The organism is Methylocystis sp. NC52PC, from assembly GCF_055698645.1.
Genome location: NZ_CP170125.1, coordinates 57,672 through 113,465, shown reverse-complemented (window position 1 = coordinate 113,465; position 55,794 = coordinate 57,672). Strand labels below are relative to the sequence as shown.

At 64.8% G+C, this 55,794-nt stretch carries 54 protein-coding genes (2 of these 54 running past the window's edge); 29 read left to right on the top strand and 25 right to left on the bottom strand.

The features are described 5' to 3' along the window. The 3 genes from repA to repC all read left to right on the top strand — a co-directional run. Positions 1-1,164, top strand: the 3' portion of a protein-coding gene (gene repA / locus ACETII_RS00555; RefSeq protein ID WP_363352093.1) for a plasmid partitioning protein RepA. The gene continues 51 nt to the left of window position 1, outside the view; only the last 1,164 of its 1,215 coding nucleotides appear in the window; its start codon lies beyond the left edge, outside the window; it ends in the stop codon at positions 1,162-1,164. After that, entirely contained in the window at positions 1,161-2,153 is a 993-nt protein-coding gene (gene repB / locus ACETII_RS00550; protein WP_472785312.1) for a plasmid partitioning protein RepB, read from the top strand. Before repA ends, repB begins: the two co-directional genes overlap by 4 nt. Positions 2,154-2,343: 190 nt before the next feature. Further along, complete coding sequence (gene repC / locus ACETII_RS00545) at positions 2,344-3,663, top strand: plasmid replication protein RepC (RefSeq protein WP_472785311.1); 1,320 nt, start codon at positions 2,344-2,346, stop codon at positions 3,661-3,663. 24 nt (positions 3,664-3,687) lie between these two features. On the opposite strand, the gene ACETII_RS00540 is transcribed toward repC, so the two are convergent. Both ACETII_RS00540 and ACETII_RS00535 read right to left on the bottom strand, forming a co-directional pair. Next, positions 3,688-4,722 (bottom strand): tyrosine-type recombinase/integrase, encoded by a 1,035-nt coding sequence (locus tag ACETII_RS00540; protein ID WP_472785310.1) that lies wholly within the window; start codon positions 4,720-4,722, stop codon positions 3,688-3,690. Positions 4,723-4,987: 265 nt separating this feature from the next. Beyond that, on the bottom strand, positions 4,988-6,196 hold the full coding sequence (locus ACETII_RS00535) for an NnrS family protein (protein WP_472785309.1): 1,209 nt from the start codon (positions 6,194-6,196) through the stop codon (positions 4,988-4,990). Between the two features lie 96 nt (positions 6,197-6,292). On the opposite strand from ACETII_RS00535, the gene ACETII_RS00530 reads away from it, so the two are divergent. Genes ACETII_RS00530 through ACETII_RS00520 form a run of 3 tightly spaced genes read left to right on the top strand, consistent with a single transcriptional unit; the run spans position 6,293 to position 8,721 of the window. Next, positions 6,293-6,580, top strand: coding sequence for a hypothetical protein (locus tag ACETII_RS00530; RefSeq protein WP_472785308.1), 288 nt, complete (start codon positions 6,293-6,295; stop codon positions 6,578-6,580). Further along, a complete protein-coding gene (locus tag ACETII_RS00525) occupies positions 6,570-7,445 on the top strand; it encodes an SMP-30/gluconolactonase/LRE family protein (protein WP_472785307.1) in 876 nt (291 codons plus the stop codon). The genes ACETII_RS00530 and ACETII_RS00525 overlap by 11 nt, the downstream gene beginning before the upstream one ends. Positions 7,446-7,449: 4 nt before the next feature. Further along, entirely contained in the window at positions 7,450-8,721 is a 1,272-nt protein-coding gene (locus ACETII_RS00520) for an alpha-hydroxy acid oxidase (protein WP_472785306.1), read from the top strand. Here ACETII_RS00520 and ACETII_RS00515 read toward each other — a convergent pair. The 6 genes from ACETII_RS00515 to ACETII_RS00490 form a co-directional block, all read right to left on the bottom strand. Continuing rightward, positions 8,696-10,357 (bottom strand): GMC family oxidoreductase, encoded by a 1,662-nt coding sequence (locus tag ACETII_RS00515; protein WP_472785305.1) that lies wholly within the window; start codon positions 10,355-10,357, stop codon positions 8,696-8,698. The two genes, ACETII_RS00520 and ACETII_RS00515, sit on opposite strands and share 26 nt — an antisense overlap. Then, the gene (locus ACETII_RS00510; RefSeq protein ID WP_472785304.1) at positions 10,354-10,977 is read right to left on the bottom strand and encodes a gluconate 2-dehydrogenase subunit 3 family protein; all 624 of its coding nucleotides are present in this window, start codon (positions 10,975-10,977) and stop codon (positions 10,354-10,356) included. Before ACETII_RS00510 ends, ACETII_RS00515 begins: the two co-directional genes overlap by 4 nt. Next, the gene (locus tag ACETII_RS00505; protein WP_472785303.1) at positions 10,952-11,902 is read right to left on the bottom strand and encodes a hypothetical protein; all 951 of its coding nucleotides are present in this window, start codon (positions 11,900-11,902) and stop codon (positions 10,952-10,954) included. The genes ACETII_RS00510 and ACETII_RS00505 overlap by 26 nt, the downstream gene beginning before the upstream one ends. Then, the gene (locus ACETII_RS00500) at positions 11,899-13,689 is read right to left on the bottom strand and encodes a thiamine pyrophosphate-requiring protein (RefSeq protein ID WP_472785302.1); all 1,791 of its coding nucleotides are present in this window, start codon (positions 13,687-13,689) and stop codon (positions 11,899-11,901) included. Before ACETII_RS00500 ends, ACETII_RS00505 begins: the two co-directional genes overlap by 4 nt. Before the next feature lie 245 nt (positions 13,690-13,934). Further along, on the bottom strand, positions 13,935-15,230 hold the full coding sequence (locus tag ACETII_RS00495) for a sensor histidine kinase (RefSeq protein ID WP_472785301.1): 1,296 nt from the start codon (positions 15,228-15,230) through the stop codon (positions 13,935-13,937). 83 nt (positions 15,231-15,313) lie between these two features. Then, positions 15,314-15,991: a response regulator transcription factor gene (locus tag ACETII_RS00490; RefSeq protein ID WP_363352117.1), complete on the bottom strand. Its 678-nt coding sequence runs from the start codon at positions 15,989-15,991 to the stop codon at positions 15,314-15,316. A 189-nt stretch (positions 15,992-16,180) separates the two neighbouring features. Here ACETII_RS00490 and ACETII_RS00485 point away from each other — a divergent pair, with 189 nt between their 5' ends. From ACETII_RS00485 to ACETII_RS00465, 5 genes are all read left to right on the top strand, one after another. Continuing rightward, positions 16,181-16,552: a hypothetical protein gene (locus ACETII_RS00485; protein WP_472785300.1), complete on the top strand. Its 372-nt coding sequence runs from the start codon at positions 16,181-16,183 to the stop codon at positions 16,550-16,552. A gap of 77 nt (positions 16,553-16,629) precedes the next feature. Then, entirely contained in the window at positions 16,630-19,077 is a 2,448-nt protein-coding gene (locus ACETII_RS00480) for a TonB-dependent receptor family protein (RefSeq protein ID WP_472785299.1), read from the top strand. 56 nt (positions 19,078-19,133) lie between these two features. Further along, positions 19,134-19,340, top strand: coding sequence for a heavy-metal-associated domain-containing protein (locus ACETII_RS00475; RefSeq protein ID WP_472785298.1), 207 nt, complete (start codon positions 19,134-19,136; stop codon positions 19,338-19,340). Between the two features lie 69 nt (positions 19,341-19,409). Further along, entirely contained in the window at positions 19,410-20,072 is a 663-nt protein-coding gene (locus ACETII_RS00470; protein ID WP_363352125.1) for a class I SAM-dependent methyltransferase, read from the top strand. 27 nt (positions 20,073-20,099) lie between these two features. After that, positions 20,100-21,983, top strand: coding sequence for an extracellular solute-binding protein (locus ACETII_RS00465; RefSeq protein ID WP_472785297.1), 1,884 nt, complete (start codon positions 20,100-20,102; stop codon positions 21,981-21,983). 85 nt (positions 21,984-22,068) lie between these two features. On the opposite strand, the gene ACETII_RS00460 is transcribed toward ACETII_RS00465, so the two are convergent. Beyond that, on the bottom strand, positions 22,069-22,422 hold the full coding sequence (locus tag ACETII_RS00460) for a septal ring lytic transglycosylase RlpA family protein (RefSeq protein WP_363352129.1): 354 nt from the start codon (positions 22,420-22,422) through the stop codon (positions 22,069-22,071). Between the two features lie 236 nt (positions 22,423-22,658). On the opposite strand from ACETII_RS00460, the gene ACETII_RS00455 reads away from it, so the two are divergent. The 8 genes from ACETII_RS00455 to ACETII_RS00420 all read left to right on the top strand — a co-directional run bounded on the left by ACETII_RS00455 (position 22,659) and on the right by ACETII_RS00420 (position 27,448). Next, on the top strand, positions 22,659-23,012 hold the full coding sequence (locus tag ACETII_RS00455) for an ArsR/SmtB family transcription factor (RefSeq protein ID WP_472785296.1): 354 nt from the start codon (positions 22,659-22,661) through the stop codon (positions 23,010-23,012). After that, complete coding sequence (locus ACETII_RS00450; protein ID WP_472785295.1) at positions 23,005-23,532, top strand: arsenate reductase ArsC; 528 nt, start codon at positions 23,005-23,007, stop codon at positions 23,530-23,532. Before ACETII_RS00455 ends, ACETII_RS00450 begins: the two co-directional genes overlap by 8 nt. A 145-nt stretch (positions 23,533-23,677) precedes the next feature. Then, positions 23,678-24,703 carry an ACR3 family arsenite efflux transporter gene (arsB, locus tag ACETII_RS00445; RefSeq protein WP_472785424.1) on the top strand — a complete coding sequence of 342 codons (1,026 nt, stop codon included), beginning with the start codon at positions 23,678-23,680 and terminating at the stop codon, positions 24,701-24,703. 6 nt (positions 24,704-24,709) lie between these two features. After that, positions 24,710-24,847 carry a hypothetical protein gene (locus ACETII_RS00440; protein WP_472785294.1) on the top strand — a complete coding sequence of 46 codons (138 nt, stop codon included), beginning with the start codon at positions 24,710-24,712 and terminating at the stop codon, positions 24,845-24,847. Between the two features lie 80 nt (positions 24,848-24,927). Next, complete coding sequence (locus tag ACETII_RS00435) at positions 24,928-25,599, top strand: transaldolase family protein (RefSeq protein ID WP_472785293.1); 672 nt, start codon at positions 24,928-24,930, stop codon at positions 25,597-25,599. Positions 25,600-25,679: 80 nt separating this feature from the next. Next, positions 25,680-26,762: an IS630 family transposase gene (locus ACETII_RS00430; RefSeq protein ID WP_472785292.1), complete on the top strand. Its 1,083-nt coding sequence runs from the start codon at positions 25,680-25,682 to the stop codon at positions 26,760-26,762. A gap of 94 nt (positions 26,763-26,856) precedes the next feature. Continuing rightward, positions 26,857-27,099: a hypothetical protein gene (locus tag ACETII_RS00425; protein ID WP_363352135.1), complete on the top strand. Its 243-nt coding sequence runs from the start codon at positions 26,857-26,859 to the stop codon at positions 27,097-27,099. A gap of 172 nt (positions 27,100-27,271) precedes the next feature. Then, positions 27,272-27,448, top strand: a complete 177-nt coding sequence (locus tag ACETII_RS00420; RefSeq protein ID WP_363352137.1) for a hypothetical protein — start codon at positions 27,272-27,274, stop codon at positions 27,446-27,448. Positions 27,449-27,479: 31 nt separating this feature from the next. On the opposite strand, the gene ACETII_RS00415 is transcribed toward ACETII_RS00420, so the two are convergent. The 7 genes from ACETII_RS00415 to ACETII_RS00385 form a co-directional block, all read right to left on the bottom strand. Next, positions 27,480-27,902, bottom strand: a complete 423-nt coding sequence (locus ACETII_RS00415) for a L,D-transpeptidase (protein WP_472785423.1) — start codon at positions 27,900-27,902, stop codon at positions 27,480-27,482. A 348-nt stretch (positions 27,903-28,250) separates the two neighbouring features. Then, the gene (locus ACETII_RS00410; RefSeq protein WP_472785422.1) at positions 28,251-30,257 is read right to left on the bottom strand and encodes a hybrid sensor histidine kinase/response regulator; all 2,007 of its coding nucleotides are present in this window, start codon (positions 30,255-30,257) and stop codon (positions 28,251-28,253) included. A gap of 274 nt (positions 30,258-30,531) precedes the next feature. Next, on the bottom strand, positions 30,532-31,158 hold the full coding sequence (locus ACETII_RS00405; protein WP_472785421.1) for a methyltransferase domain-containing protein: 627 nt from the start codon (positions 31,156-31,158) through the stop codon (positions 30,532-30,534). Positions 31,159-31,232: 74 nt separating this feature from the next. After that, positions 31,233-33,584: a penicillin acylase family protein gene (locus tag ACETII_RS00400; protein ID WP_472785420.1), complete on the bottom strand. Its 2,352-nt coding sequence runs from the start codon at positions 33,582-33,584 to the stop codon at positions 31,233-31,235. A 276-nt stretch (positions 33,585-33,860) separates the two neighbouring features. Continuing rightward, on the bottom strand, positions 33,861-36,059 hold the full coding sequence (locus ACETII_RS00395; protein WP_472785419.1) for a xanthine dehydrogenase family protein molybdopterin-binding subunit: 2,199 nt from the start codon (positions 36,057-36,059) through the stop codon (positions 33,861-33,863). Between the two features lie 11 nt (positions 36,060-36,070). Continuing rightward, the gene (locus tag ACETII_RS00390) at positions 36,071-36,538 is read right to left on the bottom strand and encodes a (2Fe-2S)-binding protein (protein WP_472785418.1); all 468 of its coding nucleotides are present in this window, start codon (positions 36,536-36,538) and stop codon (positions 36,071-36,073) included. A 46-nt stretch (positions 36,539-36,584) separates the two neighbouring features. After that, positions 36,585-38,087, bottom strand: coding sequence for a flavin monoamine oxidase family protein (locus tag ACETII_RS00385; RefSeq protein WP_472785417.1), 1,503 nt, complete (start codon positions 38,085-38,087; stop codon positions 36,585-36,587). A 151-nt stretch (positions 38,088-38,238) separates the two neighbouring features. Between ACETII_RS00385 and ACETII_RS00380 the strand changes: the two genes are divergently transcribed. From ACETII_RS00380 to ACETII_RS00360, 5 genes are all read left to right on the top strand, one after another. Then, on the top strand, positions 38,239-40,167 hold the full coding sequence (locus ACETII_RS00380) for an NAD(P)-binding protein (RefSeq protein WP_472785416.1): 1,929 nt from the start codon (positions 38,239-38,241) through the stop codon (positions 40,165-40,167). A gap of 55 nt (positions 40,168-40,222) precedes the next feature. Continuing rightward, positions 40,223-40,399, top strand: coding sequence for a hypothetical protein (locus ACETII_RS00375; protein WP_472785415.1), 177 nt, complete (start codon positions 40,223-40,225; stop codon positions 40,397-40,399). Between the two features lie 305 nt (positions 40,400-40,704). Continuing rightward, entirely contained in the window at positions 40,705-41,133 is a 429-nt protein-coding gene (locus tag ACETII_RS00370) for a hypothetical protein (protein ID WP_472785414.1), read from the top strand. Between the two features lie 27 nt (positions 41,134-41,160). Next, the gene (gspG, locus tag ACETII_RS00365) at positions 41,161-41,640 is read left to right on the top strand and encodes a type II secretion system major pseudopilin GspG (protein WP_472785413.1); all 480 of its coding nucleotides are present in this window, start codon (positions 41,161-41,163) and stop codon (positions 41,638-41,640) included. A 2-nt stretch (positions 41,641-41,642) separates the two neighbouring features. After that, on the top strand, positions 41,643-42,602 hold the full coding sequence (locus tag ACETII_RS00360) for a type II secretion system protein GspK (RefSeq protein WP_472785412.1): 960 nt from the start codon (positions 41,643-41,645) through the stop codon (positions 42,600-42,602). A 3-nt stretch (positions 42,603-42,605) separates the two neighbouring features. Here the strand turns inward: ACETII_RS00360 and gspD are convergent, their stop codons facing one another. After that, entirely contained in the window at positions 42,606-44,942 is a 2,337-nt protein-coding gene (gspD, locus tag ACETII_RS00355; protein WP_472785411.1) for a type II secretion system secretin GspD, read from the bottom strand. A gap of 282 nt (positions 44,943-45,224) precedes the next feature. Between gspD and ACETII_RS00350 the strand changes: the two genes are divergently transcribed. After that, positions 45,225-45,803: a prepilin peptidase gene (locus ACETII_RS00350; protein ID WP_472785410.1), complete on the top strand. Its 579-nt coding sequence runs from the start codon at positions 45,225-45,227 to the stop codon at positions 45,801-45,803. A 22-nt stretch (positions 45,804-45,825) separates the two neighbouring features. Here the strand turns inward: ACETII_RS00350 and ACETII_RS00345 are convergent, their stop codons facing one another. From ACETII_RS00345 to ACETII_RS00325, 5 genes are read right to left on the bottom strand one after another with little or no spacing between them, the layout of a single operon-like run. Then, complete coding sequence (locus ACETII_RS00345) at positions 45,826-46,443, bottom strand: prepilin-type N-terminal cleavage/methylation domain-containing protein (RefSeq protein ID WP_472785409.1); 618 nt, start codon at positions 46,441-46,443, stop codon at positions 45,826-45,828. Then, positions 46,440-46,850, bottom strand: coding sequence for a type II secretion system protein (locus tag ACETII_RS00340; protein WP_472785408.1), 411 nt, complete (start codon positions 46,848-46,850; stop codon positions 46,440-46,442). Before ACETII_RS00340 ends, ACETII_RS00345 begins: the two co-directional genes overlap by 4 nt. Further along, a complete protein-coding gene (locus tag ACETII_RS00335) occupies positions 46,835-47,296 on the bottom strand; it encodes a GspH/FimT family pseudopilin (protein WP_472785407.1) in 462 nt (153 codons plus the stop codon). The genes ACETII_RS00340 and ACETII_RS00335 overlap by 16 nt, the downstream gene beginning before the upstream one ends. Next, a complete protein-coding gene (locus ACETII_RS00330) occupies positions 47,293-48,507 on the bottom strand; it encodes a type II secretion system F family protein (protein ID WP_472785406.1) in 1,215 nt (404 codons plus the stop codon). Before ACETII_RS00330 ends, ACETII_RS00335 begins: the two co-directional genes overlap by 4 nt. Positions 48,508-48,513: 6 nt before the next feature. After that, on the bottom strand, positions 48,514-50,268 hold the full coding sequence (locus tag ACETII_RS00325; protein WP_472785405.1) for a GspE/PulE family protein: 1,755 nt from the start codon (positions 50,266-50,268) through the stop codon (positions 48,514-48,516). Between the two features lie 254 nt (positions 50,269-50,522). Here ACETII_RS00325 and ACETII_RS00320 point away from each other — a divergent pair, with 254 nt between their 5' ends. The 3 genes from ACETII_RS00320 to ACETII_RS00310 are packed head-to-tail and all read left to right on the top strand — an operon-like array spanning position 50,523 to position 52,857. Next, a complete protein-coding gene (locus ACETII_RS00320) occupies positions 50,523-51,635 on the top strand; it encodes a PilN domain-containing protein (RefSeq protein ID WP_472785404.1) in 1,113 nt (370 codons plus the stop codon). Next, positions 51,632-52,240: a type II secretion system protein GspM gene (gene gspM / locus ACETII_RS00315; protein ID WP_363352179.1), complete on the top strand. Its 609-nt coding sequence runs from the start codon at positions 51,632-51,634 to the stop codon at positions 52,238-52,240. Before ACETII_RS00320 ends, gspM begins: the two co-directional genes overlap by 4 nt. Then, the gene (locus tag ACETII_RS00310; protein WP_472785403.1) at positions 52,237-52,857 is read left to right on the top strand and encodes a hypothetical protein; all 621 of its coding nucleotides are present in this window, start codon (positions 52,237-52,239) and stop codon (positions 52,855-52,857) included. Before gspM ends, ACETII_RS00310 begins: the two co-directional genes overlap by 4 nt. A gap of 145 nt (positions 52,858-53,002) precedes the next feature. On the opposite strand, the gene ACETII_RS00305 is transcribed toward ACETII_RS00310, so the two are convergent. Further along, positions 53,003-53,338 carry a PepSY domain-containing protein gene (locus tag ACETII_RS00305; RefSeq protein ID WP_363352183.1) on the bottom strand — a complete coding sequence of 112 codons (336 nt, stop codon included), beginning with the start codon at positions 53,336-53,338 and terminating at the stop codon, positions 53,003-53,005. 259 nt (positions 53,339-53,597) lie between these two features. On the opposite strand from ACETII_RS00305, the gene ACETII_RS00300 reads away from it, so the two are divergent. Further along, a complete protein-coding gene (locus ACETII_RS00300) occupies positions 53,598-53,987 on the top strand; it encodes a hypothetical protein (protein ID WP_472785402.1) in 390 nt (129 codons plus the stop codon). Between the two features lie 14 nt (positions 53,988-54,001). On the opposite strand, the gene ACETII_RS00295 is transcribed toward ACETII_RS00300, so the two are convergent. Further along, complete coding sequence (locus tag ACETII_RS00295; protein WP_363352187.1) at positions 54,002-55,150, bottom strand: extracellular solute-binding protein; 1,149 nt, start codon at positions 55,148-55,150, stop codon at positions 54,002-54,004. A gap of 44 nt (positions 55,151-55,194) precedes the next feature. After that, positions 55,195-55,794: the 3' portion of a hypothetical protein gene (locus ACETII_RS00290; RefSeq protein ID WP_363352189.1), read on the bottom strand. It continues 270 nt past the right edge of the window; the window shows 600 of its 870 coding nt (coding positions 271-870); the start codon falls outside the window, past its right edge — the gene reads right to left on this strand; it ends in the stop codon at positions 55,195-55,197.

The following is a 55,794-nucleotide window of genomic DNA, read 5'->3' as shown; positions in this document are numbered from 1 at the left end:
TTCACCCATGCGCGGCTCCTCTCCGAACAATTGCAAAGGCTCGGCGCCCGGCTGTTTCCACCCGACAGCCAGAAGGCGCTGCGCTCCTTCTCCTCGGGAGAGGCGGCGAAGCTGCTGCACGTCTCCGACGGCTATCTGCGGCAATTGTCGCTCGACGGCGTCGGTCCGGCGCCGGCGACGACGCCCTCGGGCCGGCGCTCCTACACGCTGTCGCAAATCAATGAATTGCGGCTCCACATCGCCAACGCCAAACCGCGCGACGCACAAAAGATTCTGCCGCAGCGGCGCGCCGGCGAGAAGTTGCAGATCATCGCCTGCGCCAATTTCAAGGGCGGCTCGGCGAAGACGACGACGGCGCTCTATCTGGCGCAATATCTCGCGCTCTCCGGCTTTCGCGTGCTCGCGGTCGATCTCGATCCGCAGGCGTCGCTCTCCGCCATGCTCGGCCTGCAGCCGGAATTCGACCTCGGCGAGGGCGACACGATCTATGGGGCGATCCGCTACGACGACAAGCGCCGGCCCGCGCGCGAAGTGGTGCGCAAGACCTATTTCGACGGGCTCGATCTCGTGCCGGGCAATCTCGAACTCATGGAGTTCGAACATGAGACGCCGCAGGCGCTCGCCCGCGGCCTGCGTCCCGAAGGCGGCATGTTCTTCGAACGGCTCGGCCGCGCCCTCGACGAGATCGGCGCGGATTATGACGTCGTCGTCATCGATTGCCCGCCGCAGCTCGGCTATCTGACGCTCGGCGCGCTCTGCGCCGCGACCGCGCTGCTCGTCACCATTCATCCGCAGATGGTCGACGTCGCCTCCATGTCGCAGTTCCTGCTCATGGCCTCCGACCTCATGGCCGTGGTGCGCAAGGCCGGCGGCGACCTCACCCATGATTTCATCCGTTATGTCGTGACTCGGCACGAGCCGCACGACGGGCCGCAATCGCAGATCGTGGCGCTGCTGCGCGGCCTCTTCGGCGAGGAGGTTCTCGCCGCGACGGTGTGGAAATCGACCGCCATCGCCGACGCTGGCCTGTCCAAGCAGTCGCTTTACGAATTGGAGCGCAGCGCCGTGGGCCGCGCCACCTACGACCGCGCCATCGAGTCGCTCGAGGCCGTGAATAGCGAAATTCTCGGTCTGATCCTTTCCGCCTGGGGGAGGCCGACATGAGCCGCCGCAACCTCTTGACCAATCTTCTCGGGGCCGCCGACGCGTCGCCGGCCTCCGAGTTGGCCGCGGCCAACTCGCCTTTGAACCCCCCTGCCCGTCCCCGCGCGCCGGCCGGGGCGGTTCGGGCGATGAGCCTCACCCTCGACAAGATCGAGGAAGAGTCGCGCGCCCTGCGCACGGCGCTGTCGACCGGGGCCGCGATCGTCGAACTCGATCCCGAGGCGATCGACGCCGCCTTCATCGCGGATCGCCTGCCGGGGCCGGACGACGCCGAATTCGAGGCGCTGAAGCAATCGATCGCCGCCCACGGCCAGACCGTGCCGATCCTGGTGCGGCCGCATCCGACGCAGGCGGGCCGCTATCAGGCGGCTTACGGCCATCGGCGGCTGCGGGCGGCGCGCGCGCTCGGCGCCAAGGTGCGCGCCGTCGTGCGGACGCTCGATGATCACGAACTGGTGCTCGCCCAGGGGATCGAAAATTCGGCGCGGCGCGACCTCTCCTTCATCGAGCGCGCCCTCTTCGCGCTCGCGCTGGAAAAAAGCGGCTATGACCGCCCCGTCATCATGGCAGCGCTCTCGACCGACAAGACCGAACTTTCCAAAATGCTCACCACGGGACGCGCTTTGCCCGAGGCGATCGTGCGCGCCATCGGGCCGGCCCCGCGCGCCGGGCGGCGACGCTGGATGCAGCTCGCCGAACTGCTCAAGAGCCGCGAGGCGGCGCGGCGCGTCGAAATCGAACTCTGCGGGCTCGATCCGCAAACCGATACGGATGCGCGTTTCGTGCGCGCGCTGACGGCCGCCGCGGCGCCGGCGCCCCGCCCTGCCCCGGAAATGATCCGGGGCGCGGATGGCGCGCCGCTGGCGCGGGTCAGGCGCGACGGCGCGGCGACGCTGTTGCGCTTCGACGAGAAGACGGCGCCCGATTTCGCCGATTTCGTCGCGACGCGGCTCGCGGCGCTTTACGAGGAATTCCGCCGGCGCGCCTGACGCGCCGCCGGTGAGTGCTCATCTGAACGAAAAGGAAGGCGCGGCAAAAGAAAAAGGCCCCCGAAACAACGTCCCGGAAGCCCTTCTCTCGATGTAGCAATCAGAGAATCACACTTCCGTCCATCCCTGTCAAGCGTTGGCGCCTGTTTCGGCGAGCGGATTTCTTTTGCCTTGAACGAGGCGAAGAACCATGCGGACACATCTCACGACGCCCTTCGGGCGGCGATCGCTGACGCGCGCCATGGTGGCGAGCCAGACGGCGACGCAGGCCTTCTGCGACAGCGCCGGCGCGTCGGCGGCCGTCGCCCATAAATGGCGGCTGTTTCGCGCGCTCACCGAGGCCAAGGGCGCGCTCGGCGTCACCGACCGGGCGCTCTCCGTGCTGCACGCGCTTTTGAGTTTTCATCAGGAGACGGCTCTGTCCCTGCCCGAAGCGGGCGAGGACGCCGGCGCGGGGATCATCGTCTTTCCGTCGAACCGCGAATTGTCGATCCGCGCCCATGGCATGGCGCCGGCGACGCTGCGCCGGCATCTTGCGAGCCTCGTCGAGGCGGGGCTGATCATCCGACGCGACTCGCCGAACGGCAAGCGCTTCGCCCGGAAAGGGCAGGGGGGCGAGATCACCGACGCCTTCGGCTTCGATCTCACCCCCTTGCTCGCGCGCTCCGAGGAGATCGAGCGCCTCGCCGAAGCCGCCCGCGCCGAGGTCCGCGCCCTGGCGCTCGCGCGCGAGAAGATCACGCTGGCGCGGCGCGACCTGGCGAAAATGATCGAGATGGGGCGCGAGGAGCGCGTTCCGGCCGATTGGGCCGGGCTGCAAGCCGAATGCGCGGCGTTGACGGCGCGCTATGCCCGCAATCTGTCGCGCGCGCAGCTCGAGGGCCTGGCGGCGGATTTTGCCGCGCTCGCCGCCGCGGCGCGCAAGCTTCTGGAAAATCATCTGAAAAGTGAGAAAACAAGCGCCAGTGAGTCTCATTCTGAGCGCCATATACAGAATCAAATTACAAAATTATCGGATCTTGAACCTCGCCTTCGAGAAGGCCGGGCCGAACCGCCCGGGCCAATGGGCGAGATGGGCGCCGCCAATCGGGGAGACGCGGACGAAACCGAGGGTCTCGAGATCAAATCGCAGGTCCGCCCCGCGCCGACGCCGCGGACCTATCCGCTCGGCATGGTGCTGCAGGCCTGTCCCGATATCGTCGATTTCGCCAAGGGCCGGGAGATTTCGTCCTGGCGCGACCTCGCGACGGCGGCCGCGACCCTGCGTTCGGGGCTCGGCGTCTCGCCCGACGCCTGGGCGCAGGCGGTCGACGTCCTGGGGGAACACGACGCCGCAATCGTGATCGCCGCCATCCTCCAGCGCGGAGACGAGATCAAATCCGCCGGCGGCTATCTGCGCGTTCTGACCGCCAAGGCGCGGGCAGGGGAGTTTTCGCTCGGGCCGGTGCTCATGGCGCTGTTGCGCGGCAAGGCCGCAAAAGGGGCGCGCGAGCGGAAGAGGGCAGGGTGAGGACGGGAGCGTTGAAATAACCCCTCACAACCCCGCCGCCTTGGTGAGATTGACCCTGAACCGATCGCGTTTGCGCTGATAGCGGCGGGTCATTTCGGGGGAGGCGTGGCCGAGGTGCCGTTGCACATGGCCTTCCTCGATCTGCGCCGAGGAGGCGAGGCCGGCGCGCAGCGAATGGCCGGAGAAGGCGCGCCTGCGTTCGCCTTCCGGGAGATCGCCGCGAAGGCCGGCGGCGAGCGCCGTCTTCTGCACGAGCCTTGCGACATGCTTGTCGGACAGGCGCGCGGGCGCAACGCCGCCGTTCTTGCGCGCGATGGGCCGAAACACCGGACCGTGATTGATCCGGCCGAGCTGGAGCCAGGTTTCGAGCATGGCGACAGGGCAGGTGAGGGGCGAGGAGCCGCGGCCGATCTCGACCTCGCGCCAGCCGGTCTTGCCGTTGAGGGTCAAGAGCAGGCCGCCGCCGTTCTGGTCGGCGCCGCCGATGATCTCAATCCAGCCGGTCCCGTCCTCCGTCTGCTCCGGCCCGCAATCGAGGCCGACGATCTCGGAGCGGCGCAGGCCGCCGGCGAAGCCGATGGCGAGAATGGCCTTGTCGCGCAGGCCGCGCAGGTCGTTGTCGAGCACGGCGAGCATGGCCAGCAGCTCGTCGGCGTAGATCGCCGCTTTCTGGGCGGGCGGGCGGCCATGGGCGCGGCGAATGCCGGCGAGCACCGTGGCGATATGGGGATCGCTCGTGTCGAGCGGGCGGCCGAGCTGGCGATAGCGCCAGCAGATCCCCGAGAGCCGGCGTTCCAGCGACGCCACGGACAGGGGCGGGCGTCCACTTGCGCCGATGTTTCGAGCGCCGGCAAAGCCGTCGCCTTCCATACAGGCGGCGAGATAGAGGCCGACGGTCTGCGGGTCCGGGGGCAGGGGGTCGAGCCCGGAGCGCCGCAGCCGCGCGGCTGCGCCGCTCGAGCTCAAAAATCCGACGCCTCGGGCGGGGCCGAGGGGTCGAAAAGCGCGCCTTTGGCCCGGAACGGCGGGGGGGTCGCTTCGTGTCCGATAAGCGCACATTATCGGACTTAAAACAAGCAAGACAAGCCCGGCGGATTGGGCGCGAAAGACAGTGACAAAGCGCCGCCGTCCGGTAGGATTCTTCTGATGCGCCTTCTTGAACCGCTCCCCTCGCGTCGCCCGACGGGAGGCGAGTTTGGGGAGCCTCCGGCCGGCTTTCGCCAAGACACCGAACGAAGACGCGCGTCGTGAAAATTGCTCCGCCGCCCGCAGGAGGTGCGCCTCCGTCGGGAGCCTGGATCAACAGCGCAAGAAGGGGAGAGCCTTATCCCTCTCCTTGCAGGCGTGGGCCTGTTAACATCCCAAAATAGAGCAGTGCGAAGAGCCCGTAGGCTAAGCTCCACATCCCGGCGGCGACCGCGAGAGCGACAAAATAGTACTCGCCCGTGAAGGGCGCGGCGATGCGGAGGATAGCTGCGAGCGTTATGGCGACATAGATCGCGACCGTGCCCGGATCTGCGACGAGCGCGCGCCCCGTGTGGCCGCGCGTGGCGCGCGTCATCACTGCGAGGGTCATTGTTCCGATGGCGCCGGCGGTGAGCGCATGCAGAGGCGCTGTAGAATCGGTGACGCTGAGAAGTTCGTTTCCACCCATGAGGAGGAGGCCCAGGGCGACCCAGCCATAGCCCAAATGCAGTACGAAGAGCAGCGGCTCCACCCGCGCGCGGACGCCGCGCCAGCGCATGAGACGCAGAAAAAGCGCGGCGCCGGCGACGATCTGGAGAACTCCGGTCGGCCTCGTGTCGGGGAGCGCCACCCAGGCGACGAGCGCCACGAGCGTCGCTGCGAGCGCAAAGCGGTCGAGCGCGTCGAAAGGGGCCGGCTGGTCTTCAGCCGGCGAGGTTTTCGCCAGCCAGTTACGTGTGAAGCTCGGCGTGATGCGCCCCCCGATGAGCGCGACGAGCATGACAAGCGTCGCGACGCCGATGTGCGCCCCGATCGCGCCCGTCGCAGCAAGGTCCATCGCTTCGAGATGCGTAAGGAGATTCCCGATGAAGAGGAGCGCAAGGGCCGCGACCATGGGCAGGTTGCGCCAATTGCGCCCGGTGGCGATCTCGCGGGCGACGACGAAGATAAAGACGGCGGGAAATGCGAGATCGAGCGCCGCGGCGACAAGCGCAGGCTCGCTTCTCGAGACCAGGACCGCGACGCGGCCGAGAAGCCAGAGCGCGACGAGGCCGGCGAGCGGCGCGCCTTGCAAGGGCATTCGGCCGGTCCAGTTGGGAATCGCCGTCAGCAAGAAGCCCGCGACGACCGCGCCTCCGAAGCCAAACGCCATTTCATGCGCGTGCCAGATAGACGGCGGGAAGCGTGTCGGCAGTTCGGCCGCCGCCTCCAAATAGGCGACCGAGAGCGGCAGCCCGACAGCCGCCCAGAGCGCGGCGGAGAGGAAGAAGGGGCGGAAGCCGGCGGAAAGAAAGACCGCCAGAAGGTTTTGACTTGCCGGGGCGCGATATCGCGGAATTGGAGGCATGACCGACATCTCGCTTGCTCGTGGTGGACAGTATAAGGAGCGCAGCGCCCGCTGCGACGCAATGAGCGGGCGCCCGCCACGTCTCGGCTTGTCGCCATGGTCGCGTTCTCGACGTTCGCCCGCGCGGCGACCTTGCGGGATTATTCAGGCGCCGCGAGGCTGTATGCAACCACGGGCGCCGGCAAGGGGGCGCGTCTCTCATTATCTCTCACGCTATTGCTCGAGCTGGCGGAAGCGAATGGCGCCGCTTCCTTTCAAAAGAGACAAAAACGACGGCCGGGGTTGCCGAAGCACAGAAACATCTCAGTTCTTGCATCGGAAGGCGACCTTTCGGGCCGCGCGCGAAAAGACCATGACGACGAGGGAGTGCGCGTTGCACGTTGATCTTGTGGCCGACGCGCACGCCGCCACGGGAGAAAACCCGGCGTGGAGCGAAAAGGAACAGGCGCTGTACTGGGTCGATATCGAAGAGCCGGCCCTGCACCGCCTGAGCCCCGCCACGGGCCGCGACGAGAGCTGGGAGACGCCGTCCGAGATCGGAGCCTTCGCGCTTTGCCGGAGCGGCGCGGTGATTGTGGCGCTGCGCACGGGACTGGCGAAAATGACGCTCGCGAGCGGCGCCTTCGAATCTCTCTGCGCGCCTTCCTACAATCCGCTGAAATATCGCTTCAACGACGGCAAATGCGATCTTTCGGGACGGTTCTGGGTCGGGACGATGCGCGATCCCCTGCGCGGACAGGAGGCCGGGCCGCCGGCCGCGCAAGCGCTGGGCTACTTCGCCGATCGCACGGGCTTCGTCGAGAAAGGCGCAAGCGCGACGATCGCCAATGGAATAGCCTGGAGCCGGGACGGGCGCACCATGTATTTCACCGACAGCGGGGCGCGAACGATTTGGGCTTACGACTATGATCTCGAGACGGCGACGCTCTCCGCGCAGCGTCTCTTCGCGCAATTCGAAGCCTCGGACGGAACGCCGGATGGCGCGTCGGTCGACGAAGAGGGTTTCTATTGGTGCGCGCTCTATGGCGGCGGACGCGTGCTGCGCCTCTCGCCGGACGGGCGCGTCGTCCAGGAAATCGCGACGCCCGTCAGCCAGCCGACCATGTGCGCCTTCGGGGGCGCGGATTATGCGACGCTCTATATCACCAGCGCCGCGCATGGCGTGGAGACCGAGCCCCTCGCAGGCGGCGTCTTCGCCTGTCGTCCGGGGGTGAGGGGAACGCCGCCCGCGCTTTTTGCGGACGATTGACGAGATGCGCCCCTTCTCACGCCAGCGACCGCGCGAAGAGGCCAAGCCCGTCGAAGCCGCGGCGGCCGGGGCCAGGCTCGATCCGACGCCCGCGACGCAAGGCCGGTCGCCGGAGCGATCCTATTACACGGGCCGAAACCTTGCGAGCGCCCGCACCGTCGAGGATCTGCGCCGGATGGCCCATCGCCGGCTTCCGGCCTTTGCCGCCGAATATCTCGAAGGCGGCGCCGAGGAGGAGGCGACGCTCGCCCGCAACCGCGCCGCGCTCGCGAGCTATCGGCTGACCCCGAGGGCGCTCGTCGACGTGTCGCGGCGGGACCAGAGCGTATCGATTTTCGGGCGGGCCATGCCGCTGCCCTTCGCCATCGCGCCGACGGGACTGAACGGGCTGTTTTGGAGAAAGGCGGACGTGCTCTTGGCCCGCGCGGCGGCGCAAGCAGGGATCCCGTTCATTCAAAGCACCATGTCGAACGATCCGATGGAGGAGGTCGCGGCCGTTCCCGGCGTGCGGCACTGGTGGCAGCTCTATGTTTTCGGCCCGCGCAAGATCAGGGAGGCGCTCATCGCCCGCGCCGAACGCGCGCAGAGCGAAGCGCTGGTCGTCACCGTCGACGCGCAGTTCTATGGCGACCGCGAATGGGAGCAAAGGCGTTTCGCGCATCCGGGGCGGCTCACGGTCGGGTCCGTTTTCGACGCGGCGCTGCATCCACGCTGGGCGCTGACGACGCTGTCGGGCGGCATGCCGCGCTTTGCGAACGCCATCGACTACGTCCCGGAAGACAGGCGCCGGTTTTTCGACAGCGCCTTCTGGATCCGCGCCAACATGGACCCTGCGCTCGACTGGGCGGAGATTGCGCGGCTGCGCGCGCTGTGGCCCAGAAAATTCCTCATCAAGGGGATTTTGAACCCTGCCGACGTCGAGAGGGCGGCCGATGTCGGCGCGGATGGCGTCGTTCTCTCCAATCACGGCGGCCGTCAATTGGACTGGACCGTATCGGGGCTCGATAGTCTGCCGGAGGCGCGGCGGCGTGCGGGCGACCGAATGACGCTCATCGTCGACGGCGGCGTCCGCAGAGGGACGGATGTGCTCAAATGCCTGGCGCTCGGCGCGGACGCCGTGCTGCTCGGCCGCGCCGCCCTCTACGGCCTGGCCGCGGCCGGGCGCAGCGGCGTCGAACGCGCGATCGATATTTTGCGCGAAGAGATCGACCGCGACCTCGGCCTGCTCGGCGCGCCCTCCGTCAAGGATCTCAACCCGCAATTTTTGACGCGCTAGCGAGCGAGCCGGCCGCGGCGAGGCGCGTGATTCGATCCGCCGCGCGACAGGCGAGGGCCTGGATGGTGAGCGACGGATTGACGCCGCCGCATGTCGGGAACAGCGAGCCGTCGCAGATCCAGAGGTTGCGAATGTCCCAGCTGCGTCCATCCGCGTCGACGACGCTTGTCCGCGGATCGTCGCCCATGCGGCACGTGCCGAGCAGATGGCTCGTGTCCTTGTCATTGGTCCAGATGTCGTAGCCGCCGGCGGCGGCCAGCATCTCGCTCATGAAGGCGACGGCGTGGCGCTGCAGGCGCTTGTCATTTTCCGAATAAGAGAAGTCGACGCGCGGGATGCGCAGGCCAAACTGATCCACGTCATCGGCGAGCGTCACGCGATTTTGCGGACGCGGCTCCGTCTCGCCGACCGGCACGAAGCCCGCCATGTGGTTATATTTGCGCATTTCATCGCGCAGCGCCGCACCCCACAGGCCGCGCGTGGTCGCGAGCGTCTGCGCCCAGGCCATGGGCAGGGGGCCCTGGCTCATGAAAGCGTAGCCGCCGACGAAATCCTTGCCCGCATCGGCGTAATTCCAGTGTTCCGTCACCGCCATGTTGGGCGGGCCCTTGTACCAGCGGATTTCTTCCTCGAAGGTCGCCCAGGCTCCGGGGCCGGCGTGCGTCGTCAGATATGCGCCGACGAGTCCGGAGCTGTTGGCGAGACCGTCGGGAAACAACGGGCAGGCGGAATTCAGCAGCAGACGCGGCGTTTCGATCGCGTAGCCGGCGACGACGACGTTGCGCGCGCGCTGGAAGCGCCACTCGCCGGCGCGGAAATAATCGACGCCGGCGGCGCGGCCGCGCGCGTCGAGGACGATGCGCCCCGCCATGGCGAGGTCGCGCACCTGCGCGCCGGAACGCAAGGCGCGCGGAATCCACACGGTCAGGGCGCTCTGCTTGGCGTTCGTGGAGCAGCCGTAATTGCAAAAGCCGCGGTAGACGCAGGGCGGGGACTTGCCGCGCGGCGCGGAAACGGTCGTCAGCGGCGTCGCCGCCCACGCGATCCCGAGCTTTTCGGCGCCGCGCGCGAGCACGAGCCCCGCCGCATTCACCTCGTGCGGCCGATAGGGATAGCGCCGGCGGGGCGGCCCCCAGGGATAATGCACCGGGCCGGACACTTTCAGCGCCTCCTCGACCTCCTCGTAATAAGGCGCGAGGTCCTCGTAGCGGATCGGCCAGTCGACGCCATAGCCGAGCCGGCTTCGCGCCTTGAACCAGTCCGGCCGGAAGCGCAATGCGATCATGCTGTAATGGACGGTCGAGCCGCCGACCCCGCGTCCCGAATTATTGCCGCCGAGCGCGATCGGATCGTCGCCGCCGATCAGGCGGTCGTCGGTCCAAAAGAGCGTCTGCTGCGCCAATTCGTCCGACGCGAAATCCTCGAGCGGGCGCCAGAACGGACCGGCTTCCAGAATCACGACGGAAAAGCCTTCTTCCGCCAGCCGGCAGCCGAGCGTGGCGCCCCCGGCTCCAGCGCCGATGACGAGAAAGTCGACCGGTTCGGAATCGGCGTATTCGCGCATCGGCGTCCAGCCGCCCGGCGTGAAGACGTCGGGCGCCCGGCCGTTCGTTGCGCGCGGCGCCTCGACGTTCATCGGCGCTCCCTCGCTTCCCAAGGATCGCGGGCGTCGAAGCCCAGCCGAACATAGCCGCGCGGGCTCGCCGGGCCGCCGAAGCCGATGTCGCTCCACGCCGAGGGATGCGCATAGGCGAGACCCGCCACCGTTTTCGACAGCGTGTCGGTGAAGAAGGAGGCGGCGTCGAGGCCTCCCCAAAGCGCGGCGTCGATATCGCCATGCTCGATCGCGCGCAGCGTTTCGTCTCTTGCGTCGGGCGCGAGATCGGCGAAGGCCGTCTCGAACCGACGACGCGCTTCGGCGTCGACGCCTGCGAGTCCGAGCCGCCAGCACTGTTGCAAAGGCGGCGCGCCCGGCCCCCGAAAACCTTCGCCGAGATTTTGGTGGAGACGGTCGTCGATCCAAAGCGCCAGGAGGCGCGGCTCGAGGCCCGGCAGGGGCGGAGCCAGCCGCTCGACGACGGCGTCGAGAAGCGACAGTTCGTCCGGGGTCAGAAAGCGACGCGGCGGCGCTTCGTTCAGTCTGGCGGCGAGAACCTCGCGCGTGCGATCGTCGAAGGACGGCGTGCGCCATTTCGCCAGGACGTCGTAGCCCGCGTAAGGGGCCCGCGCGTCACGCGCTTTGTCGCTCTCCCGCATGCGCTTGCCTTTCGATCAGCGAAAGCGACGCAAGGCCCGCAATCGACAGCGCTGAAAAGCTCGGCGGCGCCGGCAGCGGCGGGCCGTCGATGAGATTCTGGCTCCAGTTGCGCCAGCCGCCCATGGCCCGCGCCACGCCATAGGCGTGAAACCCCATGCCGAAGAGGCCGAGCAGAAAGCTCGCCCAAAGCCATGCGCGCGTGAACGCATGCGTCGTCGCGGGCGGCTCGAGGGACGCTTTGGCGAGAAGGCCCGACGCGACCGGCGGCACGGCGACGGGCGCATACATGAACGGATTCTGGAAGGCGCCCCTGAAATGGAAGAGGGCCGCTTCGCCGACGGTTCCCGCAATGGCGACGCTGGTCAGGGCCGCGAGCGCGCGGCCGGCGGGGAAACCGAGAAGCCGCGGCGTCTGCGCGCCTTCCGCCGCCAGCCGCTCCCCCGCCAAGCCGAGAAGGCCGCTAAGGGAAAGCGCCGCCGGGGCGCCGACGGGCGCGCCGTAGAACAGGTTGAGCCAGCTCAGCCCGCCGGGCCTTTTGAAGATGTTGTAGACGTGAAAAGCGAGCCCCGCGGCGCCGACGCCGACGGAAAGCGCAAAGGACTTGCGCCTGAAGGCGCTTGCTGCGGGCTTCGCGGCGACCGCTCCCTCGACCCCGCAACCCAGCGCCAGGGCCGAACTGACGAGCGGCGCGAACATGCCGGGGTTTTCGAAGGAGCCGCGATAATGCTCGAGCGCGCTGTCGGCCAGCACCGACGCCGCGAGCAGCGCCGCGGCGCCCTCGAGCGCCCGCGCCGGCGGATCGGCCTCGCGCGCGGCTGCGGGCTTTGCCTCCGTCGCTGCGCCTGTCGCAAGGCGCGCGGCCGCGCCGCAGACGGCGCAAAGCGCCAGGCCCCCGAGCAGCGCGGGGAGCGGCCTGGTCGTCATTCGTTGCGGCCGGAGGGCAGTATCGGCGCGAAGACCTGTCGAACCGCGCCGGCGATCAGCGCGCCCTCCTCGGGATCGCCCTTGAACAGCGTCGCTGCGAAATTGCGCGCCTGCTCGAAGGAAATATGCGCCGGCAGTGGCGGCACTTCGGGGTCTGTCTTGACTTCGAGCACAACGGGCCTGTCGCACGCGAAGGCCTCGTCCCAGGCGTCCGCCAGATCAGCGGGGCGGTCGACGAAAATGCCCTTCAGCCCGATCGACTCGGCGAAGCGGTGGTAGGGAACGTCGGGGATGTTCTGCGTGGCCTCGAATTTGGGATTGCCCTGCATGACGCGCTGCTCCCAGGTCACCTGGTTCAAATCTTCATTGTTGAAGACGCAGCAGATCCATGTCGGGGATCGCCATTGCCGCCAGTATTTCGCCACTGTGACGAGCTCGGCCATGTTGTTCATCTGCATGGCGCCGTCGCCCACGAGCGCGACCACCGGCCGACCCGGATGCGCGAATTTCGCGGCGATGGCGTAAGGCGCGGCGGCGCCCATGGAGGCGAGCCCGCCGGAGAGCGAGCACATCATCTCGCCCCTGATCCGGATGTCGCGCGCATACCAATTGGCGCAGGAGCCCGAGTCGCAGGTGATGATCGCGTCGTCGGGCAGGCGGGGCGAGAGGTCCCAGACGACCTTCTGCGGATTGACCGGATTGGCGGGCGCGAGCGCGCGGTCTTCGAGCAACTCCCACCAGTCGGCGACTTCCTTTTCGATCCAGTCCCGCCAGCCGACTTCGGTCTTTTCATCGAGGCGGCGGAGCAGTTCCCGCAAGGTGACGGCGGCGTCGCCGTGGAGATTGACCTCCATGGGATAACGCATGCTCAGCATGGAGGCGTCCACGTCGATCTGCACGCCGCGCGCCTGTCCTTCGCGCGGGAGAAACTCGGAATAGGGGAAACCCGAGCCGATCATGAGCAGCGTGTCGCAGGCCATCATCATGTCATAGCTCGGCTTGGTCCCGAGCAGACCAATGGCGCCCGTGACCCAGGGCAGAACGTCGGGCGTCGCCGCCTTGCCGAGCAGCGCCTTGGCGACGCCGGCTTTCAGCTTCTCCGCGACGGCGATGACTTCCTCCTTCGCGCCGAGCGCCCCCGCGCCGACCAGTATCGCAACCTTCTCGCCGGCGTTGAGCGCGTCGGCGGCGCGACGGATGTCGTCGGAGCAGGGAACCACCAGCGGGCGCGAATAGCCGACGCCCGTCCGCACCGCGCCGTGTTTTCGCGGCGGCTCCTCATAGTCGAGATCCTGCACATCGCCGGGAAGGATAATGACGGATACGGCCTTCTGCGCCAATGCGATGCGGATGGCGCGATCCGTCAGCATGCGCACCTGCGCGGGCGTCTCCGCCTCCTGCACGAAGGCCGCCGCGTCTGAAAACATGCGATCGAGATTGAGCTCCTGCTGATAATGCGCGCCGCGCGCCGTGCGGGGGGCCTGGCCGGCGATGGCGAGCACAGGCATGTGATCGCATTTGGCGTCGTAAAGGCCGGTGATGAGGTGGGAGGCTCCGGGGCCCCCGGTCGACAGACACACGCCGAGTTCGCCGGTGAACTTGGCGTGGGCGCACGCCATGAAAGCGGCCATTTCTTCGTGCCGCACCTGGACGAATTCAATTTTCTCCTCGGCGCGCTGCAGGGCGCCGAGCACGCCGTTGATGCCGTCCCCCGGATAGCCGAAGATCCTGCGGACGCCCCACTCATAAAGCCGATGGACAAGGAAATCGCCGACGGTGTTGCTCATGACGATCCGCTCGCGCTGAGAGGAAATCGGGCGCGGCGCCCAATTCGTTTAACAGGGGCGATGGGCGGCTCGTTCCAACCGGACGGTTCTTCGCGCAGGCGATGGTGGTCCCACTATTGCACGCGGCGTGGCGAAGGCATGGCGGCGTCGCTGGCTTCCGCGTCGCAACCCCTTCGTTTCCCGCCGCAGATATTCAAAGGCGCGATCGGCTCAGCTGGCTCGAGCTGCCAGCGGACGTTGTCCTCTCAATTCTCCTCGCGGGCAAAGGCGAGCTTGAATGTCGCGCCGCCGCCAGGCGTTTCCTCGGCCCAGAGCCGGCCTCCCTGCTTCTCCATCAACTCTTTTGCGATCGCGAGACCTAATCCGGTCCCCGGGGTCGAGTCGCTCTTGCGCCAGAAGGGTTCGAAGATCATGTCGCGATCCTCGAGCGCAATCCCCGGGCCATGGTCGATAACGTCGACGATCGCGTCACCCGTTAGGCGAACGCTGACAAAACCGCCCGGCGGTTCGACGCGCATGGCGTTTTCAATGAGATTGGTGACGACGCTTTCCACGGCCCAGCGATAGGCGCGAACGGAAACGCCGACATCGGGCGCGTCGAATTCAATCTGGCGGTTGTTCTCATAGGCGATCGGCATCAGATCCGCGATGATCGACAGGAGCGCGCCGCCCAGCTCAAGCGCAGGCGGCGGCTTTCCTTCACTGCGTTCCTCAATCTGCGCAAGAACGAGCAGCTGCTCCAGGATTGTCTTGATCCGCGTCGCGTCCCGCTGCAGCTCGATCTTCAGGGCGTCATCGGCCATTTTATCGACGCGGGCGCACAAAATCGCGATCGGCGTACGAAGTTCATGGGCCGAATTCGCGGTGAAGCGTCGCTGACGCGCAACGCCGTCCCGAACCCGCTGGAAAGCTGCATTCACCTCTTCGACGAATGGCAGAATTTCCGATGGCAGCTCGCTGCTTGGCGCCTGCCAATTCAGCGTGTCTATATTTATCTGTCTGACATTCGAAGCAGCCGCGTGAAGAGGAGCCAGGCTCCCGCGGATAACGAAGAACCAAATAAGTGAGACCAGGGCGCAAAACGGAAGAAACGCCAGAATATTTTCGGTTACGATGTAGGCGTGCAACTGATAGAAAATATCGTCCCAGTGAAAGTCCGACCCATAGACGATGGTGCCGAGCTTGCCGTATCGGGTCAGCGTCGTTCGAACATAGCCTCGTGCGTTCGGATTTTTGTCATCTGTCAAATGAAAAAGCGAACCATACACCTCGACGTCTCCGATCAGCGGCTTGAAATGCGCCGCCAACGCTTCGGACGATCCAGGCAATAAGGCGCCCGTTTGCGGCTTGAACACCGCGAAGCGGAAGTTGGGATTGCGTTCCTGATGCGCTCTCAGGCGTTCGGTGAGCTCGAGGCGCAGGCTTCCGTCCGCGTCGCGTCTGAGCGCGTCGACAACCACGTCTCGGGCGCGCTTCGTCGTCCAGACCTCGAGCGCCTGGCGGTGATCGCGGCCCCAAAAGAACGCCAGTGGAATCTGCACGGTCAAGGGCGTTGAAAAGTAAGCCAGCAAGGAACCCAAAATCCAAAACAGAATCAGACGGGATTTAAGCGAGCGTATCCGCATCAAGCGCGCGCCGGCGCGATCAGATAGCCGACGCTCCGCGTCGCGTAGATCTCCACGCCCGCGTCCGCGTCTCTGAGTTTTTGGCGCAGACGCGAAACCAGCATTTTCAGCGCGTCATTCTGCACCTGTTCGTCCAGGCCGTATACTTCGTCGATGAGGACCGAATAAGTGACGGCCCTCCCGGCGCGCCGCATCAGCGTCTCGAGCAGCAGCAATTCACGTTTGTGAAGCACCAACGGGCGGCCGTCGACGTGGGCTTCGTGTAAATTGAGATCGAAGGACAATGCGCCCAGCGACACCGCGGGGATCGGGGCCGCCCCCGGACGTCGCAGGCTGGCGCGGATGCGGGCGAGAAGCTCGTCCGGCGCGAAGGGTTTGATCAGATAATCGTCCGCGCCCGCGTCCAGACCGTTGACGCGGTCGTCGAGCGAACGCAGCGCCGTCACCATGAGAACGCGAATATTTGGCCTGAGAGCGCGAATCTCCGGCAGGAAATCGAGACCGTCGCCATCCGGAAGCCGTCGATCCAGCAACAAGATCGGATAGTCGTAAGCGTGCAACGCTTCTCGCGCGTCGGCGATCATGCCGACGCGGTCGACGAGAAACCCTGACCGTCCGAGGCGATCGGACATCAGCGCGCCAATTTCGATTTGGTCTTCGACGACCAAAATCCTCATCGGAGGGATTTCCGCATCTCGCGCCAATTCAACTATCGAACGCGCCTCCGACAAGCAGGTTACTCGTGATTGTTGCGCTCTTGCAACACCAAAATTTTCCTTTTTCGATCAGCGGCGAGATTCCCTCGCGGTTGCGCTGGCGTTACCTTCCGATGCTATCGAGCTCTATCCTCCAACCGAGGTCGACGCTTGCTCCGAACCGCCTGGATATTGCTGCTCCTGCTCACCCTTCAGGGTGCCGCATTGTCGGCGAACGGGTGGTCGCTCGAGCGCGGTTCTCTCCTCCCGAGCGGGATCGCCGCCTCCATCGGCGCAGATTGCTCGGCGGGGAAGGACATGGGGGAGGCGCCGAGTCACGGCGACGCCGGGAGACATTGCTGTCTCGCGTGTTTCGCCGGCGCCGCCGACGAAGCAGACCAGATCGCCGCGTCGAGCCTGGCGCTCGTTCTGCCGCTCGGCGCGCCGGCGACACTTGGCAAATACTTCTCCTGGGACGCTCCGTTCAGGATTTTCAGCCGTCCGCGATCGGCGTCTCCGCGATCGCCTCCTTACCGCTCCTGATTCGAGGCGCAAGGGCCGTCGAGGTCCGCTTACCCGCTTGAATCGTGCGGTTCGTCGAGCCGCCCAGGAGCACATCAATGTCACACGCACGCCTGTCGCGCGGCGCTTCCGTCGCGTCGCTCTTACTCGCCCTGTCTCCTTCCGTCGCCTACGCTCAGCACACGCTGCCGCGCATCGATGTCGGCGGCGACCGGCGCGCGGCGTCTCCCGGGTCCAACGCGACGCTTGGCCCAGTCGCCGCGCCGGCGGCGGGGATGCAAAGTCCAATCGTCGCCCCCGGATTCGAGGCCTCGCGCGCGAAACTGCCGATCTACCGGGATCCGCCCGGGCAGACGGTCACGACCGTCGATCATAAATTTCTGCGGCCGACGCCGATGTTCACGGTCCGGGAGATGTTGCAATATAGCCCGGGCGTCTCAATTCAATCGGGCAATTTTGCGCGTGAGGTCAATATTTCGATCCGCGGATCGGGTTCGCGGCTCGGCGTGGGTTTTCCTCTCGGCGTCCGCAACATCATGATGTACGAGGATGGTTTTCCGATCACCACGGCGGACGGCGTCGGCCGCACCGATATGCTCGATCCGCACGCTTTCAGCGCCACCGACGTCTACCGCGGCCCTTCGTCGGCGCTTTTCGGCAACTACGCCTATGGCGGCGCCATCAATTTTCGCACCTTCTCCGGCGCGGAGATCGACGGCGTCGACACCGGCTCCGAATTCGGAAGCTATGGGTACATCAACAACTATGTCCGCGCGGGCAAGAAAGTCGCGACCAAAGGCCTTGGCGAATTCGACGTCTCCTTGTTTGCGTCGGATGCGCGCGGCGACAATTATCTGGCGCGCGGTCCCTATTCGGGAGATCAGGCCAGACTGCTCGCAAGGTGGGCTCCGACGCCAGACGATCGGTTGACGCTGAAATACATATTCAACGACACTTTCGCGCAGTTCATGAATCGCCTTTCACAGGCTCAGTTTCATTTGAATCCCTTCGGCAAAAGCTACGGTTGCGCCATCGCCGTTCCCGCCAATCTGCCGTTTTGCAACAACCTCAACGTCCCCGCCAACGGCCTCTTTACCTCGGCCCGGGCGCCGCTGGTCAATCAAAGCGTTTGGCAGCTCGGCTCGCATATCCACACGCAACGCCAGATCGGCGGCTTCCGATGGGAGCACGATTTCGACAACAGCACGACCTGGCGGAGCCAGTTCACTTATGATTACTTCGACTATATCAACGGAACCTGGCCGCCCCCGAAAGTCGGGCCAGCGGCCTTGGGCGGCCTCGGCGGTCCGGTGGCGATCAGGGGCCCTTCCGTCGGCATCGACGCCAACACGACCATCACGAGCCACGCCGCGCTTTTCGGCTTCCCCGCGACGCATTATCTCGGCTTCTTCTACAATAACGTCAAAACCACGAACCCGCTCTTCAATCAGATCCCCAATGTCTGGAACTATGGCGCGACCGGCGGACCTGTCGGGAAGATCGACAGCTACACGTCCAATATCAGCCTGCGGGCGCGGGAGGAGATCGCCTTGACCCCGCAGTTGACCGGGGTGGTCGGATTCAGTTCGAACTGGAATCGCGTTTGGGGGGTCAACACCGTTTACACCTACACAGCGAATGGGGCGTTGAGCGCCCCACAACGGGTCGCCCTCGACAACGACTATTGGAACACGGCGCCCGAGGCGTCGCTGACCTATCGTTACAGTCCCGAGTGGCAGGTTCGCGCGCGCTACGCCGCAGGCTACGGAACCCCTGCCTTCGTCTTTCTCACCTCGACGCAGAACGGCGCCGGCGCGAATTCGGATCTGAAGGCCCAGACCAACATGGGCGTCGATCTGGGTGTCGACTGGACCCCCGCGCCAAATGTGATCGTCAGCGTGACCGGCTTCAACGAATGGTTCCGCAACGAAATCCTGACTCTTTCGAACGGTCTCGTCAGCTATCAGGCGAATATTCCGGCCTCGATTCACCGGGGCGTCGAAGCCAATATCGATTGGCGGCCGATCGATGGGTGGCGTTTCATCGCCGCTTATACCTTCAATGACCAGTTCTTCACCAGCTACTGGGATAATCTTGGCGCTGTCAGAGGGCAGTTCGTCTATTACAATCGCGCCGGCGCCAAAATCCCCAATGTCGCGCCGCACACGCTCACCTCTCGCGTCGGATACGATCAGCCGAGCGGCGATTTCAAGGGGCTCGGCGCCTATGTCGAGTATATTTTCAAAGCGGGGTACAGCATCGACAACGCCAATCTCACGTCGCTTCCCGGCTATGGGCTCGTCAATCTGAATCTTCATTACAATCGCGACATCGTGGACAGCTATTTCAGAAATGTCGAGCTCTATCTCAACCTGGAGAATGTTTTCAATCGCACTTATATCGCGGGCTCTTTGGTGATGAGCAATACGCTGATTGCGGGGACGGTCGTCCAGACGCCGGGATTGCTCCTGGCGACGGCGCAAGGCGCCGGGATTCTCGCCGGACAGCCGAGATCCCTGGTCGGGGGAATCAAGCTGAAATTCTGATTACGCGTCTGACCGCGACGCAGTTCTTTGAAGGCGTCGAAGAGAGAGAGGAGCTAATGGCGATCGTCCTGTTCGTGGAAAACATGCATTGCGAGGGTTGTGCGCAGCACGTCATCGAGGCGGCGCGCAGCGTACTCCCCGAGGCCGACGTTTCTGTGGCGCTTCCGGCCAAGCAAGTATCAGTCGATCCCGCGCCCGCTGATCCGCGTCAACTTCTCGGCGCGATTTTGGAAGCCGGTTACGACGCGAAAATTGTGAGATAACAGATGGACCCTGATTTCATAGCCCGTCGCTCCGCCGCTCGTGCGCGTTTGGACGCGATAAATCCGCATATGAACGCTGATGGCGATCCGAGCGATCCCAAAGGGGACCGGTGGTTTGCAAAAGTGTACGAACTTGCGGGCGACGACGCCGCAAATGTTCCCTGGGCGGCTCTCGCGCCGAACTCCCTGCTCGCGGATTGGCTCACACGCCACGCGGTTCGGGGAAAACGCGTTCTCGACGTCGGCTGCGGACTTGGGGACAATGCGGAAGCTTTCGCCGCGGCGGGCGCGCAGGTTTGCGCATTCGACTATATCGAACGCGCCGTGGCATGGGCGAAGCAGCGATTTCAAGACAGCGCGGTCGATTACCGCGTCGCCGATCTCTTCGCGCCGCCGCAGGAATGGCGCGAAGCGTTCGATCTCGTGCATGAATGCTATACGTTGCAGACGCTCGGAACGACGATGCTCCCTGCCGCGGCAAGCGCCCTTGCATCGCTGGTTGCGCCGGAGGGACGTCTGCTCGTCATTTCCTCGGCGCGGGAGCCGGACGAACCGCAGTCCACGCCGTGGCGGCCGTTGACGCGCGACGAGATCGAAGGCCTCGCGGTCGACGGCCTGTCGCTCGAAGAACTCGATGATTTCCCGCAACAGGGCTGCCTCTCACGACGCTGGCGCGCAGTTTTTCGCCGTTCGCGGACGTCGGCGACGCGCGGCCGACGCGCCGGAGAATGATGAAGCGGACGCGAGGGAGCGCGGCACATGAGAAAGGAACGACCATTGCGCCATGACGCGCGCTTTATGCGCTTCGCACGTGCACGGGCGCTTCGCCGCGCCTCGATCCGCGTTGCTTTTTCGTTTCTGAGCATTTGCCTCGTAGAAATTGTCGGGCCGGCGATTGCGGATGAGAGCCCGAGACATGGCCTCGCCCTCTACGGGGAGCCCGCTCTTGCGAAAGACTTCGATCATCTGCCCTATGCGAACCCGAACGCCCCGAAGGGCGGCAGGTTGAGGCTCGGAATGACCGGTAGTTTCGAGAGCCTCAACCCCTTCAATTTGAAATTCGCCTCGGCGCCGCAACTCCTGATCGGCAACGTCTATCAAAGCTTGATGGCGCGCTCTCAGGATGAGCCTTATAGTCTTTACGCGCTCATCGCGGAGTCGGTGGAGCTCGACGAAAAGAGAGAACATGTCACTTTTCATCTCGATCCGCGCGCGCGCTTTTCCGACCGGCGGCCGATCACGTCAGAGGACGTGCTGTTTTCATTCGAGCTTTTGAAGGCGAAGGGCCGTCCCGGACAGCGAGACGCGTTTGCGCGCGTTCGGAGGATCGAGGCGTCGGATGAGAAGACCATTCGCTTCGACCTTGCCAGCGGCGCTGACCGGGAGCTGCCGCTCCTGCTTGCGGCAATGCCCGTTCTGTCCAAAGCGTCGACTGACGCCGCCCGTTTCGACGACGTTCGCATTGAGATTCCCGTGGGGTCCGGCCCTTACCGCGTCAAGGAAGCCAAGGCGGGCGACCGCCTCCTATTGGCGCGCGACCCCGACTATTGGGCGAAAGATCGGCCGAGCCAAGTCGGTCTCTACAATTTCGATGAGATCGACGTTAGTTGGTATCGGGATGGCGACGCGCTGTTCGAAGCGTTGAAAGGGGGTCTCGTCGACTATCGCGAGGAAGGCGGCGCCTCGCGTTGGCTGACAGGCTATGACTTTCCGGCGATGAGCGACGGGCGAATCGTCAAGGACACGTTGCGTCCGGGGCGGCCGGTGGGGATGTCCGGCTTCGTGTTCAATCTTCGCAATAAGTTATTCGACGACGTCCGGCTACGCGAAGCATTGGCGATGATGTTCGATTTCGAATGGGTGAACGCCAATTTCTACGGGGGCCTTTACAAACGGACGTTGAGCTATTTCGATGAATCGCCGTTTTCATCGTCCGGCCATGCGGCAAGTGAGGCCGAGCGCGCTTTGATCGCGCAATTTCCCGGGGCGGTGCGCAAAGACATGCTGGAAGGAAGCTGGCGCCCGCCTAAGCATGACGGGAGCGGCCGCGATCGCGCGATTGCGCGACAGGCGCTCGAGCTCCTCGCCCAAGGCGGCTACAAGCCGACGGAGGCAGGGGTCATGTCAAAAGACGGCCAGCCCGTCGCGTTTGAAATCATGGTTCGCGATCGCGAAGAAGAACGCCTCGCGTTGAATTTCGCCAGCGCGCTGCGACGCATTGGCGTCATGGCGCAACCTAGGCTCTATGACGAGGTCCAGTATCAGCAGCGGCGTCGAAAATTCGACTATGACATGATGATCGGCCAATGGCTGCCAGCGGCGGTCCCTGGGGTCGAGCAGGCAGGACGATGGAGCTCGGCCAGCGTCGACAAGGAAAAGGGGACGAATCTCGCGGGCGTGTCGTCGCCTGCGCTGGACGGGTTGATCGACGCGCTTATCCGGGCGCGCGGGCCGGAAGAACACCTTACTGCGGCGCGCGCGCTCGATCGGGCGCTGCTCTCCGGCTTCTATTTCGTTCCCTTGTTCCACACGGGCGAAATCTGGACCGCGCATAGCAGTAAGCTCGAGCGACCGCGCAATTTGCCGCATTTTCCAATGTATCCCTTTGGCTTCACGCTCGAGACGTGGTGGTTGCAACGATAGCGGGCGCTTAGTTCTCGTCGGGCAAAGTCGAACGGGCGCTGGTCTTGGGACTTTGTCGCGTCGCAGGTGATAGCTGTTGTCGGCGTCAACTGGCGCCGACCAGCTCCATCCTGACTCGGGCGACGCCCACTGAACGGATGCCGAGCGCCCGCGCCGCACGGGCGGAGACGTCAATGTGGCGGCCATGAATGAAGGGCCCACGATCAGTAATCGTGACGACAACAGAACGGTTGTTCGCCAGGTTCGTAATGCGAATGCGGGAGCCGAACGGCAGGGTCCGATGCGCCGCGTTGAAGGACCCGACGCCGGCTACGTTGCGACCGCTCGCTGTCTTCCCCTGCACATGGTAATAGGAAACATTGCCGATCCAACCCGCTTCAGCGGCGCAAGTTACGGTGACAAGCGCGGCAGCCGCAATGCACGTGCTTTTCGACGACACTTGCCTCTTCCCGCTCCGGAGGTTGCGCGTTTCACGCGGAGACGAGAGAAACAGCCGTCCGAAACTATTGTTCCCAAAAGGGGGGCTTCCTGATCTCCTGTTGCAGTGGCCGCTACACAGTGATTGATTTGTCCTTCCGTCTGGCCGTCGCTCCACGGCTTTAGCGATTGCAGTTCTTACCGCGTCGGATCCGCGCCCGTCTTGCGACCGTCACATATTTCCGATAATCTGGAAATATGGATAATATAGACGCCATCGCCGCCCTGGCCGCGCTTGCCCAGACGACGCGGCTCGATACGTTTCGACTTCTCGTTCTGCGGGAGCCGGAGGGGGCGCCCGCCGGCGAGCTGGCGCGCCTGATGGCGGCGCCGCCAAACACCATGTCCGCCCATCTGAGCATTCTTTCCCGCGCGGGGCTGGTGAAGGGGGAGCGGCGCGGTCGTTCCATCATCTACCGCGCCAATCTGGCGCGCTTGCGGGAGATGACGCTGTTCCTGCTCAAGGATTGCTGCGGCGGAAGAGCGGAGGTCTGCGCGCCGCTCATCGCCGATCTCTCTCCCTGCCGCACAAAGGCCAATGTCGATGACTGAACGCGTCTACAACGTTCTTTTTCTCTGCACCGGCAACACGGCGCGCTCGATCCTCGCGGAAGGAATCCTGCGCAAGGACGGCGCAGGCCGCTTCAACGCCTTCTCGGCCGGGAGCCAGCCCAAGGGCGTCGTGAATCCTTATGCGCTGAAGACGCTTCAAGCCTATGATTACCCTACGGAGGGCTTCCGCTCGAAGAGTTGGGAAGAGTTCGCCGGCCCCGATGCGCCCGTCATGGATTTCGTCTTCACCGTCTGTGACAACGCGGCGGGCGAAGCCTGTCCGGTCTGGCCGGGTCAGCCGATGACCGCGCATTGGGGCATCGAAGACCCCGCCGCCGTCGAGGGCTCGGACATGGAGAAGCAGAAGGCCTTCAATCTCGCCTTCCGTTACATGAGGACGCGCATTTCGCTGCTGCTGGCGACGCCGATCGCCCGCCTCGACAAACTCAAGTTGAAAGCGCGCATGCAGGAAATCGGTGAGTCCGAAGGGGCGTCTCACGGCCACAAAGCGGAGGCGTGAGCGTGACGGCCACGATCGACGACGAGGCCGCGCGCTCGGTCTCGCCGCGCCCGAACACGCCCGACCGATCGAGAGAGAGAGAGTGACAACCATGAGCGAAGCGACCGCCGTCCCCAGCGCTTTGAGCGCAAGCAAGGCTCCGGCCATGGGCCTTTTCGAGCGGTTCCTGACGCTCTGGGTCGGCCTCTGCATCGTCGCCGGCGTCATCCTGGGGCAGATCATGCCTTCGGTCTTCCGCGCGATCGGCGCCGCGACGGTCGCCGAGGTCAATCTGCCGGTCGCCGTGCTGGTCTGGCTTATGATCATACCGATGCTGCTGAAGATCGACCTCGGGGCGCTTGGACAGGTGAAGGAGCATTGGCGGGGGATCGCCGTGACCGTCGGCGTCAACTGGCTGGTGAAGCCCTTTTCCATGGCGCTGCTCGGCTGGATCTTCATCTCGCATCTTTTCCGGCCCTTCCTGCCCGCCGACCAGATCGACGGCTATATCGCCGGACTGATCCTTCTGGCGGCGGCGCCCTGCACGGCCATGGTCTTCGTCTGGTCGAACCTCGTTGACGGCGAGCCGCATTTCACCCTGTCGCAGGTCGCCTTGAACGACACCATCATGGTCGTCGCCTTCGCGCCGATCGTCGCCTTGCTACTCGGTCTCTCGTCCATCACCGTGCCTTGGGACACGCTGCTGCTGTCGGTCGTGCTCTACATCGTCACGCCGGTCATCGTCGCGCAGCTTTGGCGGCGGACCCTCCTGGCCCAGGGCGGCGAGGCCGCGTTGAAGAAGACGCTGGCGCGGCTCGGCCCGCTGTCGCTCTCGGCCCTGCTGCTGACGCTCGTCCTGCTCTTTGGCCTGCAGGGCGCGCAGATCGTCGCCCAGCCGCTCGTGATCGCCCTGCTGGCCGCGCCCATCCTGATTCAGGTCTATTTCAACGCCGGTCTCGCCTATCTGATGAATCGCGCCCTCGGCGTCGAGTGGCGCGTCGCCGGTCCTTCGGCTTTGATCGGGGCCAGCAACTTTTTCGAGCTGGCCGTCGCGACCGCGATTGCGCTCTTCGGCTTCCAGTCCGGCGCGGCGCTGGCGACGGTCGTCGGCGTGCTCGTCGAGGTGCCCGTGATGCTCTCCGTTGTCCATATCGTCCGCCGATCGCGCGGCTGGTACGAGCGGACGGCGTGAGACGGTTTGCGAACCGAGTTGCGCCTCGATGGCGGCCGTCGAGGATCGGCGCTCGACGCCGTGATCTCCAGCCAGAATGGATCATCGGCTGGCTGGCTGACGAGGGCCGTGACGGTTGCGGCGCTGGCCTGCCTGCATCCGTGACGGCGCGGGGCTGAATTTTCGTTTCGGACGCGCGGCCAGCCGCATCAAAGCTCCGCCGCCAAAGTGGAAAGCGCGAGACCATGATTTTCGTCGACTCGGCAGATAGAGCGGAGCTCTTGCATGCGCTTTCGCTCCCCTATGTGAAGGGTTTCACGACGAACCCGACGCTTTTCCTCCGCGCTCTGGGGGTCGAGCGGCTGCGCGTCGCGGACTATGTTTCGTTCGCACTGGACCTCGTCAGTCTTGCCGCAAGCGGGACGGCCGTGCGCGATGTCATGATCCAGGGAGTTGGCGCGCCCGACCAAATCCCGACTCAGGCGCTCGCCTACAAAAACGCTCTGCGCGACGAGCGTGACAAGAACTTGTGGATCAAGCTCTTGCCAACTGCAGACCATCTCTCGCTTTGCCCCGAGCTCGCTTCTCTCGGTTGCAAGACGCTGGTCACGGCCGTTTTCACCCCGCTCCAGGTCCAGGCGGCGCTCGAGAGCGGCGCGGACGGCGTCGCCGTCTATCTCGGGAGGCTCATGAAAAACGACGAGTCCTGGGAAGGGAAAGTGGAAACGATCGCGCGTCTGATCCGCCTGCGCGAAAAGACGTTGCTCATGGCGAGCCTGTCCGACCCGTCGAAAGTGGAGATCGCGCTGCGTTATAGCGACGAAATTACGGCGCCCATTGCAGTAATAGAGCGGTTGCTGCACTCTCCCTTTTCGAGCGCGGCCATCGATGCGTTCGACGCGCAAGTAACAGATTGATAAGGGCGTAGCCTAGTGTCCTGTCTCTCAAATATCGACTATAATTGATTTGCACTTGATTTGCAGGATGGAGGGCTGCAATGGCGCGGCCAATCAAGCGGCTTGAGACGGAGCCAGCGGTAACAGAAGAGTTACGACGTCGGTTGCGTTCGAGAACCTGCTTGGTGCGTGAGCGCGAGCGCGCTGAGATCATTCTTTTGAGACTGGAAGGCATTGGCGTCGCCGAAATAGCGGCGCGATTGAAAACGACGGCGAAGCGCGTCTCGACTTGGTCGAAGCGTTTTGAGATGCGCGGGCTTGCCGGCCTTGAAGAAGCGGCGGGACGTGGCCGCAAGCCTTCGTTGCCCGTGAAAAAGATCGAAAGCGTCGTGGCCGAGGTCACCCGGCCGCCGAAAGGCAGAAAGCGTTGGAGCGTGCGCAGCATGGCGCGCCACGCCGGCGTCTCGCCGAGCAGCGTGCAACGCATCTGGTCAAAGAACGACTTGAAGCCGCATGTCGTCGAGACGTTCAAGCTGTCGAACGATCCAAGGTTCGAAGAGAAGTTTTGGGACGTGATCGGACTCTATCTCGATCCGCCCGAGAGGGCTCTGGTGTTGTGCTGCGACGAGAAGAGCCAATGCCAAGCGCTGGAACGCTCGCAACCCGGCCTGCCGCTTGGCCCGCGGCATCCCCGCACGATGACGCACGACTACAAGCGTCATGGAACGACGACGCTATTCGCGGCGCTCGATTATCTTGAAGGAAAGCTGATCGCCCGCACCGAAGCGCGCCACACGCATGTCGAATGGTTGCGCTTCTTGAAGCAGATCGAGCGGGAGACGCCGAAGGGCCTCGATATTCACCTCATCGCCGACAATTACGCCACCCACAAGCATCCGAGGGTCAAGGCGTGGCTCGCAAAGCGCCCGCGTTTCAAGATGCATTTCACCCCAACATCATCCTCATGGCTCAATTTGGTCGAGCGGTTCTTTCGCGATCTCACCGAGGACGTGATCCGCTCGGGCAGCTTCGCATCGGTTCAAGAGCTGGTCGAGGACATCAATACTTATCTCGACGAGCGCAACGCCAATCCGCGTCCCTATAAATGGAAGGCGAAAGGCGAGGCTATCCTCGAAAAAATCCATCGGGCCCGCGCGGCGCTCGACAAAGCCCACGCCGCTTGAGTTTTTGGGCGCCAATTGAGAGTCAGGACACTAGCGTCTGATCCGATTGAGACCGGGCGTTGTTTTTTTGGAAAGTTGCGATGTTCGAGACGTCATGCGTCGAAGCTGTAAAGGCCAGGGGGATCACGCCATGGGCGTCGAGTCGATCATCTTCTACTTGCTTCTCGTCGACGCGATCGGCGCAAACATAGTGGCGCGCTTCGGGAGCAAGTGGTATGCGCAGAATTTCCGCACACTCTCGCGTTGGTTTCCGCCCGCCGAAGGCTGGGCGATCTATTACTTGGCGCTCGTCCTGTGGGTCGGCTCGCTGCTCTACCGCGCCGGCAAGCTTCTTTAGTCGCTTGCTGCGGCTGATCGCGCGGCGCGTCGGCCCTGACAGATGCGCGCGACGCGCCGCCGACGAAGGCGTTTCTCGCGGGGCGTGATTGAGCGTATAATGGGGCCTTCGGCGCAAACTTTGCCGACGAAATTGACGAGGTCCTCCTATGTGGCGCGAGGCGACAACCGACATGCGCGGGCCCAGAAAGCCGAAGCGGCCCAGCGCCTATTCCGAAGGCGAAGACGAGGCTGCGAAACTCGTCGAAACGGAAATGACCGATGTGGAGCGGGAGCTCCCCGAGACGGGGAACGAGCCCGTCGAACAGGTCGAAACCGACGAAACGGAGTCGCCGATCTTCGAGGAATAAAAGGCGCTTTCGCCGCGAAGAAGCTGAAGTCTCACTCCCCGAAAAGTGTAAAAAGGGGACTGAAGAAAGGCTCCTGTCTGGGCCGGTACGTTTCGCGCGCCCGATACAAGCTGCGGCCGCTGGCGTAATGTAAGGCGCGTCGTGGCGAACCTGTAATCGAGATGCTCGCGCCCTCTTCTTGAACCAGCTGGTAGAGCACCGCCGCGTTTCCGGGCGCCAATCTGACACACCCATGCGACGCCGGGCGCCCCAATGCGCTGGTCGCGTAAGAGCCGTGAATCGCATAGCCTCCGCGGAAAAAGATCGAATGCGGCATGGGCGAATTATCGTATTTTCGTGAATAGTGCATCCGCTGGAGACGCGTCGCGGAAAAATGTCCGCGTGGCGTCACATATCCCGCGCGCGCGGTAGACACCGGCCAGGAGTAGCTCCCACGCGAGGACTCCACATGCATGGTCTGACTCGCGAGGTTGATATGGATGCGGACGCGCGCGCTGGCCTCAGGCGCACAGGCGAGCATAGCCATGACTGCGATCGAAAGGCCGTGGTGAACGCGCATCGCAAACTCCAACGCTCAAGTACAGGCTACGCTCAATGTCGGTCGACGACACAGTGTAAAATGGAGCCGTTCGCTTGGTTGACAATCAGGCGTCCGAGCCGCAGGCTCTCTTCCAATAGCCGATTTGGCCCGCGTTTTGTCGCGCGTCGCTGTGTCGAACACGTCGCAGCGGCGGTCAAGCTCGGCGGGGGCCGAGCCCGCAAGCTGGCGACGCCTCTCCTCCCTCGAGCTGAAAAGACGTCGCTAGAGCCGCTGCTCGACCGCCAATATCGCTTGCTGCAAATCTGCGACGGTAATCGGCTTCACGAATTGGCGGTCGAAGCCTGCTTCGATCGCCTGCGCCTTGTCGAGCTCCCATCCGCTCAGCGCAACGAGATGGACGCGCCTTCCGTCCGGGAGCTCGCGGATGCGTCGCGCGGTCTCGAAACCGTCCACTCGCGGCATGCCGATATCCAGCAGGATCAGATGCGGCTTGTAGTCGGCAAGTAGCTCCAACGCTTCCTTGCCGCTGTAGATCACCCGGGCTTCTACACCGAGGCTCTTGAGAAACATGACAAGACTATCGGCGACATCCCGATCATCGTCGACGACAAGCGCCCGACATGCGACAGGACTCGTCCAGCTCGTGACGTCCTGCCTGTTCTCTCTCTCATTCGGCGCTCCGCCCAGGAGCGGCAGATAGACCAGGAATTCACTGCCGAGCCCCGGACCGCCGCTATGCGCTTCGAGCTTCCCGCCGTGCTGATGAACGAGGCTGCGCGCGAGGGTCAGGCCCACGCCGAGTCCGTCTTGAGAATATCTGGGTCGGTTGCTCTGGTTGAACAGATCGAATATCGACTCGAGCTTCTCGGCGGGAATGCCCACGCCATTGTCGCGAACGCTTACGATCACATTCGCGCCGTCGTTCGTCGCGGTCACATCGATCCGCCCATGGGGGGCGGCGTATTTGGCGGCGTTATCGAGCAAGTTCGTGAAGATTTGCATCAAGCGGGCAGGGTCGCCCTCTACGATCGACGCTTCCGACGGGAGACTCAAGCCGATCTCCTGAACACGCGACCGTAGCGATGGCTCCGCCGCCTCGACCGACTGGGTGACGATGCTCATGAGATCGACGCATTGTCTCCGAAGCTCGATCTTGCCAGTCTTGATGCGCGCGATGTCCAGCAGATCGTCGACAAGCCGAACGAGGAGATGAAGCTGACGATCCAAGATCGGGCGCAGCTTCGGCATCGCCGCGCCGCCGCCGGGCTCGTTGAGCACGCTGAAGGCGTTGTGGATGGCGGCGAGCGGGTTCCGCAGCTCGTGAGCCAGCGCCGCTATGAATTCATCCTTGCGCTTGTCGGATTCGCGTAGGGTGCGGTCCATTTGCGCGCGCGCCATCGCCATCGACACATACTGGCTCAAGGTCTCCATGATCTCGATCTCCGAATCGTTGAATTCGGAGCGCGTTCGAGACCCGAAAGACAGCAAGCCAAACACCTCTCCCTGGGCGAGCAGCGGGTGACAGCAAAAGGCCGTGACGCCATAGGAGTCACGCAGTTTGGCGTGCAGGTCGTAGGCGGCGCAGGCCCTGCCGGGTTCGCTGTTGCGCGCAACCCATCCGCTCATGATCTCGCTGTAATCGAGCTGCTCGAATTTCCGAGCCTCTTCCTCCGGCACGCCGGCGAAGGCGTTGAGGCGCAGAGAAGCGGATTCCCGATCGAGGAGGAAGTTGAAGAAATACTGGCAATCGAGCTCGGCCATCGCTTTGCGGCAGATGTCCTCGACCACGACCTGCGGGTCCCCCCTCCGCAAGAGCTCGGCCGCAGCTTCGGATGTCAGCGCAGTGCTGCGGGCGCTTCGCCTCAGCGCATCCTCCATCCGCTTGATGTCGGTAATGTCGCGCGACACAGTCAAGTATCGGGCTGTTCCGCCGCCATCCGACAAGCGCGTCACGATGACGTCCCAAAATTTCGGCTCGCCGTTCGCCGTGGCGCACCACCCGCGAAACCGGCCCCTGCCTTCGCTCCTGGCCGCCGCCATGGCCTTGTCTACTTGCGGGCGAGCGCTTTCCGGCCACAAGATCCGCCACTCTTTCCCGCTGGCGGCGGCGAAATCGTCAACCGCCAGAAGATTCCGACACGTCTCGTTGATCAGAAGCAAGCGCCCTGCAGCGTCGAGAAGCCCCAAAGAGTCGGGACTGTTTTCCAGGATCGCACGCGTGAGATCCTCGGACGCCGGCAGGGAGGATTCAAGTTTTTCAGGCTGCATGGCAACGCTTTCACACGCCGCAGCTCGGATGCTCGTGACGCATTCAAGATCAAAGTTTCGCCGCTCGTCAAGTGCACGAACGCCGGGAAAAATAGCAATCAGTATTAGTACGGAGAGAGCCGTTCTTGGCGGCGATCGGCGCCTTCGCTCCCCGGAAGCCGCCAAGCGCGCTCTTTCTACCGCTACATCGCCGTCGCCAGCAGCCGGCGACGGGATTCATATTGGAGAGTCCGACTTGGCGCTCGAGCGCCCTCGACGCCGCTGTCGGCGCCCTTTACTGCGCCCGGTAGTAGACGGTCTTGAAATAGGACCGAGCGTCATCCTGCGCAACGATAATCCTTACGTCGCCTGGTAGATCCGCGATCGCCTTCTGCGAGAAATTCATCGGCAGCCCGAGCGCAAACGGGATTCGCCGCGCCAGTGCGAATTCGATCAAGGGCGTCGGATCGGGAGCGAAATCCTCCCAGAGAAACTCGGCTTTGCTATTATAACTCGGCCCACCCCACGGCGGGTCGAGATTCAACGCGTCGAACTCGAGACGCTCAAGGACTGTAAATACGTCTGCATGCAAGAAGTCGATACGCTGGTCCACTCCATAGACTCGGGCATTATGCCGCGCCATCGACAAGCGACGGGGTTCGACATCTGTCGCGACGACGCGCTTCCCGCGTCGTGCGAAAGCAATCGCCGAGCCGCCAATCCCGCAAAAAGCGTCAAGAATTCTGCGTCCGGGCAATATGTCGGCCGTCTCCAACGCAAACTTTTCTGGCTTTACAGAAAATAGCCCCTCCTCATCCGTCTGGACGCCGTGATCCCACAACGAGAACAAATCGCGCCGCTTATCCCAATACCTCTGGGTCGCCGCGCCAAACGGGCTCAATGACGGAGTAAGGACATTCATACCTTTGCGGCCCTTCAAGGAGTTACACTGGCGTCGCTTAGTATCAATCTGCCGGCAAGACAGTGCGCTTGTCCCTATCCGGCCGGAACGAGCGTCAGCCGCCAGATCGCGTCTCCGGGCAGGAACGGGGTCGCCCGCCCTTTCGCCCAGTCGTCGTGGCCCAAATTATAGTAAGGCGACAGCGGATGGCCGCTCTGGCCCGTGGGCATGTGGTAGAGGCCGTCCGACTCATGACCCGGCGCCACGACAAAGCGCACGGAGGCGCCGAATCCGGGCGCGGAAACGCGCGGCTGATAGACGTCGCCCGGTTGCGGCTCGTCCGGCGGATCCAGAACAATGGCGCCGATCCCGGGCGCAGCCGCGTCGAGAGGGTGATTGATGCCGGCGTGATTGGCCCGGCCCCAGGTAAAGGCCTCCAATCGCCCGCCGGCTTGCGTTTCGAGCGCCGTGGATGTCTTGGCGAGCGCGGCGTCGATGACGCCGTCCCAGTTTTCATAGCCCGGCGGCACGAGCGCCGGCGGCCGTTCGCTGAGCAGCCGCCAGGCCGGTTCGTCCGCCTGGTTGGTCGGCAATCGGCGCGGCTGAGAAGGGGCGGCCTCGAGCGGCGGCATCTTCGCCATGTAGCTCTCGTAGATGGATGAAATCAGCTCCAGCCGGAAGTTTCGCACAAGTCGATAGCCGATCGACTCCGGCGCCGCGCGACCCATCCAGTTCTCGACTGCGGGTACGAGGCGCGCATATTCGGGCTCTTGCGCATGATCTCGCAGCGTTTGCAGCAGAAGCTCCTGCCAGCGCTGCAGGACGAGGCCGCGATCGTCGAGCTGTATCGCGAAAAGGTCGGGTTCGGACAAACGCGTGCGCGAAAACAGATCGTCCCGTATCTGGCGCGCTCTCGCGCCATGGGCGTAAAGCCCGACGCCGAGCTTTTTCAAGGCGTCCCCGCCGACGACGCGCGCATTGGCCGTCCAAATGCGCTGACCAGCCGGATTGTAGATGGCGGGGACCTCATCGGGCGCCAGATATCCGGTCCAGCCCCTTGAGCCGTCGGCCCATGAGACTGGCGCTCTTCCATCGAGGCCAAACCGACGGGGAAGCCGGGTCGTTATCGTCCATCCCAGATTGCCCTCGGCGTCGCCCGCGACCATATTCTGATGCGGAATGCCCATGCGATGCGCGATTTCGAGCGCGACGCGCGCGCTTTCCGCGCGTTCCAGCTCCAATGCGCCCTGCAGATTCACCGCGGCGGGATCATGGGCGATCCACCGATAGGCAAGCTTGCGGCCCTTCTGGTCCTTGCCGATGACCGGCCCCCAAACGCTTTCCTCAACGACCAGAGTCTCGCTCGCCCGGCAGGCCCCGCATAACGGCTCCTCCACGCGCGCCAGCTCTTTCGGGCCGTCGGGCGTGAGGTAGCGGTCGCCTTTCTCATCCGCCTGTTCGAGAATGACGACATCGCTCGTGTCGACGTAGCTGTTGGTGAAGCCCCAGGCGACGCGGCCATTGCTGCCCGCCACGATGTTCGGCGCGCCCGGCAAGGTCACGCCGGCGACGTCGAGCGCCGGGCGCTCGGCGCCTTGCAGCACGAGTCGGGCCCTGAACCAGGTGTTCGGCACGCGCAGGCCCATATGCATGTCATTGGCGATGATGGCGGCGCCGCGGACGCTCGCCGAGCCGCCAACGCCGAAGGCGTTGCTGCCGGGCAAAGCGGGCTCGACCCAGCCCTGCGCCGAGGGCTTCGAATGGCTTGCATGCTTCACGCCCGCCGCTGGCGTTTTTGGCGTCGGCAAGACGGATCCATCCAAAGCTGCGTCCCAGGCCGTCCCCTCCGGGAAGAGAAAGTCCGTGAGCGGCTGGCCCAGAGCGTCGAGCACGCCGGCGCGTCGGCGCTCGGTGAGCCCGTCCGATTCCTGCAAAGTGAGATACATGGCGAAGACGGTCAGGATCGTATCTTCTGGCGCCCAAGGGGTCGGCTTGGCGAAGAGGACAAAATATTCGAACGGCGCCGCGCGCAAATCGCTCAGGCCCCGATTAACGCCCGTTACGTAAGCATGCAGGACGTCGCGTTCCTCTGCGCTCATCGCCGCGATGATCGCCGCCGCGCGATGGCGAAACCGGTGCAGGCGGGCTGTCCTGTCCCGCTCCAGCGTCGCCCGTCCAACGAGGTCGGAGAGCTCGCCTGCGGCTGAGCGGCGCAACAGATCCATCTGAAAAAAACGCTCCTGCGCGTGGATGTAGCCAAGGCCCCAGGCCAGATCCGCCCGCGTCCGGCCGGTGAGCGTCGGGGCTCCTTTCGCGTCACGCTCGACCGTCACGGGCGCGGAGAGCTCGGCGGCCGCAACGGTCCCTTCCAGCTTGGGCAAACTGAGACGCAGCAGGCCGACGGCGCCGAGGCTGGCGGTCAGAAGAGCAGCGCCAGCTAACAGCATTGCGGATTTCAAGCGGGCGCGAAGCATCCAAAGCCCTTCCTGGCTGGGATCGCCTGTTCAACTCAAGACCGCCCGCCCGGCGCGGCTGTGGCGCCCGGCCCGAGCGAGCGCTGCATGATAACTGAATCCGTCCACGGGACATAAATAGCCCGACTGGACGCGCCTTGAGGCGCGGCCTTTGCGCGGAGAACAGGAAGGTGAAGCGCTGGAGGAAATCCATCGGGCGCCGCTCTCGTTCTGCGCCCCCTCTTAGCAGGGGCGGTTGCGGGCGCCGCCTCAAGTCGATCTCAAATCAGCAGGCCTGATCGGAAGCCGTCGCAAGCGCTTGCCCGTCGCGGAGAAGATCGCATTGACGACCGCGGGCGCGATCGCCGAGGTCCCAGGCTCCCCGACGCCGCCGGGCGCCGCGTCGCTTTCAATGATGTGGACGTCGATCGCCGGCGTCTCGTCGATGCGCATCATCCGATAAGTGTCAAAATTGCTTTGTGCGACGCGTCCCCGTTCGAGGGTGATTTCGCCATAGAGCGCCGCGGTGAGGCCGAAGATGACGCCGCCTTCGATCTGGGCCCTGATCGTGTCGGGGTTGACGGTCCGTCCGCAATCCACCGCACAGACGACGCGCTGCACGCGCAGCTGGCCATCCTTGGCGACGGCGACCTCGGCGACCTGGGCGATGTAAGTCTCAAAGCCAAACATCACGGAAACCCCGCGGCCGACGCCAGGCGGCAGAGGCTGGCCCCACCCCGCCTTCGCCGCGGCAAGGTCGAGCGCGGCCCTCATGCGGGGATTTCCGTCGAGCAGCGCGCGCCGATAGGCGACAGGGTCGCTTCGCGTCGCCACAGCCAGTTCGTCGATGAAACCTTCGACCATAAAGGCGTTGTGAGTCATGCCGACGCCGCGCCACCAGCCCGTCGTCAGCCCCGAGGGCGGCTCCTCACGCACATAGTCGAGGAGAACATTGGGAAATGCATAGGGTCCGGCGGCGCCTTCGACAGCGTCCGAGTCCAGCCCGTTCGCGAAGGCCTCCGGCGACCAGCGGGCTTCCACCGAAGAGCCGACGACGCGGTGGCTCCAGGCGATCGGCAAACCTTTGTCGTCCAGGCCGGCGGCGAGGCGGTCATAATAATAGGGGCGATAGACGTCGTGCTGGATGTCCTCTTCGCGACTCCAGATGACCTTTACGGGAAAGTCGACCTCTCTGGCGATCAGAACCGCCTGGGTGACGTAGTCGACGTCGAGCCGACGGCCGAATCCGCCGCCAAGCAGTTGATTGTGGATCTGCGCCTTTTCCAGAGGAAGGCCCGCGGCTGCGGCCGCCGCGGCTCTTGCGCGCGTGACGACTTGTGTGCCGACCCAGACGTCGCAGCCGTCCTTGCGGACGTGCGCCGTGCAATTCATCGGCTCCATCGTGGCGTGCGCCAGAAACGGCGCCTCATAGGTCGCTTCGATCATTCTCGCCGCGCCCGCCATGGCGTTGGCGACATCGCCCGCTTGTTTTGCGACGACGGCGGGGCGGTTGGCGGCGTCTTCGAGTTTCTTGACGACGTCCGCGGTGGAAAGTTGGGCGTTTTCGCCTTCGTCCCAGTGGATGTCGAGCGCCGCCAGGCCCTTCTTCGCGGCCCCCATATGGTCCGCGATGACCGCGACGGCGTCGTCGAGGCGAACGACCCCGCGCACGCCTCTGACGGCTCTCGCCTTGTTTTCATCGACGCGCGCCAATTTCCCGCCGATGACCGGCGAGGCGGCCACGGCGGCGATCTTCATGCCGGGGACCTTGACGTCGATCCCGTATTGCGCCGCGCCGTTCACCTTGGCGGGCGCGTCGAGGCGCTTCGCCGCCGTGCCGATCAGCTTGAAGTCCTTCGGCTCTTTCAGCGCGACCTTGTCGGGAACCGGCAGCGTCGCCGCCCTGTCGACCAGCGCGCCATAGGCGACCCTGCGCCCGGTCGGCGCATGGATGACCTCTCCGGCCTCCGCGCGGCAGGAAGAAACGCTCGCCTGCCAGCCTGCCGCCGCCGCCGTGATGAGCATGCTGCGCGCCGCGGCGCCAGCCGTGCGGAGCGGCTCCCAGAAAGCGCGCACCGAGGTCGAGCCGCCCGTGGCCTGAAAACCAATGAGGCTGTTGCCATAGAGCTTATCGTCGGGGGGCGCGTGCTCGACGCGCACCTGCGCCAGTCTAACTTCCAGCTCCTCGGCCACGAGCATGGGCAGCGACGTATAGGTCCCCTGGCCCATTTCGACCTGGGGGATGACGAGCGTCACCTGTCCGCTGCGATCGATGCGGATGAAGGCGTCTGGCGCAAAGGCGCCCGCGTCGGCGGCTTCCGCTTCGCCCATCGCCCTCGGCAGGGTCACGCTGACGAGGAGTCCTCCGCCGACGGCGGCGCCCGCACGCAGGAAGGTTCGGCGGGAGACGTTCCTTTTGGACGACTCTGCGGAACCACCGGCGCCAGAGGCAAGTCGATTGAACGGCATGCTGAGCCTCGCTACTTCTCGACCCCGGATTTCGCGGCCTGCCTGATCGCCGCTCGGATGCGAACATAGGTTCCACACCGGCAGATGTTGCCGGACATGGCCTCGTCGATGTCGCGATCGGTCGGGTCCGGGTTTTTCGCGAGCAGGGCCGAGGCGGACATGATCTGGCCTGACTGGCAGTATCCGCACTGGACGACGTCGAGGTCGAGCCAGGCCTTCTGGATTCGCTTGCCGACCGCGGTTTCTCCAATGGCCTCGATCGTCGTGATCTGAGAATCGCCAATCTCTTCGATCGCCGTCACACAGGAGGGGATCGGCGCTCCGTCACGATGAACGACGCAGGCCCCGCAAAGCGCCATGCCGCAGCCGAATTTCGTTCCGGTCATGCCCAGGACATCGCGCAGAACCCATAACAGCGGCGTGTCCGAGTCGACGTCGACAACGTAATCCACGCCGTTGACTGTGATTTTATAGGCCATGGGCGTCGTCCCCTTTGGCGTTGAACTCGGTAGGTAAGTCGTGACGTCAACGCGCCTCGCTCGAACTCGTCTTCTGCGCTCGGAACCGTTCGACGAGCTGTTCGCTTACCCGGCGAGCGGAAAGCGCCGCGCCGTCGGAGTGCGAGCTTTCGGTAAAGTCGCCGGCGAAATAAACGTTGCCGAAGGGGCGTCGGAGCAGGTCGGAGAGCGCGTCGAAGCGGGAGCGTCCGACGGGCCATGCAGCGATGGCGCGCGGATGATAGCGGTAGAAGGTCCAGCCGTGGATAAGCGGCCGGATGCCGGGAAAGCGCGCGTCGAGCGCCTCTTCGAGCCGGGCCTTGACGTCGTCCATCGCGCCCAGTCGCGCGTTGAAGCCCTCGGCCGCCGGGCCGTGGACGAGCAGATTGAGCAGGACCTCCTTGGGGGCGGCGGCCTGCCCCTCGGTCGATCCGCCGAAATATAAGACGCCGAGCGAACCGCCGGCGAGGAGAGGCAGAACGCTGCGCCCCTCAATCGTCCAAAACCTGGCCGCAGCGGGATCCAGCGCGACATGCGCCGTGAAATAGGAGCCCCAGCCCTGTGTCTGAATGGCTTGGGAATGCTCTTCCGACAGGCGGGGCGTGAACTGCAGCTCGAGCAGACGATAGAGAGGGATCGCCAGAACGGCGGCTTTCGCGTTCAGGCGCAGATTGCGGGACGTCCCGGCGTCGATGGCGCCAATCTCGACGCCGGACGGCGTCTGGATCACATGCGTGACCTGCGTATTGAGCCGCAGATGCGCCGCTCCCAGATGGGCGGCGAGCGCCTCGACCAGGCGCTGGTTCCCGCCGACGACGTGATGGGGGCGGGCGCCGGGCGCGGTGAAGACATGCCACTCGGCGACGCCGTCGACGGCGCTGACGCTCTCCAGCGTCGTTCCAATCTCGGGTTCGAGAGTGGCCCGAATGAGCGCGCGGGCGCGGGCTGGGAGCTTCTGGTCTTCGAGCCATTTGCCGAAAGAGACGTCCTTGAGCGCCATCATTTCGGGCGGGATGGGCCGCGCGTCGAGCGTCTTCAGAAGGGCCTGCATCTGGCGGTCCCAGGTCTGATAGAGCTCGTAATCCTTGGCGCCGAGCACGGCTTCGAGGAAAGAGGCGTTCGTGGCCTGCACGATGGGCTCGATTCGTCCGTCGAGGACCACGCTCGAGAACGTCCTCTCGTCGTATTCGAGCGGAAGTTTAAGCGCGCGCGCCACCTCGATGGCCGGATTTCCTTCCCACAGCTCGGCGAGGCCGGTCTCCGCGCGGAGCCCGCCGGGGTAGGCGGCCGTTCGGATTCGGCCGCCGAGCCTCGGGGCCATCTCCAGGAGGGCGAAGGAGACGCCGGCCTGCTTCAAGTAATAGGCGGCGCAGAGCCCCGAGAGCCCGCCTCCCACAATCACGACGTCGACGGCCCGCTCGGGCTCCTCCGCCGCGGCCCGCGTCACGGAAAGCGAGATCGACGCCAAGAGCAGGAGCGCGGCCAAAAATGCGACGAGCCGGGGAGTGAAGCGACTGACATGCGGTTTCATGCTCGAGTCGTCGCATGAGTCAGCGGCATGGTCCAGTCGACGAGGCGCGTGGCTGCCGAACCGAAGACGCGCAAGGAAGATTCCGAGGGAGAAAGCCGCGGCGCGCCGGTATAATCAGCGACCTCGTCCCTGCAATGGAGCGCCTGGCGTCATGCAGCCTTCACAATATGAGCGTGCGTTGGGCATGCGGCGCTCGATCAGCCGCCGCGACTTCCTCAATGGCGTTGCAGTTGGCGCGGGCATGGCGCTGGCGGATTTTCCGCCTGTGGCCGACGGCCGGCCCGCAGGCGGATTCCGGGGACAGACCGACCAGGGTTTTGCGGTCATGCATGCGCTGCGCGACGGCCGCTTCTGGGAAAATGCCGGCCCGGCGCAGGCGCTCGACGAGCGCTACGACCTGATTGTCGTCGGGGCCGGGATCAGCGGACTTGCATCGGCTTTTCTCTATCGCCAGCAGGCGGGCGCGCGCGCGCGCATCCTCATCCTGGACAATTCCGACAATTTCGGCGGCCACGCTGTCCGCAATGAATTCACCGCATCGAACGGGCGCCGCATCATCGGTTATGGCGGCTCCAAATCCCTGCAAACGCCGAGCTTCTTCTCCCCGGCAGTCGCGACGTTCTTGACGGACGTCGGGATCGACGTCAGCAAATTCGACAAATGGCGCGACCGACGCTGGGCGGCCGACCGCGGCCTCGGGCCAGCGGTTTTTTTCAGCCGCGAGGCCTTTGGCGCAGACGGTCTCTTCAGAACCGACGGCAAACCGGCCGAGTGGATCGCGCGCACGCCGCTCGACGAAAAGGCGAAAAGCGACCTCGTCAAGCTGTTGAGCGCGCCGGACGATCCCTTCAAGGGCAAGACCCGGGCCGAGAAATTCGCGCGTCTTTCGGAAACGACTTATGAAGCGTTCCTTCTGGAAATCCTGGGCCTGCATCCGCAAGTCGCCGCCTATCTGGCGGACGCCACGAAATCCTACTTCGGCGTGGGCGCGGAAGCCGTCGCCTGTCTCGACGCTCGCGCCATGGGCGCTCCTGGCTTCGACGCCATGGATCTGGGCGACGCGGTTCACCCGACGCTCAGTCCCAGCGGGAGGCTGATGCAGAGGAACCCGGATCCCTACATTCACCACTTTCCGGATGGCAACGCCTCTTTGGCCAGAGCGATCGTGCGTCGCCTCCTTCCCGAGGCGCTGCCAGGGGAGTCAATCGAAGATCTCTTATTGGCGCAGCTGGACGACAGCCGCCTGGATCGGGAGGAGAGCCGAACCCGCATTCGCCTCGGCTCGCCCTGCGTGCGCGTTCAAAATGTTCACGACGCCGTGGAGGTTTGCTACGTCAATGACGGCAGATTGTTCAAGGCGTCGGGGGGCCATGTCATTCTGGCCTGCTGGCATCGGGTGATCCCGCTGCTCACCGACGAACTTGCGATGGAGCAGGCGGAAGCCCTGAACGATCAGCACAAGGTCCCGCTGATTTACGCCAATGTCTTGCTGCGGTCGTGGGAGTCCTTCGCCAGACTGGGCGTCGTCGGCTTCAGGGCGCCGGGCGCCTGGTGGGAGGGATGCTGGATCGACGAACCCGTGAGCATTGGCAGTTACCGCTTTGCCGATACGCCGAGCGATCCTGTGCTGCTGCACCTTGGAAAGGTCGTGATCGGGGGCAAAGGGGAGCCTGCGAGAGAGCAGGCGCGCCGTGGACGCCATATGTTGGCTGGCTTGGCCTTTTCACAGATGGAATTCCAGATTCGCGATCTCCTGGCCCGCGCCATGGGAAACGGCGGACTCGATCCCGCCCGTGACATTGAAGCGATTGCGATCAATCGCTGGTCTCATGGCTACAGCTACGAATATATGCGCCCATGGGACCCTTATTGGCCCGAGGGGCGGCTGCCGATTACGGCCGCGCGTCGCGGATGGGGGCGCATCGCGATCGCCAATTCGGATTCGGGCGCTTACGCCTACGCCCATTCCGCCATCGATCAGGCGGCAAGGGCAGTGCGAGAATTGCTGGGCGCCCCTGATGGCGCGCCAGCCTACGCCCGCTTTCCCGGTCCGCCGTTAGAGAAGATCGGACTGGAATAATCCGCAAGCGTCGACTTGCTTTCAAGGTCCGCGATTTGACCGGCGTTATGGCTCATTGATTGGTCGCCTGCATGTCGCAAAAATGTTTTCGGCGATCCCTATTAACATCGCTGCTTCAGGTGAAGCGATGGAGGCGAAAATGAACGGCTTTCTGATCCCCGCCGTGATGCTCATTATGGTGGTGGGCGCCGCCCTTTATATCGCGCGCACGGGGCGCAACGTGAATTCCTGATACGAATCGACCCGTTTCTCCTCTAATCGACTCCCCCGCGATCGCGGGGGTTTCTTTGTGCAGCCTTCCCCTCTCGGATTCGGGCCGGCGCCCTTGGGTGAGGGGCCGACGCAAGCTGCTCCCGGCGATCCGCCAGGGCGCTGGCCATGTTCCTGATGCGCGAGGACGGACGCAGACGCCGACGCCGGTCAGCCGGCCGGCGATCTCGGCGCGCGTGGCCATTGCGTCTCGTTCGAACTCGCCATACAGATAAGCTCGAGATGGGCGGCGAGATGAAGCGATTCGTGTCTATGCGGGCGAGATCGATGGGCCCGTCCGATGCGGCGCGATGGGGGAACACAGTGCAAGGCGTCGTCCTCCGCACGCGCAAGATTTCAGCGCTCCGTTTCGCTTTGCGCCAAATCTTGCTCGTCGCCGCCGGCTCCGCTTCGGCGGAAATCAGCGTGAGGCCGGACGCGCTGATGCATTATTCCTATTGCATCAGCCACGCCAAGCAGCGCAACGGCGTGTTCCTGCTCGATCGCGGCACGCTCTATCGCTGCGGAGACGACGTCGCGGTCGCTTATTTCAACTATCTTGGTCGGCGGCGAGCGCCGGAGAAGCGCGCGGTGGAGAGCGAGGGCGTCTTCATCTACCGGCTTATCTCCGGCGTCGGCAAATGCTGGAACAAGATTGAAGATGCTGAAGGCAATCCTGTCTCAATCTATGGTTGCGACGTCTACGTGGAACTTTGACTTGCTCGTTTGGGGGATGGACTAAAGATGCAGCCGAGGGGATTGGAACGCAGCATAAAATCGACGGGCGGCCGCGCCCGACTGAAGCCTCCCCTGAGCCGTCGCGCCGGCTTCACCCTCGTCGAAATGCTCGTCGTGCTCGCCATCATCGGGTCGATCGTGGGTCTCGTCGGGCCGCGCGTGCTGAACTATCTTTCGGAATCGCGCGTCAAGACCGCGCAAATCCAGATGGAAAACATCGCGAGCGCGCTCGATCTCTTCTATCTCGACGCCGGCCGCTACCCCACGACGGAGGAGGGGCTCACGGCCCTGGTGCAGCGGCCAGCCGCAATCTCCTCCTGGAGCGGCCCCTATCTCAAGGGGAACGCCGTCCCTCAGGATCCCTGGGGTCGTCCCTATCTCTATCGGGCGCCGGGCCGAAATGGTCCCTATGACGTCGCGTCAATGGGGCCCGAGGGCCGGGAGGGGTCCGCCGGCGCGCTCTCGCGCAGCGTGCAGGCGAAGTAATTTTGGCGCCGACGCAAGCCTGCGGGCGCGTCGGCGGGAAGCGCGCGGGATTCGCTTTACTTGCCGTGATCTGGGGCCTCGGCGTGATCGCGATGCTCGTCGTCGCCTTTCTCGACGCCGGCCGCTTGCGCCTCCAGACGGCGGTCAACGTCGCCGCCGCGACGCAGGCGGCCTATGTGGCTGAAAGCGCCGTCAATCGAGCCATTCTCGCGCTTCTCGCCGGTCGCGACCGGCGGCCGCCGACGGCCGAGACGATCTATGACGGCGCGCCGGAGTTTTGCATGTTGGACGGCGCGGCGGTGGCCCTCGGCGTGGCGGACGAAGGCGGCAAGATCGATCTGAACGCGGCGCCGCCGGAGCTCTTGCTGGCGGCGCTTCGCGCATTCGGAATCGACGAGCGCAACGCGCAGGACGCGACGCGAGGGATCATCGCCTTCCGGACGGCGCCGAGCGGCGATCCCGGCCTGTTCGGCGAGAGCCCCGCAGGCGACAAGCCAACGCCGCCAAAGCAGGGCCTGTTCGAGACCGTGATGGAGCTCGATCAGGCGAGCGGCGTCGATCCCGCTCTGTTTCGCATGCTCCTGCCCTTCGTGACCATTCATTCGAAAGCCGCGGGCGTCGACGCGCGCGCGAGCCCGCCGGCGCTTTTCGCCGCTCTTTCCGGCTATCCCGCCGAGGAGGTGAGAGCCCTCGCCGCAACGCCCTATCCCAATCGTCTCAATCGCGCCGACCCGCGCTTTCCGGCGCGTTTCAATCAGGCCGGCGTCCAGAGCGCCTTTTTGATCCACGCCGAAGCGCGCCTTGCAACAGGTCAGACGATCGCTAAAGACGCTCTGGTCGATTTGCGTCCGCCGAGTGGCAAGCCCTTCGCCATCGTCGAGTTCAGGCGGGGGCCGTCCCAGTATGCGGCGCCGCTGCGCGCAATGCTCGAGGCCAATGGCGCCGGCGTTCCGGCGTGCTAGGCCTCACCGAGTCTCCCTGTCCATGCGCCAGGGGCTTTTCGACCAGGGATCGAGGAGCGTGCGCCGCGCCGACTGTTCGATGTCATGCGGGCGTCCGATAGCGCGCGAGGAAATATCGAGCAGTTTACGCTTGTATTCCTCCGTGATCTCGCGGCCCTCGCTCAGCGTGCGCACCACATGCGGCGTCAGCATGATGATGAGCTCCTGCTTTTCGATCGAATCCCCATGGTTCTTGAACAGGTTTCCAAGAATCGGGACGTCGCCTGCGACGGGGATTTGGGCCGCGCTCTTGCCCGCCTGATTTTTCACGAGCCCCCCGAGCATGAGCGATTCATTGTCGTTGACGACGACTTGGGTCTTGACCCTGCGTTGCTGAATCCGCGGGGTCGTGCTGCTCGGGTCCGACAGGGGATCGACATTGGAAACCTCCTGCTCGATCTCCAGCATCACGCGGCCGCTTTCGCTGATGTGCGGCGTGATTTTGAGAATGACGCCGGTGTTGGTGTAATTGACCGAATTGAACGTGTTCCCGATCGCCGAGACGCTGGTGAGCGTCTGTACGGGGATCTGGTCGCCGACCTGCAAAAGCGCCTCGCGATTGTCGAGCACGGTTAAGGAGGGCGTCGAGATGATGTCGGTGTCGGTGATGGCGTTCAGCGCATCGAGCGTAACCTGCTGGTTGAGCGTGCGGAAAGCGTAAGCAAATCCCGGAAAGGCCGCGCCGACGTTCGCGCCCAGAAGATTGCTGCCGAGCAGCGTGTTCGGGGCCGGCTCCCGGCCGGGCAGGTTGCTGAAGCCGAACAGGTTCGGATGGCTCTGCATGAACCAGCGCACGCCGAAACGAATCGTGTCGTTCAGCCGCACTTCGGCGATGGTGGCTTCGAGAAAAACCTGGTTCGGCAGCACGTCGAGCGTCTCGATGACTTGCCGGATCCGGCGGTAGTCCTCGGGCGTCGCCATCACGACGAGCGCGTTTTTCGCGTCGTCGACCCCGATCTTGTAGCGGTCGTTGTCGAGGCCGATTGCGGGCGTCGGACCCCCGCCGTTAGTCGAGGCCCCGCCGGGCACGCTCAAGCCGCTGACGCTGCTGGGCCCGCTGGACGCGCCGGGAAAGCCTGCGCCAGCTCCGTCGCCGCCGAGCGGCCCGCCGCCCGTCGACGCGCCGCCGTTTCCCATCGCCGCGCCGGCGTTGGCGGGTCCCGACATCGACGCCGCGCCGATTGCGCCGGAAGGCCCGCCGCTTGCCGGGCTCGAGAGCGACGACGGCGTGAACCGCGGCGAAACATTCGACTCGACCTGTCCCTTGGAGCCGAAGAGCGAGGTCAAAACCGTCATCATTTCTTTGGCGGGCCGGTTCTGGACGCGATAGGTGAAAAACTGCTTCTCGCTGTGCTCCGCGCGGGCGTCGAGCTTTTCGATCCAGGCGCGGGCGCGCGCGATGTATTGCGGCTGAGGCGAGATGACCAGTATCGACGACAGGCGCTTATTGCCGATGAAACGGACCATCCCGCCCATCGGCCCCTCTCGTTCGGAGCCGAAAACGGCCTTGAGGTCGTCGGCCAGGAGATCGGCGTCGCCGGTGCGCACCGGCACGAGCGCGAAGGACATGCCTTTCATCGTGTCGATGTCGAACATGCCGATGGCGTCGAGAATCGTGCCGACGTCCTGTGCGGAGGCGTTGATCGTCAGCGTATTGCGGGCGTCGTCGGCGCGCACGATGGAGCCGCGCTCGGCGATGGGCTCCAGCACCCGCCGCATCTCGGAAGCGGAGACATAGCGCAGCTGCACGACCCGCGCGGTCTCGCCGAGCGGCGTGGCCTCCGGCGGCGCGGAATCGCCGACGATCGCCTCGCCGGACTGAGCGGCCTGGTCGCTGGGGACGATCTTGTAGACGCCCCCGGCTTTGACAGAGGCCCCGGAAAGTCGCAAAGCAGACTGGAAAAGGTCGAGCGCGACGCTCTTGCGCACCGGGTTCGCCGTATGGACAGTCACCTTGCCATCGAGCTTGGGATCGACGACGAAGTCGCCGCCGACGATGTCGCCAATGACGATTTTCGCGGCCTCGGCGATCGGAAGATGGGACAGGTTCAACGTCACCCCTTCCTCCTCGCTCGGCTCCGGAGCGGCCGGACGCGGCTTCGCCGATCCGACCAGCCGACCCGTGCCGGTCGCGATCAGAGTCTTGCCCTTGCTCCGCGGGGACAGCGCAGCATGCGTGGAGCCGGTTTCGTCGCCAAGCGGTCCCTGCGTCAGCGGCGCCACGCTCCATTCCGCCACGGGCGGACCGCCCGAGACCGAAGACGCGTTGCAGGCGGCGAGCGCAACGGGCGCCAAAGCCAAAGTCGCAGCTCGGGAGATCCAGCGCACGTTAAATAACCCGCAAGTTAAACCACATCTTCAGGGGGCGACTCACCCATCCACGCTCGCTTTGCGCGCATCGATCGCCGCGCGATTCGAGCCGTAAGCTTAACCATTTGACAGCCGACGGCCAATCGACGAAGACGAGCCCGCCGTTTTCACGATTTGGAAGGCTCTTTGGCGAGCGATCTCGCTCATTCTTTCCGTCGCCGTTTGCGCGTCGAACTGCCGCCGCCCGCGTGCCGTCGTCGGCGACGCGCCCTTGTGCCCCTGGCCTGGAATATTTTGCTCGGCCGTTCGGCGGGTCGGCCGCTGACCGCGGCCGCCTGGGCCTCGCTCCTGACGTTCGGCGCATTGCTCGGCCAGAGCGCCGCGCTCGGCTGGCTCATTCTTCCAAGCGTCTGTCTGTTCGCCGCGCTCTGCGTCGTCTCGCTGTTCGACGTCCGCTATTTCGTTATTCCGGACGGACCGCTCGTGTTTCTCTTTCTCTGCGGGCTCGCCACCTCCCTGGCGCACGCGCCGCAGGAGACGGGGGCGCGGCTCGCAGCCGTCGTCCTGGCCTTCCTCGCCTTCAGGGCCGTCGCCCTCGCTTATGCGGCGCTGCGCGGCGCGCCGGGCGTCGGAGAGGGCGACGCCCGCTTCTTCGCCGTCGCAGGGATCTGGCTGGGCGTCGAGGGACTCGCGGGCTGCCTGATCTATGCGACGTTCTCGGCGCTGTTCTCGGCGGCCGTCGCGCTGCGTCAGGGAGATCTCGCCGACGCGAGCGCGCCCGTGCCCTTCGGACCGCATCTGGCGCTGGGCCTGTGGCTGTCATGGGCCGTCGGTCCCATCGGGTTCGGTTGAACCGCTTCGGAGACGACCCCGCCTAGCGCTGACGGATGGCGAGCGTCGAGGCCGCCTCCAGGATGCGGCCCAGACGTCTGGCGCTGATCTTGACGGAAACGAGCGTGGGAAGCGCGCCGGCGTTGCGCCAGCCGCCGCTCCAGGCCGGGGCCTGGTCCTGCTGCGGCGCGCCGAAATAGGCGATCTCCAAGGCGGCGAGGCCGCGAAGAACAACGGTTTTTCGCATCGTCGCCCGGGTTGGAGCCAAGCCCTCCTGCGGCCGGTAGATTTTCGTCCACACGGCGAGTTCGTCGCCGCCCTCGCTTCCGATCTCCGTCAAGATGAGCCCGCCCCAATGCGCGCCGCCCTCGCTCAGCATGACGAAGCGGCAGAATGTGGCGGCCCCGAGAAAGACGGGCGCCGGCTCGGACTGCCCGCGTTGGGTCTGTTCCGGGTGAACGAGAAAGCTTCTCGCAACGAGCGATGAAACCGCCCGCGCCGCGCTCTCGATCTCGTCCAGCGCCTCGCTCGCGCGGCTGGTTTCCCAACTTCGTCGGCCAAGGTTTACGCCGCCCATGAGCGACGCCGTGATCAAGGAGACGAGACTGATCGCCAGCAGCAGTTCGAGAAGGGTGAAACCATTCCGGCCCGGTCGCTTCATGGCGGGGCGGGCTCCTCGAGCGGCCTGATCTTTACGGCGGACAGAGTGAAGCTCTCTCCGTAACCCGACGGCTTCCTGATGACGAGGCGCGCATGAAAGCTCGTCAGCGCCGGCCGCCCGTTCGCGCCGGCGACGCTTCGCCCCGGCGTGACGGACAGCGACCAGTGGAGACCGTCGGGATAGCGGCCGCTCGATTCGCCGAAGGGCGTGGGTCCGTCGACGCCGAGCGCATCGAGCTGCGAAGCGCCCTGCCGCGCCGCGCGTAGGAGAAAATCGGCGCGCGCCTGATTGCGCACGCCGCCGCTCACCCCATTGAGGAGCTGCCCGAGCGTCATCGCCAATATGGCGAAGGCGGCGAGGGCTTCGATGAGTGAAAAGCCCCGCCGCGATTTCAGCTGACCGCGCATCTGGCCTCGCCCGTCAGCCAGTTGACGGCGATGGTCGCCCGCGCGTCCGGCGTCTGCAGCGTCATGTCGCCGCCCGTCGAGCCGCCGTCGGGAAAGAAGGCGATGGCGCCGCGCGGCGGCGTCAGTTGCGGGGCGCCGGCGACGTCGAGGGTGATCAGCGCCTCGGGGGGAAAACGCCCGGGCGCGCCGACGGGCGACGCATAGGCGTTGCGCGCGAGATCGATGACGATGGAGGTCTCGCTGTTGGTGGCGATGGCGCGGGCGCGCGCCGCGCGCAGCGTCGCGCAGAAATTTCTGGCCGCGATCTCCAGCCGCACGCGCGCGGACGGCGGCCGCAGGCGTTGCGCCGCCGCTCCGGCGACGAGGGCGATCAGCGCCATCACCACGACCGCCTCGAGCAGGGTGAATCCCTGCCGGCGCTCCAGACCTTTCGGAAGCCGCCTCATTTCGCCGCGAGATCGTTGATGCTGAGCACGGCGTCCATCACCGTCATGATCAGCCCGCCGACAACGGCGGCGATGGCGATGGTCAGAGCGGGGGTGAGCAGTCCCATCGCCCGCTCGATCGAGCGTTGCGTCTGACGTTCGAACATGGCGGCGACGCGCAGGAGCATCTCGCCCAGTTGCGCCGTCTCTTCGCCGATGGCGATCATCTGCGTCGCGGCCGGCGGCAAATGGGGCACGCCCGAAAGCGCGCTGCTGAGATTGGAGCCGCCGCGCACCGCCTCGATAACGCCGGCGAGTTCATGATTGAAAAAACTGTCGGACACCGCCGCGCGCGCGCTTTCGAGGCCCTGCAAGAGCGGAACGCCGGCTTTCAGCATCGCGCCGAGGGTGCGGGAGAAGCGCAGCGCGGCGAATTGCGACAGCAAGGCGCCGATCACCGGGAGGCGAAGGTAGAACCGCGCGATCGCGATCCGCCAGGCGGGCCGCGATCGCGCCATTCTGTAGAAGAGCGCGACGCTCGCGGCGACGGCGCTGAGCGCGAAAGCGACGACCCCGGCGTTGGCCTCCATATCCAGAATGAACTGAAGCCCGGGCGGCATGTCCTTGCCATTGTCGGCGAAGATCGGGGCGACGCTGGGAACCAGCGTGCCGAGCACGACGCCCGTCGAGATCACGGCGAGCGTCATCAGCAGCGCCGGATAGATGAGGGCGCTCTGAATGCGCGCTTTCAGTTCGAGACGCCGCTCGAGCATCTCGGCGAGATCGGCGAGCGCAGGCCCGACGCGTCCGACGGCCTCCCCCTCCCGCACGACATTGACATAGTCCGGCGCGAATAGGTCGGGTCGACTCGACAAGGCGTCGGAGAGCGACGCGCCCTCGACGATCCGCGTCAGGATCTCTTGCGCCAAAGCCCGCAGCGGCGCGGCGGGGCTCTGCGCGGCGAGGATGCGCAGGCTCTGATCGAGCGGCACGTCGGCCTGTTCGAGCGTGGCGAACTCCCGCGTGAAAGACGCGATCTGCGCGGCGTTGGGGCCGCTCTTGAAAAAGGCGCGCCGGGCGATGGCGGCGGCCGGCTCCGCCGCCTGCGTCTCGAAGGGCGTCAGCCCGCGGCGAAACAGCGCGTCTTCGGCCGCCTCGCCGCTCGGCGCCTCTATGTCGCCCTCGACGAGATCGCCCGAGCCGCTATAGGCGCGATAGTGGAAGATCGGCATTTAGCGTCAATCCATGCGTGTGACGCGCGCGACTTCGTCGAGGGTCGTCTCGCCGCGCCAGGCTTTGGTCATGCCGCACTGATACATGGTCGTCATGCCGCTTTCGCGGGCCACGGCCTCCAGCGTCGCGTCCGGCGCGTTCTCGCAGACGAGGCGCTGCAGGCGGTCGTTCATGATGAGAAGCTCGGCGATCGTCGATCGGCCCGCGTAGCCCAGTTGGCGGCAGTGGGGGCAGCCCTTGGCCGCGGACAGCCGGTCGCTCCCGGCGGCGAAGCGCTCTCCTGAAAATTGCGCGCGGAGCTGCGCGCGCGTTTCGAGCGGCGTCGCGCAGGCCTGGCACAGGCGACGGACCAGCCGCTGCGCCAGAACCGCCTTCACTGTCGAGGCGATGAGATAATTCTCCACGCCCATGTCCACGAGCCGCGTGATCGACGCGGCGGCGCTGTTGGTGTGCAAGGTCGAGAACACGAGGTGGCCGGTGAGCGACGCCTGAATGGCGATGCGCGCCGTCGCGGCGTCGCGAATCTCGCCGATCATCACGATGTCGGGGTCCTGGCGCAAAATGGCGCGGAGCGTAGTGGGAAAGTCGAGCCCGATCCCGGGTTGCACCTGCACCTGATTGACGCCCGCGAGCTGATATTCGATCGGGTCTTCGACGGTGAAGACCTTGACGTCGGGCGTCGTCAGCTCCTTGAGCGCTGTGTAAAGCGTCGTCGTCTTGCCCGACCCCGTGGGGCCGGTGACGAGGACGATGCCGTTTGGATTGCGCATCGCCTCGCGCAACTGCGCCGTCGTCTCCGGCTCGAATCCCAGCCTGTCGAAATCGAGCGCGATCTGACTGCGGTCGAGAATGCGCAGGACGATGCTTTCGCCATGCGCCGTCGGCAGCGTCGAGACGCGAAAATCAATGTCCACGCCGCGAATGGCGAGCTTGATGCGCCCATCCTGCGGCAGGCGGCGTTCGGCGATGTCGAGCCGCGCCATGATCTTGATGCGCGACGCAATCGCGGCCTTCAAGCCCGGCGGCAGGATCTCGGCCGAGTGCAGCGCGCCGTCGATCCGGTAACGAACCTGCACGGCGTCGAGCGATGGCTCGATATGAATGTCCGACGCGCGCGCTTCGATGGCGTCGGCGATGATTTCATTGACGCGGCGCACCACGGGCGCCTCATTGGCGATGTCGCGCAGGCGCTGGAGATCGTATTCGCTGGCGTCATTGGCGCGAAGATCGTTTTCGATGAAGGCGACGCCCTGGCGCGGCGCGCCATAGAGCGACGACCACGCCTTTTCGAACTGCGAGGGCGGGATGAGGCGCAAGTCGATGTCGTAGCCCGTCGCATAGGACAAGGCGCGCACCGGATCGAGGTCGAGCGGATCGATGACCGCGAGAGTCAACCGCCGCCCCTCGACCGAGAGCGGCAACAGACCGTTGGCGTGGATGAATTTCTCGGGAACGTCGCCGCACAGGGGCGGTTGGAGCGGAATTTCCGCGGGCTCGATGCGCGGAATCTCGAGGAATTTGGCGAGATGGGCGCAAAGATCCGCCTCTGGAACGAGGCCGAGCTTCGTCAGCACATGATCGAAGCGCTCGCCGCTCTGCGCCGCCGCGCGAAGCGACCGCTGCAACGCCAGCTCGTCGATCGCTTTCTCCTCGACGAGAAAGGCCCCGAAGCCCGCCGCGAAATCGGCGTCGCTTCCGAGCGGCGAATGTTTGGCCGCGGCGTCGCCGGTTGCATCCCCAGCCAGAAGTTGCGTTCTCATCGACAGCCCTTTGCAGCGTCCGCGCGCCGATCAACGCTTCGGGTCAGGATGACATATTTGCGGGTCCGAAGACAGCCGCGCGCGCACAATCGCGTCTGCGTTTCTATCCCCTTTCGAGCATGAAAGATTTTGCTCCAGGCGCCCGATGTGGGCCATTTCGACGAACGCTTTTTCTCCGGCCTGATTGCCTCGCCTCGCGTCGGCGGCTATTTTGAGGCGTCGCAACTGTCGGGGTCTTTCGAGTGGCGGGCGCGTTGTGGACGCAAGACAATCTCGGACATTCGCTGAAGACGGCCGCGCAGCGGCTCCTCGCCTGGTATCGGCGTGAATTTTTCAGCCTCTTCTCGCAGGAGACGATCGCCTGGCTGACCGACCGCGGCGATCGGCGCCTGATTTTGAAGGCCGGCGAGCGCGATCTCTCCTGCGTCGACGCGCGCGGCGCGCCGCTTTGGCGTCTTTCCGGCGACGAAGTCGCGTCCGCGTCGCTCGAAGGGGCGCTCGGCCGTCGCGGTCTGACGCGCAACGCCGTCCGGGTCGGACTCGAGATCGAGACCCGCGCTTTCTTCGTGCGCCGCTTCGACATTCCCAACGCCGCCGTCGCCAATCTGCCGAAGCTTCTGATCGCCGACATTGAGCGCAAGACCCCTTTTCGGGTCGCGGACGTGCTTTACGGCCATACGATCGCCAGGCTCCCGACGACGCCGGAGAAGTCTCGCGTGAGCCTGTGGATCCTGCGGCGCGACATCGTCGCGGAGACGGTCGAACGCGCGGGCCTCGCGGTCTCGGACATCGCTTTCATCCGGCCCTGTGGCGAGGGCGACGAAGAACCCCCCGTCATCCGCCTCGCGGCGACACAGGGGACGTCCCATCGGCTCCGCAACATTGCGCTCGGGCTCTTCATGGCGACGGCGATCTTCACGGCGACGGGCGTCGGCGTCACGCTGTGGCGCCAAGACGCGCTCATTGCGGAACTGGACGCGAAGATACAGGACATGTCGGCGCGCGCCGCCCGCGTGCGGCAGGTGGTGGATCGCGCCTCCTCGGAGAGCCGGCTGCTCGCGGTGCTGCGCAGCGCCCGCCGGAACGGCCCGCAATTTGGCGACCTATGGGAGGAGGTCGCGCGCATCCTCCCCGACAGCGCCTATGTCAGCGATTTTCGCTTGAGTGAAACACAGACCAATGAGCGGGCGGTCGACATCATCGGCTTTGCGAGTTCCGCAGTCGGTCTCCCCGCCCTTTTCGATCATTCGCCGCTTTTCAGCGATGCGGCGCTCACGGCGCCCATCACGCCCGACCCGCGCGAAAAGCGCGAGGGCTTTTCGTTGCAGGCCAAACTGGAACAACAGAAGCCGGCGGGCGGCAGATGACGCGGCGTCTCGCCTGGCCCCTGACCTCGCGCGCGCTGCGTCAGGCGCCGGCCGGGCGTCGCGCCGTCTTCGCTGGCGTCAATCTGCTGGCCCTGGCGCTTTTCTATCTCCTGTGCATCGAACCCGCGCGCCGCCTGATCGCGACCGGCGCCGAGGCTGTCGCCGAACGGCGTCAGACGCTCGCCCGCTATGAGGCCGTGGTCGCCCATGAAGAGCAGATTCAGGCCTACGCCCGGCAAGTCTCCGACATCAATGGTCGCGGCGAACTCCTGGACGGCGACGGCGACGGCGTCATCGACGCCAATCTGCAGGCGCGGCTGAAGACGCTCGCGGAAGCCTCGCAGGTCACGGTCAGGTCGATCCAGGTATTGCCCCCAAAACCGTTCGAGGGCGTGACGCTGGTCGGCGCGCGGCTCAATGTTTCGGGCTCCTATGACAATATCCACGCACTGGCGCGCGCCCTCGAGGGCGAGCCGCCCTTGCTGCTCATCACCGGGGCGAGCATTCGCAACCAGGCGATGTTTTGGGGCATGCCGCGGCAGAGCGAAGAACTGGAAGCGCAATTCGACGTTTTCGGCGGCGCGCCGAAAAAGGGCCGCCCATGAAGCGCGATAATGCGATCCTGCGCATCGCCGCAGTGACGAAAAATGCGCCGTCGCGGTTCTTCAGAGTCACGCGCTCGCCGCTTTCGCCCCTCTCGGCGATCGGCCTCGCGGTCTTGACCGCCTTTACCTGTGGGGCGGGCTTCTTCGCCCTCTACGCCGCCGTCAGCCCGGTGGAGAGCGACGGTTTCGTCAACGTCGCCGACTGGACGCCGCCGAGCCTGGGCGTCGTCGACCTTTATCCGCCAAAGCCAGCCTCGGCCGACACGGAGTCCCTTTCGCGGCCGATCTTCGCGAAGGACCGCAAGCCGGCGTCAAAGACCGCCGCTTCCGCGACGGAGGCTGTCGTCGAGGGGCCGACCGGCGTGACGGTCGCCGCAATCGTACGACACAACAATGCGACAAAGGCGTTCCTCGTCTCACCGGATGCGCCCGACGGCGAATGGCGAAAGGTCGGCGACGCCGTCGAGGCCTGGACGGTGACCTCCATCACGGCGACGGAGGTCGTTCTCGAGAGCGGCGGACAATCGAGCAAACTGAAGTTATATGGCGAGGCGACGCCAGACGCCGGAAGCGAGGCCCCCGCTGACGACGCCAATTCCGATCCTGCCTCCAGATAAGGCCCCTCCGAGCGTCTCTCTCCACCCGCTCGCCGCGCGCGGGCGCTCGAGCGGGACGCCGGCGATCGAAACGCAAAGAGTGCGCATATCGTCGGCGCCTGTCGCGCTGTCGTCATTGTCTCAGTTGCGATCTCGCGCGGGCGCGCTAATAATCTCTGCTGCGCTTGCGTCCGCTGCCGTAAGCGCTTTCGTCGCGATCGCGGCGGCCGACGCGCTCGTCCCGGGCCTCGAACTCCTTTTGAGTCAGGCGGAATTTCTTGTTGAAGGTCAGATCGTATCTGCCGTCGCGGCACATGGCGTCATCGATCTCGTATTTGCCGTCGTCGAACTCCATTTTGCCGCCGCGGCAACCCATGTCCTGAAGCGCCGAGCGCAGGCTTGATTTTTCGGCGCTCGTCAACGCCCGGTCCGCGAAAGCCGGCGCCGTGAGAAGCCCCAACACGCTCAGCAGGGCGAAAGATGAAAGGTGAAGGCGACGCATGAGGCGCTCCTTTCTGCTTGCGGGTAAATAGGACGGCTGCGGCCACGCAGTCGCATCTGCGAATGCCTGGTCCTGCATCCATATTAGGCGGCGCAAGCAAACGAAAAGGCGCCAATCGACCGACGTCGGGTAAAAACGCGCGTTAGCGCCGCGCGTCAGCCACGCGAGGACCGCGCCATTGCCAGCCGGGCCTGCGCATCTAATTAATCGTAGCTCTCGCGGCGTTGTTTGCAGCTTACCGGCGGACTGGAGAGCAACCGTGGCTTATGCTGTCGTCTACGGCGCTGATCGGCGGATCAGCCGAGCGGACACTGCGACGCAATGCCTCGGGCTCGTGAAGCGGCTACAGAGCAGGGCTGAATCCAACATCCAGGTTTTCGATGACGCCGGGGCCGAGTTGAGGCTCGGCGAGCTCGAGACGCGCCACAAGAAGGAAGTGGAAGGGACATACCGCAGCGAAGACCCAAGCGACAAGCACGCTCTGCCTGTGGGATCGAGAATGCGAAGGCTTGAACAGCATGACGTTGCGAGCGCGTCGAGGTCAGGATGGGTCACGAGCGTGTTGTTTCTGACCGTCACCGTTCCGATTGGAGCCGCCATAGTCGTTCGTTGGTTGCGTGAAAAGCTTGTGCAAAAAGAGAGGCCGTGAAAAGCTCTTTGCCGCTATTTCATGCGCACCCATTCGCGCAGGAAGGCGTCCCGCGTTCGGGCATAGGTTTGCTCGGGCACGAAAAGCCTCTCGACGACGGCGGCGTCGGGATAAACGGACTTGTTGCCCGAGATGCTTTTGTCCACGAGAGGCTTCGACGCGAAAATTCCGTTCGCCGCATGCGTGAAGTCGGTGTTCCGGGCGGCGATCTCCGGACGCAGGAGGAAATCGATGAACCGATAGGCTTCCGCGACATGCGGCGCGGCTTTCGGGATTGCGAGATTATCCATCAGGACCGGCGCGCCTTCGCGGGGAAGCACGTAATTGATCTCAGCCCCGTTATTTGCTTCCCGGGCCTGATCGCGGGCGCGAAAGCCGTCGAGAGAATAGCCGACGGCGAGGCAGATTTCGCCATTCGCCAGAGCGGCGACGAAATTCGACGCGTCGAGCTTCTTCACATCGCGTAAGACGGCGCCCAACATGTCGCCCGCACGTTTGAGATCTGTTTCATGCGACAGGCCAGCGGCGGACTTCCAGTCAGACCACAAATATCGCCGCGCGATCGCCAGCAGATATTCGCGGTCGTCGACGACGCCGACGCCGCAGTTCGAGAATTTGCGCAAAGAGTCGGGCTTGAACAGCACGCTCCATGAATCGAAGGGCGGCGAAGCGAGGGACCGCGCCGATGCGCGACGCGACGCGACGGCTTCGACATTGCTTCTTATTTTCTCGGCGTTGTAAGAAATGCCGAGTGTAAACCACATGTAGTTGACGGCAAACCGGTTGCCGATGTCATAGGCGGAAAGAAGCTGCATGATTTCAGGCCAGAGATATTTTCTATTGGGAAGCCTGTTTTCGTCGAGCTTCTGATAGACGCCGGCTGCAATCTGTTTCGAAAGAGCCGGACCGGACACGATGACGACGTCGAAGGTTTCCTTCCCCGCCTTGAGCCTTCTCTCGAGCGCGGCGTCTGAATTGTACGAGTCGTAGGTAACCTCGATCCCGGTTTCCTCGGTAAAGTCAGCGATGACGTCGGGATCGATGTAGTCGTTCCAGCCGAGCACATTGACGATCTGCGCCTGTCCGGGCGCGGGAAAGGCGCAAAGCGTCAGAAGCCAGGCCAGCCAAACGGCGGCGGTGCGGGATAATCTCAATATGGTCATCGCGAAGGACCCCTATTGAGCGGCTGCAGTCCGTTCGGCGCGTCCTACTTCTTCATCGGCGTAAATTGCTGCGGCGCTGGCGCCAGAGATTGCGGCGTTTCAGCTTTCTCCGGGGCCGCTGCGCTCGTCGACTGCTCCGGCGCCGGGGCAAAGCACATCGTCCGGTGGATCTTCTGGATGACCGCCATCGCTTTTTGCGACGCGTCCATCCTCTCGGCGAGGTCCAGAAGCCGTTGCCGCGTCGTGGCGACGTCCTTTATGTCTCCCTGAAGCGTATCGTTCATCGATTTCAAGATTTCGTCGGAGCGCGGCATATCGGCCAGGCTGACCTGCTGCAGCGATTGCTCGACTTTCGCCACACAGGCGAGGCGCCGGTCATATTCCTCTCTCAGCTCCCGGAATCTCGTTGCGAAAGTGGAGGCCTTCTCCATATGGACGGAGAGATTTTCGGGAGCCATCGTGCAAATGGCGTCCACATTGGCGACGTCGGGATAATTGGCTTCGATGATTTTGGCGAAATCCTGAACGAGAGCCTTCGCCTGCAAAGAAAGCGCCGCGAGACTGCAGACGAGCTGCTCGCGGCCCCGATAGCATCGGTCGAGCTGTATTTCCCCCTTGGTTCCAGGGAGACTGAAGTTTTCCGA

Coding starts and splice junctions, on each gene's coding strand:
- repB (WP_472785312.1), top strand. CDS start 1,161: ATGAGCCGCCGCAACCTCTTGACCAATCTTCTCGGGGCCGCCGACGCG.
- repC (WP_472785311.1), top strand. CDS start 2,344: ATGCGGACACATCTCACGACGCCCTTCGGGCGGCGATCGCTGACGCGC.
- ACETII_RS00540 (WP_472785310.1), bottom strand. CDS start 4,722: ATGTGCGCTTATCGGACACGAAGCGACCCCCCCGCCGTTCCGGGCCAA.
- ACETII_RS00535 (WP_472785309.1), bottom strand. CDS start 6,196: ATGCCTCCAATTCCGCGATATCGCGCCCCGGCAAGTCAAAACCTTCTG.
- ACETII_RS00530 (WP_472785308.1), top strand. CDS start 6,293: ATGGTCGCGTTCTCGACGTTCGCCCGCGCGGCGACCTTGCGGGATTAT.
- ACETII_RS00520 (WP_472785306.1), top strand. CDS start 7,450: ATGCGCCCCTTCTCACGCCAGCGACCGCGCGAAGAGGCCAAGCCCGTC.
- ACETII_RS00515 (WP_472785305.1), bottom strand. CDS start 10,357: ATGAACGTCGAGGCGCCGCGCGCAACGAACGGCCGGGCGCCCGACGTC.
- ACETII_RS00510 (WP_472785304.1), bottom strand. CDS start 10,977: ATGCGGGAGAGCGACAAAGCGCGTGACGCGCGGGCCCCTTACGCGGGC.
- ACETII_RS00505 (WP_472785303.1), bottom strand. CDS start 11,902: ATGACGACCAGGCCGCTCCCCGCGCTGCTCGGGGGCCTGGCGCTTTGC.
- ACETII_RS00500 (WP_472785302.1), bottom strand. CDS start 13,689: ATGAGCAACACCGTCGGCGATTTCCTTGTCCATCGGCTTTATGAGTGG.
- ACETII_RS00490 (WP_363352117.1), bottom strand. CDS start 15,991: ATGAGGATTTTGGTCGTCGAAGACCAAATCGAAATTGGCGCGCTGATG.
- ACETII_RS00480 (WP_472785299.1), top strand. CDS start 16,630: ATGTCACACGCACGCCTGTCGCGCGGCGCTTCCGTCGCGTCGCTCTTA.
- ACETII_RS00475 (WP_472785298.1), top strand. CDS start 19,134: ATGGCGATCGTCCTGTTCGTGGAAAACATGCATTGCGAGGGTTGTGCG.
- ACETII_RS00470 (WP_363352125.1), top strand. CDS start 19,410: ATGAACGCTGATGGCGATCCGAGCGATCCCAAAGGGGACCGGTGGTTT.
- ACETII_RS00465 (WP_472785297.1), top strand. CDS start 20,100: ATGAGAAAGGAACGACCATTGCGCCATGACGCGCGCTTTATGCGCTTC.
- ACETII_RS00455 (WP_472785296.1), top strand. CDS start 22,659: ATGGATAATATAGACGCCATCGCCGCCCTGGCCGCGCTTGCCCAGACG.
- ACETII_RS00450 (WP_472785295.1), top strand. CDS start 23,005: ATGACTGAACGCGTCTACAACGTTCTTTTTCTCTGCACCGGCAACACG.
- arsB (WP_472785424.1), top strand. CDS start 23,678: ATGGGCCTTTTCGAGCGGTTCCTGACGCTCTGGGTCGGCCTCTGCATC.
- ACETII_RS00435 (WP_472785293.1), top strand. CDS start 24,928: ATGATTTTCGTCGACTCGGCAGATAGAGCGGAGCTCTTGCATGCGCTT.
- ACETII_RS00430 (WP_472785292.1), top strand. CDS start 25,680: ATGGCGCGGCCAATCAAGCGGCTTGAGACGGAGCCAGCGGTAACAGAA.
- ACETII_RS00425 (WP_363352135.1), top strand. CDS start 26,857: ATGCGTCGAAGCTGTAAAGGCCAGGGGGATCACGCCATGGGCGTCGAG.
- ACETII_RS00420 (WP_363352137.1), top strand. CDS start 27,272: ATGCGCGGGCCCAGAAAGCCGAAGCGGCCCAGCGCCTATTCCGAAGGC.
- ACETII_RS00415 (WP_472785423.1), bottom strand. CDS start 27,902: ATGCATGTGGAGTCCTCGCGTGGGAGCTACTCCTGGCCGGTGTCTACC.
- ACETII_RS00410 (WP_472785422.1), bottom strand. CDS start 30,257: ATGCAGCCTGAAAAACTTGAATCCTCCCTGCCGGCGTCCGAGGATCTC.
- ACETII_RS00405 (WP_472785421.1), bottom strand. CDS start 31,158: ATGAATGTCCTTACTCCGTCATTGAGCCCGTTTGGCGCGGCGACCCAG.
- ACETII_RS00400 (WP_472785420.1), bottom strand. CDS start 33,584: ATGCTGTTAGCTGGCGCTGCTCTTCTGACCGCCAGCCTCGGCGCCGTC.
- ACETII_RS00395 (WP_472785419.1), bottom strand. CDS start 36,059: ATGCCGTTCAATCGACTTGCCTCTGGCGCCGGTGGTTCCGCAGAGTCG.
- ACETII_RS00390 (WP_472785418.1), bottom strand. CDS start 36,538: ATGGCCTATAAAATCACAGTCAACGGCGTGGATTACGTTGTCGACGTC.
- ACETII_RS00385 (WP_472785417.1), bottom strand. CDS start 38,087: ATGAAACCGCATGTCAGTCGCTTCACTCCCCGGCTCGTCGCATTTTTG.
- ACETII_RS00380 (WP_472785416.1), top strand. CDS start 38,239: ATGCAGCCTTCACAATATGAGCGTGCGTTGGGCATGCGGCGCTCGATC.
- ACETII_RS00370 (WP_472785414.1), top strand. CDS start 40,705: ATGGGCCCGTCCGATGCGGCGCGATGGGGGAACACAGTGCAAGGCGTC.
- gspG (WP_472785413.1), top strand. CDS start 41,161: ATGCAGCCGAGGGGATTGGAACGCAGCATAAAATCGACGGGCGGCCGC.
- ACETII_RS00345 (WP_472785409.1), bottom strand. CDS start 46,443: ATGAAGCGACCGGGCCGGAATGGTTTCACCCTTCTCGAACTGCTGCTG.
- ACETII_RS00340 (WP_472785408.1), bottom strand. CDS start 46,850: ATGCGCGGTCAGCTGAAATCGCGGCGGGGCTTTTCACTCATCGAAGCC.
- ACETII_RS00335 (WP_472785407.1), bottom strand. CDS start 47,296: ATGAGGCGGCTTCCGAAAGGTCTGGAGCGCCGGCAGGGATTCACCCTG.
- ACETII_RS00330 (WP_472785406.1), bottom strand. CDS start 48,507: ATGCCGATCTTCCACTATCGCGCCTATAGCGGCTCGGGCGATCTCGTC.
- ACETII_RS00325 (WP_472785405.1), bottom strand. CDS start 50,268: ATGAGAACGCAACTTCTGGCTGGGGATGCAACCGGCGACGCCGCGGCC.
- gspM (WP_363352179.1), top strand. CDS start 51,632: ATGACGCGGCGTCTCGCCTGGCCCCTGACCTCGCGCGCGCTGCGTCAG.
- ACETII_RS00310 (WP_472785403.1), top strand. CDS start 52,237: ATGAAGCGCGATAATGCGATCCTGCGCATCGCCGCAGTGACGAAAAAT.
- ACETII_RS00305 (WP_363352183.1), bottom strand. CDS start 53,338: ATGCGTCGCCTTCACCTTTCATCTTTCGCCCTGCTGAGCGTGTTGGGG.
- ACETII_RS00295 (WP_363352187.1), bottom strand. CDS start 55,150: ATGACCATATTGAGATTATCCCGCACCGCCGCCGTTTGGCTGGCCTGG.